This is a genomic window from Bacillus sp. CHD6a (assembly GCF_001293645.1).
In the GTDB taxonomy this organism is placed as follows: Bacteria; Bacillota; Bacilli; order Bacillales; family Bacillaceae_I; genus Sutcliffiella_A.
The window spans coordinates 343,925-401,595 of the sequence record NZ_LBMD01000002.1 but is presented as its reverse complement, the minus strand read 5'-3'; the positions used below and the strand labels follow the sequence as shown (position 1 = coordinate 401,595).

50 protein-coding genes (1 of these 50 cut by a window edge) are annotated in these 57,671 nt (G+C 40.5%); 12 read left to right on the top strand and 38 right to left on the bottom strand.

The window, feature by feature from the left end; genetic code table 11:
• The 3 genes in view from AAV98_RS04620 to AAV98_RS04610 are tightly spaced (at most 17 nt apart) and all read left to right on the top strand, a layout consistent with a single transcriptional unit that may run on beyond the window.
• A protein-coding gene (locus AAV98_RS04620; protein WP_060664364.1) for an EAL domain-containing protein crosses the window boundary here: on the top strand, window positions 1-1,331 show its 3' portion. 919 nt of this gene lie to the left of the window's left edge; the window shows 1,331 of its 2,250 coding nt (coding positions 920-2,250); its start codon lies off the left edge, out of view; its stop codon occupies window positions 1,329-1,331.
• A 17-nt stretch (window positions 1,332-1,348) separates the two neighbouring features.
• Complete coding sequence (locus AAV98_RS04615) at window positions 1,349-3,016, top strand: thiamine pyrophosphate-binding protein (RefSeq protein ID WP_231687694.1); 1,668 nt, start codon at window positions 1,349-1,351, stop codon at window positions 3,014-3,016.
• 2 nt (window positions 3,017-3,018) lie between these two features.
• On the top strand, window positions 3,019-3,405 hold the full coding sequence (locus tag AAV98_RS04610) for a carboxymuconolactone decarboxylase family protein (protein ID WP_231687693.1): 387 nt from the start codon (window positions 3,019-3,021) through the stop codon (window positions 3,403-3,405).
• A 20-nt stretch (window positions 3,406-3,425) separates the two neighbouring features.
• On the opposite strand, the gene AAV98_RS04605 is transcribed toward AAV98_RS04610, so the two are convergent.
• The 4 genes from AAV98_RS04605 to AAV98_RS04590 form a co-directional block, all read right to left on the bottom strand.
• Window positions 3,426-4,352, bottom strand: coding sequence for an HD domain-containing phosphohydrolase (locus AAV98_RS04605; protein WP_060664363.1), 927 nt, complete (start codon window positions 4,350-4,352; stop codon window positions 3,426-3,428).
• A 29-nt stretch (window positions 4,353-4,381) separates the two neighbouring features.
• Entirely contained in the window at window positions 4,382-4,936 is a 555-nt protein-coding gene (locus AAV98_RS04600) for a hypothetical protein (protein ID WP_060664362.1), read from the bottom strand.
• Window positions 4,937-5,208: 272 nt separating this feature from the next.
• The gene (locus AAV98_RS04595) at window positions 5,209-6,246 is read right to left on the bottom strand and encodes a fatty acid desaturase (protein ID WP_060664361.1); all 1,038 of its coding nucleotides are present in this window, start codon (window positions 6,244-6,246) and stop codon (window positions 5,209-5,211) included.
• A 230-nt stretch (window positions 6,247-6,476) separates the two neighbouring features.
• Complete coding sequence (locus tag AAV98_RS04590; protein WP_060664406.1) at window positions 6,477-7,427, bottom strand: DMT family transporter; 951 nt, start codon at window positions 7,425-7,427, stop codon at window positions 6,477-6,479.
• Window positions 7,428-7,549: 122 nt separating this feature from the next.
• Between AAV98_RS04590 and AAV98_RS04585 the strand changes: the two genes are divergently transcribed.
• Window positions 7,550-8,257, top strand: a complete 708-nt coding sequence (locus tag AAV98_RS04585) for a metallophosphoesterase family protein (protein ID WP_060664360.1) — start codon at window positions 7,550-7,552, stop codon at window positions 8,255-8,257.
• A 54-nt stretch (window positions 8,258-8,311) separates the two neighbouring features.
• Here the strand turns inward: AAV98_RS04585 and xylF are convergent, their stop codons facing one another.
• From xylF to AAV98_RS04550, 7 genes are all read right to left on the bottom strand, one after another.
• On the bottom strand, window positions 8,312-9,412 hold the full coding sequence (xylF, locus tag AAV98_RS04580) for a D-xylose ABC transporter substrate-binding protein (protein ID WP_060664405.1): 1,101 nt from the start codon (window positions 9,410-9,412) through the stop codon (window positions 8,312-8,314).
• A gap of 21 nt (window positions 9,413-9,433) precedes the next feature.
• On the bottom strand, window positions 9,434-10,975 hold the full coding sequence (locus AAV98_RS04575; RefSeq protein WP_060664359.1) for a response regulator: 1,542 nt from the start codon (window positions 10,973-10,975) through the stop codon (window positions 9,434-9,436).
• Window positions 10,976-11,380: 405 nt separating this feature from the next.
• Window positions 11,381-12,808 carry a sensor histidine kinase gene (locus tag AAV98_RS04570; RefSeq protein WP_060664358.1) on the bottom strand — a complete coding sequence of 476 codons (1,428 nt, stop codon included), beginning with the start codon at window positions 12,806-12,808 and terminating at the stop codon, window positions 11,381-11,383.
• Window positions 12,805-13,782: a sugar ABC transporter substrate-binding protein gene (locus AAV98_RS04565; protein WP_060664357.1), complete on the bottom strand. Its 978-nt coding sequence runs from the start codon at window positions 13,780-13,782 to the stop codon at window positions 12,805-12,807. The genes AAV98_RS04570 and AAV98_RS04565 overlap by 4 nt, the downstream gene beginning before the upstream one ends.
• A gap of 321 nt (window positions 13,783-14,103) precedes the next feature.
• Window positions 14,104-15,276, bottom strand: a complete 1,173-nt coding sequence (locus AAV98_RS04560; RefSeq protein ID WP_060664356.1) for a sugar ABC transporter permease — start codon at window positions 15,274-15,276, stop codon at window positions 14,104-14,106.
• 11 nt (window positions 15,277-15,287) lie between these two features.
• Complete coding sequence (locus AAV98_RS04555; protein WP_060664355.1) at window positions 15,288-16,808, bottom strand: sugar ABC transporter ATP-binding protein; 1,521 nt, start codon at window positions 16,806-16,808, stop codon at window positions 15,288-15,290.
• 469 nt (window positions 16,809-17,277) lie between these two features.
• Window positions 17,278-18,387: a sugar ABC transporter substrate-binding protein gene (locus AAV98_RS04550; protein ID WP_060664354.1), complete on the bottom strand. Its 1,110-nt coding sequence runs from the start codon at window positions 18,385-18,387 to the stop codon at window positions 17,278-17,280.
• A gap of 230 nt (window positions 18,388-18,617) precedes the next feature.
• Here AAV98_RS04550 and AAV98_RS04545 point away from each other — a divergent pair, with 230 nt between their 5' ends.
• A complete protein-coding gene (locus AAV98_RS04545) occupies window positions 18,618-19,571 on the top strand; it encodes a nucleoside hydrolase (RefSeq protein WP_060664353.1) in 954 nt (317 codons plus the stop codon).
• A gap of 173 nt (window positions 19,572-19,744) precedes the next feature.
• Here the strand turns inward: AAV98_RS04545 and AAV98_RS04540 are convergent, their stop codons facing one another.
• From AAV98_RS04540 to AAV98_RS04485, 12 genes are all read right to left on the bottom strand, one after another.
• On the bottom strand, window positions 19,745-20,866 hold the full coding sequence (locus AAV98_RS04540; RefSeq protein ID WP_060664352.1) for a Gfo/Idh/MocA family protein: 1,122 nt from the start codon (window positions 20,864-20,866) through the stop codon (window positions 19,745-19,747).
• Between the two features lie 51 nt (window positions 20,867-20,917).
• Complete coding sequence (locus AAV98_RS04535; RefSeq protein ID WP_060664351.1) at window positions 20,918-21,439, bottom strand: DUF1456 family protein; 522 nt, start codon at window positions 21,437-21,439, stop codon at window positions 20,918-20,920.
• 66 nt (window positions 21,440-21,505) lie between these two features.
• Window positions 21,506-23,947, bottom strand: coding sequence for a HAMP domain-containing histidine kinase (locus tag AAV98_RS04530; RefSeq protein WP_060664350.1), 2,442 nt, complete (start codon window positions 23,945-23,947; stop codon window positions 21,506-21,508).
• Entirely contained in the window at window positions 23,931-24,308 is a 378-nt protein-coding gene (locus tag AAV98_RS04525) for a response regulator (protein ID WP_060664349.1), read from the bottom strand. Before AAV98_RS04525 ends, AAV98_RS04530 begins: the two co-directional genes overlap by 17 nt.
• A 33-nt stretch (window positions 24,309-24,341) precedes the next feature.
• Window positions 24,342-25,691 (bottom strand): glycosyltransferase family 2 protein, encoded by a 1,350-nt coding sequence (locus AAV98_RS04520; RefSeq protein ID WP_060664404.1) that lies wholly within the window; start codon window positions 25,689-25,691, stop codon window positions 24,342-24,344.
• Window positions 25,692-25,740: 49 nt separating this feature from the next.
• Window positions 25,741-26,796, bottom strand: a complete 1,056-nt coding sequence (locus tag AAV98_RS04515) for a HEAT repeat domain-containing protein (RefSeq protein ID WP_060664348.1) — start codon at window positions 26,794-26,796, stop codon at window positions 25,741-25,743.
• A gap of 2 nt (window positions 26,797-26,798) precedes the next feature.
• On the bottom strand, window positions 26,799-28,382 hold the full coding sequence (locus AAV98_RS04510) for a GGDEF domain-containing response regulator (protein ID WP_060664347.1): 1,584 nt from the start codon (window positions 28,380-28,382) through the stop codon (window positions 26,799-26,801).
• Between the two features lie 404 nt (window positions 28,383-28,786).
• Window positions 28,787-29,338: a CBO0543 family protein gene (locus AAV98_RS04505; RefSeq protein ID WP_060664346.1), complete on the bottom strand. Its 552-nt coding sequence runs from the start codon at window positions 29,336-29,338 to the stop codon at window positions 28,787-28,789.
• 286 nt (window positions 29,339-29,624) lie between these two features.
• A complete protein-coding gene (gene rlmD / locus AAV98_RS04500; RefSeq protein ID WP_060664345.1) occupies window positions 29,625-31,028 on the bottom strand; it encodes a 23S rRNA (uracil(1939)-C(5))-methyltransferase RlmD in 1,404 nt (467 codons plus the stop codon).
• Window positions 31,025-31,906 (bottom strand): DNA-3-methyladenine glycosylase family protein, encoded by an 882-nt coding sequence (locus tag AAV98_RS04495; protein WP_060664344.1) that lies wholly within the window; start codon window positions 31,904-31,906, stop codon window positions 31,025-31,027. Before AAV98_RS04495 ends, rlmD begins: the two co-directional genes overlap by 4 nt.
• A gap of 130 nt (window positions 31,907-32,036) precedes the next feature.
• A complete protein-coding gene (pdaA, locus tag AAV98_RS04490; RefSeq protein ID WP_060664343.1) occupies window positions 32,037-32,852 on the bottom strand; it encodes a delta-lactam-biosynthetic de-N-acetylase in 816 nt (271 codons plus the stop codon).
• 335 nt (window positions 32,853-33,187) lie between these two features.
• Window positions 33,188-34,729 (bottom strand): fumarate hydratase, encoded by a 1,542-nt coding sequence (locus tag AAV98_RS04485; RefSeq protein WP_060664342.1) that lies wholly within the window; start codon window positions 34,727-34,729, stop codon window positions 33,188-33,190.
• A 183-nt stretch (window positions 34,730-34,912) separates the two neighbouring features.
• On the opposite strand from AAV98_RS04485, the gene AAV98_RS04480 reads away from it, so the two are divergent.
• Window positions 34,913-35,809 carry a GNAT family N-acetyltransferase gene (locus tag AAV98_RS04480; RefSeq protein WP_060664341.1) on the top strand — a complete coding sequence of 299 codons (897 nt, stop codon included), beginning with the start codon at window positions 34,913-34,915 and terminating at the stop codon, window positions 35,807-35,809.
• Between the two features lie 359 nt (window positions 35,810-36,168).
• On the opposite strand, the gene AAV98_RS04475 is transcribed toward AAV98_RS04480, so the two are convergent.
• Window positions 36,169-36,354, bottom strand: coding sequence for an SE1561 family protein (locus tag AAV98_RS04475; protein WP_060664340.1), 186 nt, complete (start codon window positions 36,352-36,354; stop codon window positions 36,169-36,171).
• 148 nt (window positions 36,355-36,502) lie between these two features.
• On the opposite strand from AAV98_RS04475, the gene yfkAB reads away from it, so the two are divergent.
• Complete coding sequence (yfkAB, locus tag AAV98_RS04470; RefSeq protein WP_060664339.1) at window positions 36,503-37,627, top strand: radical SAM/CxCxxxxC motif protein YfkAB; 1,125 nt, start codon at window positions 36,503-36,505, stop codon at window positions 37,625-37,627.
• A 502-nt stretch (window positions 37,628-38,129) separates the two neighbouring features.
• Here yfkAB and AAV98_RS04465 read toward each other — a convergent pair.
• Window positions 38,130-38,453, bottom strand: coding sequence for a hypothetical protein (locus AAV98_RS04465; protein WP_060664338.1), 324 nt, complete (start codon window positions 38,451-38,453; stop codon window positions 38,130-38,132).
• A 210-nt stretch (window positions 38,454-38,663) separates the two neighbouring features.
• On the bottom strand, window positions 38,664-39,473 hold the full coding sequence (locus AAV98_RS04460) for a YfkD famly protein (protein ID WP_156317621.1): 810 nt from the start codon (window positions 39,471-39,473) through the stop codon (window positions 38,664-38,666).
• Window positions 39,474-39,609: 136 nt separating this feature from the next.
• Between AAV98_RS04460 and AAV98_RS04455 the strand changes: the two genes are divergently transcribed.
• The gene (locus AAV98_RS04455; protein ID WP_060664337.1) at window positions 39,610-39,915 is read left to right on the top strand and encodes a TIGR04104 family putative zinc finger protein; all 306 of its coding nucleotides are present in this window, start codon (window positions 39,610-39,612) and stop codon (window positions 39,913-39,915) included.
• 186 nt (window positions 39,916-40,101) lie between these two features.
• Here the strand turns inward: AAV98_RS04455 and AAV98_RS04450 are convergent, their stop codons facing one another.
• Complete coding sequence (locus AAV98_RS04450; RefSeq protein WP_082380763.1) at window positions 40,102-40,710, bottom strand: YczE/YyaS/YitT family protein; 609 nt, start codon at window positions 40,708-40,710, stop codon at window positions 40,102-40,104.
• A 550-nt stretch (window positions 40,711-41,260) separates the two neighbouring features.
• Between AAV98_RS04450 and AAV98_RS04445 the strand changes: the two genes are divergently transcribed.
• The 4 genes from AAV98_RS04445 to AAV98_RS04430 all read left to right on the top strand — a co-directional run bounded on the left by AAV98_RS04445 (window position 41,261) and on the right by AAV98_RS04430 (window position 45,736).
• A complete protein-coding gene (locus tag AAV98_RS04445; RefSeq protein ID WP_060664336.1) occupies window positions 41,261-41,680 on the top strand; it encodes a pyridoxamine 5'-phosphate oxidase family protein in 420 nt (139 codons plus the stop codon).
• A 90-nt stretch (window positions 41,681-41,770) separates the two neighbouring features.
• Window positions 41,771-42,889 carry a CdaR family transcriptional regulator gene (locus AAV98_RS04440; RefSeq protein WP_060664335.1) on the top strand — a complete coding sequence of 373 codons (1,119 nt, stop codon included), beginning with the start codon at window positions 41,771-41,773 and terminating at the stop codon, window positions 42,887-42,889.
• A gap of 97 nt (window positions 42,890-42,986) precedes the next feature.
• Window positions 42,987-44,399 carry a glycolate oxidase subunit GlcD gene (glcD, locus tag AAV98_RS04435; RefSeq protein WP_060664334.1) on the top strand — a complete coding sequence of 471 codons (1,413 nt, stop codon included), beginning with the start codon at window positions 42,987-42,989 and terminating at the stop codon, window positions 44,397-44,399.
• Window positions 44,396-45,736, top strand: a complete 1,341-nt coding sequence (locus tag AAV98_RS04430) for a (Fe-S)-binding protein (RefSeq protein WP_060664333.1) — start codon at window positions 44,396-44,398, stop codon at window positions 45,734-45,736. Before glcD ends, AAV98_RS04430 begins: the two co-directional genes overlap by 4 nt.
• A 50-nt stretch (window positions 45,737-45,786) precedes the next feature.
• On the opposite strand, the gene AAV98_RS04425 is transcribed toward AAV98_RS04430, so the two are convergent.
• The 11 genes from AAV98_RS04425 to AAV98_RS04375 all read right to left on the bottom strand — a co-directional run bounded on the left by AAV98_RS04425 (window position 45,787) and on the right by AAV98_RS04375 (window position 57,626).
• Window positions 45,787-46,968 carry an anhydro-N-acetylmuramic acid kinase gene (locus AAV98_RS04425; RefSeq protein WP_060664401.1) on the bottom strand — a complete coding sequence of 394 codons (1,182 nt, stop codon included), beginning with the start codon at window positions 46,966-46,968 and terminating at the stop codon, window positions 45,787-45,789.
• A gap of 2 nt (window positions 46,969-46,970) precedes the next feature.
• On the bottom strand, window positions 46,971-48,575 hold the full coding sequence (locus tag AAV98_RS04420) for a glycoside hydrolase family 3 protein (RefSeq protein WP_060664332.1): 1,605 nt from the start codon (window positions 48,573-48,575) through the stop codon (window positions 46,971-46,973).
• A gap of 13 nt (window positions 48,576-48,588) precedes the next feature.
• Window positions 48,589-49,746 (bottom strand): exo-beta-N-acetylmuramidase NamZ family protein, encoded by a 1,158-nt coding sequence (locus tag AAV98_RS04415; RefSeq protein ID WP_060664331.1) that lies wholly within the window; start codon window positions 49,744-49,746, stop codon window positions 48,589-48,591.
• Between the two features lie 9 nt (window positions 49,747-49,755).
• Window positions 49,756-50,430, bottom strand: coding sequence for a hypothetical protein (locus AAV98_RS04410; RefSeq protein ID WP_060664330.1), 675 nt, complete (start codon window positions 50,428-50,430; stop codon window positions 49,756-49,758).
• Between the two features lie 42 nt (window positions 50,431-50,472).
• The gene (locus AAV98_RS04405) at window positions 50,473-51,582 is read right to left on the bottom strand and encodes an ABC transporter ATP-binding protein (protein WP_060664329.1); all 1,110 of its coding nucleotides are present in this window, start codon (window positions 51,580-51,582) and stop codon (window positions 50,473-50,475) included.
• Window positions 51,583-51,591: 9 nt separating this feature from the next.
• A complete protein-coding gene (locus AAV98_RS04400; RefSeq protein WP_231687692.1) occupies window positions 51,592-52,485 on the bottom strand; it encodes a carbohydrate ABC transporter permease in 894 nt (297 codons plus the stop codon).
• Between the two features lie 18 nt (window positions 52,486-52,503).
• The gene (locus AAV98_RS04395; protein WP_082380769.1) at window positions 52,504-53,424 is read right to left on the bottom strand and encodes a carbohydrate ABC transporter permease; all 921 of its coding nucleotides are present in this window, start codon (window positions 53,422-53,424) and stop codon (window positions 52,504-52,506) included.
• Window positions 53,425-53,485: 61 nt separating this feature from the next.
• Window positions 53,486-54,808: an ABC transporter substrate-binding protein gene (locus tag AAV98_RS04390; protein WP_231687691.1), complete on the bottom strand. Its 1,323-nt coding sequence runs from the start codon at window positions 54,806-54,808 to the stop codon at window positions 53,486-53,488.
• Window positions 54,809-54,830: 22 nt separating this feature from the next.
• Window positions 54,831-55,742, bottom strand: coding sequence for an N-acetylmuramic acid 6-phosphate etherase (gene murQ / locus AAV98_RS04385; protein ID WP_060664328.1), 912 nt, complete (start codon window positions 55,740-55,742; stop codon window positions 54,831-54,833).
• 30 nt (window positions 55,743-55,772) lie between these two features.
• Window positions 55,773-56,624: a MurR/RpiR family transcriptional regulator gene (locus tag AAV98_RS04380; protein ID WP_060664327.1), complete on the bottom strand. Its 852-nt coding sequence runs from the start codon at window positions 56,622-56,624 to the stop codon at window positions 55,773-55,775.
• Between the two features lie 6 nt (window positions 56,625-56,630).
• On the bottom strand, window positions 56,631-57,626 hold the full coding sequence (locus AAV98_RS04375; protein WP_060664326.1) for an N-acetylglucosamine kinase: 996 nt from the start codon (window positions 57,624-57,626) through the stop codon (window positions 56,631-56,633).
• Between the last annotated feature and the right edge of the window lie 45 nt (window positions 57,627-57,671).

Below are 57,671 nucleotides of genomic sequence, written 5' to 3'. Positions count from 1 at the left end.
TAGAAGAAAAATTCAACTATCTGGCATACCATGATGACCTGACCAATCTTCCAAACAGACGTTACATACAAAAAGAAATGGAGTCTCTTATTCAAGACAATCAATTAGGAAAAGAGACAAAGATGGCCATTCTATTCCTTGACCTGGATCGATTTAAGATTATTAATGATACGTTCGGTCATTCCAATGGAGATCTTCTACTAGTTGAGGTCACAAACCGGTTGGTTGGGTGCCTCGGTGAGAAGGATACGCTTGCACGTATGGGCGGGGATGAATTTATTTTCTTATTGCGAGATTTTGAGAATGATCAATATGTAACGGAAATGGCAAATAATGTGCTAGAGCTATTCAAGAGGCCATTTACCGTGAACTCCCATGAGTTTCATACCACTGTCAGTATTGGTGTGGCAATTTACCCAAACATCCCCATTACTCTTGAAGATTTCATGATCTATGCCGATAATGCAATGTATAAAGCAAAATCACAAGGAAAGAACCGCTATGTAATGTATGCTTCTGATATGTTGCACAATTCTATGGAAGAATTACAATTGGAAACAGATTTGCGGAAAGCATTGGAACGAAATGAGTTCGTTCTTCATTATCAGCCTCAGATTTGCAACAAAACTAGAGATATGATAGGTGTGGAAGCATTAATCAGATGGAATCATCCAACTCTTGGGTTAATCTATCCAGACAAGTTTATTAACCTCGCAGAAGAAACTGGACTAATTACGAATATTGGGGAATGGGTAATTGAAGAGGCTTGTGCACAGAACAAAAAATGGATAGATGCCGGCATGACCCCTTTTAAAGTGGCTGTTAATCTATCCACCCAACAATTTTTCAAACTGAACCTTGTTAGCCATGTACAAGGTGTTCTAAACCGTACCGGCCTTGATCCGCAGTATCTTGTGGTAGAAATCACGGAATCTATGGCGATGGATTTTGATTATTCATTGAAAGTGCTTCAGCAATTAAAGGACCTTGGTGTTTATATAAGTATTGATGACTTTGGGACAGGCTATAGTTCGTTGAGCTACCTTAAAAGTTTTCCAATTGATTATCTGAAAATTGACCGTTCCTTTGTAAGAGATGTATTGAAAGATAGTCATGATGTAAATATCGTGAAAGCCATTATTACACTCGCTCACAACCTTGGTTTGCGCGTTATCGCCGAGGGCGTCGAGACAATTGATCAATTAAACTTTTTAAAGAAATATGATTGCGACACCATTCAAGGCTATCTATTTAGTAAGCCTATCTCAGGAGAACAATTTGAGCGATTACACCCGATGCTATTAAAAGAGATAGAGAAAATATACGTATAAGGGGATCGAAATTACAAATGAATACTTCTGCTACAATGTTGAAAATGGATACTGCTGCTGCCATCTTAGCGAAACTTTTTAAAAAGTGGGAAATCCAACATATATTTGGAATACCTGGAAAGGCTATATCACCCATCATTTATGCATCTGATAAAGAAGGTATTGAATTTGTATTATGTAAGCATGAAACAGGAGCGGGCTTTGCAGCTGCTGGCTATTCTTTCATGAGCGGGAAAATAGGGGTTGCTATCGGGACTTCTGGACCTGGAGGAACGAACCTTTTAACTGCTGCAGGACAAGCAAAAGCATCACACATTCCTGTATTAATTATTACAGGGCATCCATCCATGAAGGACACAGGCAAAGGAATGGGACAGGATTCCTCTTTATTTGGCACTGATCTTGTTGAAATGTTCCGGCATGTCACCAAATTCAGTGCCAGAGTGGAACGGGGGGATATGCTACAACCTTTACTACAACATGCTTTGGAAAAAGCTTTGTCAGGGGTAAAAGGTCCTGTCCACTTGTCCATTCCTTTTGATATTCTATTAGAAGAAATTGAACCGTTTGAACTTAATTTACCAAACCCTATTGAAATGATTTCCAACAACCTCGAAAGTGTAAAGATGGAACTACAAAACGCAACAAAACCTTTGCTATTCTTAGGAAAAGGAGTTCACTCTAGCAAGTCATATAAGGAAATCCAGCTCTTAGCGGAACATTGGAAAATACCTGTTATGACTACACCGGGAGGAAAAGGGGCGTTTATTTCCAACCATAGCCTATCACTTGGAGCTTTTGGATTGGGAGGAACAAAGGAAGCGTCCGACTATTTGCGGTCAGGTATAGATTTACTGATTGTTATCGGGTCTAAATTAAGCGATATGTCCACTGCAGGATTTACACCTGATATGTATCCGAAGCATTTAATACATTTTGACTATGATTCCACTTTCATTGGAAAAAGCATCAAGGTTCCAACTACACCGGTGATGGGGGATATCCGCTCTAATCTTCAACATTTATTAGGTCTTGCAGGTGTTAAAAATACCGATAGCTCGGAGTTTTTGCAACCAAAGCAGCTTAAGGATGTACCCTTTAATAAGGTCTCTGAATACATGTCAGCTGAATCAGCGATAAAAGTAATGCGCAATGAACTTCCTGAAGATTGCATCATATTTGGAGACGATGGCAGCCACACCTTTTACGGAATTAAGCATTTTGACATTTTTCAGCCAGGCAGTTTTATTTTTGATGATATTTTCGGTGCTATGGGTCATGGAATTGGCTACTCAATAGGAGCAAAAATAGCTGCGCCAAATAAGTCAATAGTATGCCTAGTCGGAGACGGATGCATGTTCATGCATGGAACGGAAATTTCCACTGCATTAAACTACCAATCTCCTGTTCTATTTATTGTATTGAACAATGGTAGGTTGGATATGGTGGAAAAAGGCATGAAAAAAATGAACGGAAAATCAATCGGAGCAATCTACAGCTCTCCACTCGATATTGCGGCCTTTGCAAATTCAATGGGTCTTGAATCATATAAATGCTACAACCCGCTAGATTTAAAAAATGCCATAGTACTTGGCTTAACAATTGTAGAAACTAAGAAAACGCCAGTCGTCATCGAAGTTATCGTTGACCCTGATGAAATACCACCTACCATGGGGAGGCAGTAAAATTGGAAAAAAATCGCTTTGAACTAGGAATAGAAACACTTGAAAAAATGTTCCCTTCTGAAACACTAGAAGGAATGAAGAAAATGAAAGAAATTTCCCCTGACTTTTGGGAAATGATTGTTGGATTCGGTTACGGAGAGCTTTACCCTCGCGAAGGACTCAACTTGGCTGAAAGAGAACTAGTCACCCTAAGTTCACTGATTACACAAGGTGCGTTTGAACAGCTAGAAGTCCATATTAGAGCCTCGCTCCGAGTAGGCCTAACAGAACAGCAAATTAAAGAAGTAATCATTCAATGCTCTGGTTATGCAGGATTCCCCAAAGCAGTACAAGCAATGAGAATGGCGAGTGTCATATTTTCCGACGAAGCAGAGAATGCCAAAAAATAAGAAAAAGCCCTAAAGCACGGTTATGCTTTAGGGCTTTTTTCTATAAGTTTTCCTTCTTCTTGTAGGACTTCAATAAGGGCATGAACTACTTCTGAATCATATTGAGATGGAGAAAGCCTTTGGAGTTCTTCGATCGCATACTCTAGAGTGAACGCATTTCGATATGCACGGTCTTCAGTCATTGCGTCAAATGTATCACTGACAGCAATAATTCTTGCTTCTAGTAGTATTTCATCGCCTTTTAATCCAGCTGGGTATCCCCTTCCATCTAATCTTTCATGGTGTTGCTTAATTATAGTGGCTATCTTGTCATCATAATAAAGATCTTTAACCATATTTGCCCCATCACCTGGGTGCATTTTTATTAGTTCAAATTCTTCATTTGTTAACTTTGAAGGTTTATTAAGAATCTCAGAAGGAATATTTATTTTTCCGATATCATGTAAAATGGCAGATAAAAACAAATTTTCTAAGTTTACTTTTGGCAATGCGAGTTTTTTTGCGATTTTAATTGAGTATTGAGTAACTCTCTCACTATGTTTAAACGTATAAACATCTCTACTTTCTACTTTTTCAACAACTTCTTTTAATTCTTTAACACCTTCGCTAAGTTGGTAAAAGGTTGGTTCAGTAATAACCCATAAATATGACACATCAGTTAATGCAGTAAAATGTACTGGTTCCTCTAAATTTGTAGCAGTAAAATAATCTTGAGGATATAATTTAACTTTCTCCCCATTAACATCGCAAGAAAGTTCTCCGCTTATTAAATAGAAAAATTCCATTACATTTGGGTTTTCAGCTGGATAGACATAAAAGAAATTATTTTTTGTTAGAGTTTGAATTATTACTTCAGTTCCATCGCCTCTTGCAAGCAAACTTAAACCAAAGTTTTCAAATTTCACTTGTTCTATGCTTGTTCCTTTCTTTCCTATCGTAAAAGCCACTTAACTTCCCACCTCTTACAAAACTTTAATTAAAAATTAACCACTCGCACCGGATCAATCCAAGCCCAACGGTCAGCAAATCTAACATACTTCCAAAAGCACTCAGCTACCACACCGTATTCTGCCACTTCATCAATGGTTTCCTGTGTCATTTGCAAAGTAATATCAAATACGTAGCTGATAATGGCATCAACCTCTTGGTCGAATTGAGCCGTTCTTTGAGCAATACGCTCCTCTAATAATTCTTTTTCTGCTTGCAGAGTCGCAAGTGCTTCTTCAATTTCAGCTTGTTGTAGGCTGTCTGTGGAGTTTACCAATGCAGTCTCTAGTTCATCTATATCAGTGTTTAACTCTGTTAACTCGTCTTCTAATTCTGCTAACTCTTCCAGGTAAACTTCCCATAAATCGTCAGCCTCTTGCACACCAGTTTCAATGATCATATCCATTTCCATATTTGCTGCGTCAATAATTTCTAGTGCTTTTTCTACATCTGCATCACTTGCTGCATGCGCATTTGATGATAATCCTAAAGAAACTCCTAAAAACAAAATAGTAAAGAAAGCAAACAAACCTAATCTCTTCACAGTAATCCCCCTCAAAATTTTTATTCTATACTCTCGTTGTATTCTGTGACTTTCTCCTGCAGTAACGTTATGTAATTTCGTGCTTTTTTCCTATTTATCACCATAATTATACAAGTTACACATGCTTAAATCTATATTTTTTTGTAATATTTTGTTTTTTCTTACATGTGCTATTTATTATATCGGCTAACAAAAAGTTTTATATAGAGCACTTCATGCTTTCGAATATAAAAAAACCAATCCCCTATAATAAGGAATTGGTTTTCTATATTTTATACTTCTGGCTTCATCGCTGTTCTAGATACTGTGTTGTGTACCATCTTTTTTGCTTCTCTGAAGGTCACAAAATTTTTGCTCTTTTCATCCCATAAACGGAATTTCAGTGATTTTAAACTTGTTGCCAGCGTAATCGTTGGTACATGTTGAAGGGGTGGTGTGCTATGATGACACTTTTCTAATTCATAGTTTGGCACCCTTGGACTTAGATGGTGTATGTGGTGGTAGCCAATATTTCCTGTTAGGAATTGTAATACCTTTGGCAGCTTGTAGTAAGAACTTCCTTCAACTGCAGCCAATACATATTCCCAATCTTTATCCATTTCAAAATAGGAGTCTTCGAACGTATGTTGCACGTAAAACAACCATATTCCTACACTTCCCGCAATCATAAAGATGGTGCCGTGGACAATTAGAAAGGATTGCCAGCCGATTGCTAAGCTTAATAAAACTGCTACAGCAAGAATTAATACGTTAGTTAGATATAAGTTGTTGCGTTCTTTTTGTCTTGCTTCTTTCCGGTTAAAACGGTTTCTAATCAAGAAAGTGTAAATTGGTCCTAATCCGAACATTACCAAAGGATTTCGATATAGACGATAAGACAATCGAGTCTTAAAAGATGCTGCTTTGTATTCTTCCACAGTTAGTGTCCAGATATCACCAACACCGCGCTTGTCCAAGTTTCCACTTGTAGCATGGTGAACGGAGTGATCATGCCCCCATTGATCAAATGGGAATAATGTCAGTACTCCCGTTACGGTGCCTACTGCACGGTTCCACTTTCGATTTTTGAAGAAAGAGTGGTGTGTGCAATCATGGAAAATAATGAAAATACGTGTCATGAACCCTGCAGCAAAGATGGCTGGAACCAACGCCAACCAATAGGATACTGATAAGCTTATATAAGTGAGATACCATAACAGGAAAAATGGCGTTAGCGTATTGATTAACTGCCAAATACTCTTTTTAGTTTGTGATTTTTCGAAAGGAGCAACTTGTTTTCTAAGGTTTTTCATCTCATTTTGAATTGACATTTTATTAAATCCCTTCGTTGTTGACTTGATAAAAATTATTATATCCAATATAAAAAATTTAGTTAGTAGCAGGTGTCATATGTAGAGTATGACAAATGTCATATAGTATTTGTAAAGGATTGTCAGACCTCTTGAAAACCGTTGGGGGACGTGATGTTTTCAATTTTTAAAAATCGAATAATATTTTTGTTGAAAATAAAAAAGAGTGATTCCAGACGGAATGTCACTCTTCATGTAGCCAACTGCTTTGGCTTAACTCTTCTTTTGGTAAAAAAACTATGCAAAAGCATGCCGATGATAATGACGAATAACCCAAGCATACCTATTACATTGGGCATTGGCGTGGATAAAAGAAGCACCTCTCCAATCAACACAAAAAGTACCTGCGTCGATTGAGTTGCCTCCACTGCAGCTAATTTTTCCTGACTGCCTCTCACCATGTCTGTTGCGATAAAGAACAGGGTGGTTGCGATGACTCCTGAACTGATGGCCACAATAAATGTTTGGAGAACCTGTTCCTCAGAAGGTAAACCCACTGTCTTATATCCCATTACTGCAACAAGTAACCAGACCGGGATTGTAGCCAACGTCATGCCAAGGACTCGTTGAAACGTATCCAACTTAGCTCCACACAACTCCATCATCTTCCGGTTACCAAGCGGATAGGCAAATGCTGCAATTGCGACAGGTATAATACCATAGATAACCATGGATCCAGTAAGACCACTTCCCTGTTGTGTCTGAATCAACAGAACCCCTGCAAAAATGACGAAGGAAATGAGAAGCCCCGGCATTGGAATACGTTCACGCACTTTTACTCCTTGCTCTAGTTTATAAAAGAAGGGACCTAGGAGAACTCCTGCGATAATGGTCAGTTGCCACGTTCCTGCAACAAGCCAGCCCGACCCATATGCTGCAGCAAATGTAATAGGTGCGTAAAAGAGAACAAAACCAGTAAAACTCCAAAGAAACCATCGGATTGGGGCCGTTCGCATTTCACGAAATAGTGGCCTAAGATTCCCCCTCACCCATACAATTAAAAGTAAAAACGGCACCATAAAAAAGAAGCGCAAGGAGGAACTCCATAGCCAGCTACCACCTGAGAGCTCCATGGAACGATTTAATATAAAGGTCACAGCAAAAAACAGTGAAGCGAATACGCCGATTGATATTGCTTTCACGGAAAACATCCTTCCCTCCAATGTATCTTTTTCATTATTATAAAAGAAAACTGTATGCAATATTTCGCTTTTCGAAAATTGTGATAAAATCAAAATAATTATACGTAAAGGAATGGATATTAATGAGGCGTCTTCTTGCAATAAGTGATATTCATGGTGATTTAGAAAAATTCGAAAGACTTCTTGAGAAAGTTAACTTTGATAGCAAGCAGGACAAACTCCTTTTACTCGGAGATTATGTGGATCGCGGGCCACATTCACGTAAAGTTTTGGACAAGGTGATGGAATTGACCGCTGTAGGGGCCATAGCCTTGATCGGAAACCACGATAAAATGATGATTGACGCTTTTGAAAATCCTGAAGACCCCCTTCATTTGAAAAGGTGGTACTATAACGGCGGCATTAAAACGCTGGAAAATTACGGATACAACGTAGAAAAAGACGATCCAAAATTTTGGTATAAGACAGAAGAGATGCCGGAAGCACTTGTCATAAATGAGGAAATTCGCCCGCATTTAGATTTCCTAAAAACCCTTCCATACTATTATGAAACAGATACTCATATTTTTGTCCATGCAGGAGTACACCCGGAGACAGCATTGGAGCGTACTGAACCTTATACCTTAGTGTGGATTAGAGATGAATTTCATAATGGGTATCAAGGTGAGAAGACAGTAGTTTTTGGACATACCCCAACAAAGTACCTCCATAAAAAGCCAGAGGTTTACTTCGGTGAGAATAATATCATAGGGATTGATGGCGGTTGTGCTTATGGAGGAAGATTGTATTGTTTGGACGCTTTAGAAAATACAGTCTTTTATGCAGAATAAAAATTCTCAGGGGTGCCCTAATCAGAGTACCTCTGAGAATTCATTACATACCCGTTATCGTTTATCCCCTGTATAAACATCCTCCTTAGTATGAAATCCATCTGCAATGACCGTTGCATCAATATTCGTTCGGTTCACAGCAATCGGAGGAAGTAACACTGATGGCACTTCCACTTTCCCATTGTTCACTTTGCGATTTGTATCAATGAATTCTCCTTTGGCCATAGCAACTGCCAGTCTCGCAGCTTCTTCGGCAAGAGTAGGTATCGGTTTATACACCGTCATCGTCTGAGTGCCTTCCACAATCCTCTGAGCCGCTGCAAGCTCTGCATCCTGCCCGGCTACAGGTATGCTTCCCGCTAGTCCCGCTTCCTCGAGAGCTTTAATGGACATCCCTGCTGTCGCATCGTTTGCTGCTATTACCGCGTCTATTTTCCCGCCATTTGCAATAAGTGCCTCTTTCATGTTGACGTAAGCGTTGCTAGGGAGCCAATTTTTGGTCCATTGATCATAAACGACAGTGATTTTCCCTTTATCTATTAGTGGCTGAAGGACATTAAAGACCCCCTTTTTAAACAGGTGAGCATTATTGTCCGTATCTGCTCCGCCAATATAAACATAATTACCTTTCGGGACAATCTTTGTAATTGCCTCTGCCTGAAGCTCCCCTACACGTTCGTTGTCAAAAGAAACATAGAGGTCAATTTCTGCATTTTTAATGAGTCTGTCATAGGAAAGGACCTTAATTCCGGCGAGTTGTGCTTTCTTAACGATCGTTGCTGTTGCTTCTGCGTTATGGGGAACTACTACAAGAAGATCCACACCTTTGCTTATTAGGGTTTCCGCCTGTAACACCTGCAGCGCATCATCTCCGTTTGCTGCTAGTATTTCCACCTCCGCTCCAAGGCTTTCCACTGCTGACTTAAAAAGAGCCCGGTCTCTCAGCCACCTTTCTTCTTCTAAGGTGTCCATAGAAAAACCGATTTTTATTTTTTTCACCTCAGAAGTTGTCCCTTTTGCCTGTTGAAGGAATTTATTCTGTACAGTTCCCACGTCCTGTTGAAGGGGTTTATCTGTCTTTTCACACCCCGAGGCTACAAAAAACAGAGCCAGCGTAACAAACAATGGTAGTAATCTACGTATTCCTAGCTCCATTTCTTCCATCCTCTCTGCTTTCTAAGCCTTATTTCGGAGCAATGTCTTACGATACTCTTTCGGTGAGAAATTGGTCATTTTTTTAAATACCTTGCTAAAGTAATTAGGATCATGGTAGCCAACTTCAAAAGTAATTTCTTTTATGCTCTTCTCCAAATCATTCATGAGCCGTTTCGCTTTCTCCATTCTGCATTCTGTGAGGAAGTCGATATAATTGATGCCCTGCTTTTCCTTGAACATTTTACTGATATATATTGGACTCAATCCCACTTTCTGGGCAAGTGTATCGAGCGATATGTCTTGATGGGAATGGTCCATGATGTATTGCTTAATCTGTTGAATGGTGTCTGCCTCTAAGTGGTTGTAGTGATCATCATAAGATTGTTTCATCATTTCCAAGAGTTGCTTTGTTTCGGAACGAAGCTGACGATAATGTGTTGTTTGTACCGAATAGAGTGGCGTTGTAGTTTCCACTCCCATTTCATTTAGTACACGTGAAGTAATCCAAAGAACCTCTAACATCCGTTGCTGAGTGTGCAATAAGTTGGCCGCTTCTTTTTCATAGGTTTGAAGAATGTTCATGACATACACTTGAACAGTATCCCATTGACCAAGTCTAATGAAATCAGTAATTTCCTTTTGCTGATTTTTATCCAAATGGCTTTTAAGGACATCGACATTTGCATGGATATCTGCATAAAAACGATAGTTCGTACTAGCTTTAGTATCTAAGGTACCCATAAGGGCTTCTTGATAAGATTGTCTAACCTGCTCAAGAGAGCTGCAAACTTCCCCTATCCCAATAAACCAATCAGTATGATGTGCTTTTTTTGAAATTGCTATAATGTCTCGCGCAAGGATACTAGCTTGAGAACGAAAGGTCTTGTCTGGCTGACGGAACACAATTATTGGAAGCTGATTCCCATATAGTGCTCCTACCCATCCGCTTTTGTTTTGCCTGACTTTCTCCTTAATTAAGGAATAATTGGATTCTGATCCTGATGGCAATAGGACGATCATGGCAAACATCTCATTCGTTGAAGGAATATCAAGCATTTCCATCAGCATGTCCACATGTACTTCATGGACGTGGTCGAACAACAGCTGCGTTACGACATCCGTCTCAACTAGAGTCAAGGTTTTTTCTAATGCCTCTTCCTGGAGCCTGTTTTTAGTTTGTTCGGCCTTCTCCTGCTCGATTTGCTTCAGTACTTTTCCGACTGTCATTCTAATTTCGCTAATCTTGCTTGGCTTAAGAATGTAGTCTTTGACACCCAGTTTGATGGCTGCTTTGACATATCCGAATGTGTCGTAGGCGGTGACCATGATGAATTTTGTTTTAGGATGCCTGGCGCTAATTTGCTCGACAGCTTCTAGTCCATTCAATCCAGGCATCTTGATGTCCATCAGAATTAGGTCAGGGGTATAATCGTCCGCCATTTCTACTGCCATTTTCCCATTTTTGGCCTGTTTGATTTGTAGGTCAGGAAAGTTTCTTTCGAGAATGGTTTGCATGCCTTCGCGTTCAATTTGTTCATCATCTACAATGAGGAGTTTAATCATCCGGTTTGACTCCTTTCATTTATTGGGTATCATATTTAACTCCTGTAGATTTTCGTTCCAGGTGCTTATCCAGAGGACGGTGCTTGAGCCTCCTCCGCTTCGCCGAAGCCACTAAAAAAAAGCTTGATTTTGAAATTTCACTAAACACCGCTGTTGATTTCCGCAAATGGCTTCGCTTTCCTAGGGGCGGTGCTTGAGCCTCCTCGCAACGCTTGAGGGGTCTCAAGCTACCGCTATCTCCCTTAGGAGTCTTCGCCTTTTGCTCCAATCCACAGCTAGGAATCATAAAAAACTTTACGTTATCAGTTTTTCAGTGGCTTCGCTTCGCCTGCGGGGTCTCCACCTACCGTTATCCCCCGTAGGAGTCTCACACCTTGCACTGCAATCTACAGGTAAATTCTGTTTTCAGTACTTTATTTTCAAAATAACCTTTGTTCCTTGGTCATGTATTCCTTTAATATCAATGACATCGTCATAGCCGTAGAAGAGTCGTAGTCGTTTTACGACATTACTGAAGCCGATACCTGTTGAATGTCCTTCAGTAGGTTGTGGGGTTTCTTCGTTCAGAATTTGAAGGATTTGTTGTTCTTTCATCCCCATCCCATCATCCTCAATTTCTATTACTACGTGGTTACCATCCATTTTGACTCGGAACCAAATGTTTCCTCCATCTTCCTTCGGCTCCACCGCATGAATGACGGCATTCTCTATTATTGGCTGGAGAGTCAAGGCTGGAATCTTTAAATCTAAGCATGATTCATCGATATCCCAATGCAACTGCAACCTGTCTGTAAAGCGTGCTTTCTGGATGTCCATATATTGTTTTAATACTTGAATTTCATCATGAAGCGTAACGGAGCGATCTTGCCGCTTTAAATTGTAACGGAGAATTCCGGCAACGCTTACTAAGAGGTCGCTCGTCTCTTCTGATCCTTCTAAATAAGCTTTTTTCGAAAGGGTATTTAAGGTGTTAAAAAGAAAATGCGGATTGATCTGACTCTGCAGGCTTCTAAACTGGCTTTCTTGTAAAAGCAGCCTACTTTCCTGAAGCTCTCGCTCAAGCGCTGCCTTCTGCTTAATCTCAGATATCAGGTTGTTAATATTAATACGCATTCGATCGAAAGTCCTTGCCAAAAAGGCAATTTCATCATTGGTTTCTATCTTTACCTGCTGTTCAAAATTCCCTTTGGATAGTTCATTTGCCGCTTTTGTTAGTTGAAAGACAGGCCTTGTAATCGTAAGAGAGAACCAGTATGTCGCAAACAGCAATAGACAGGTGATTAACAGCAGGCTCCAAATTCCAAGTTTAATAACTTCACCGGATTGTTCCATGATTCCCCTGTAAAATCTGTCAAATGTATTCAATTCTGTATCTATTAGTGTTAGGGTCATTTCGGATATATAGGTAGTAATTCGAGTGGCCTCTGCAAATTCTTGAGCGGAGGCCTCCGTATCATTTTCGGACTGAAACATAATGGACCTGTCGGTTGCTTCCACCAAGCTATCTATCAAGTTCATATAGTTAGTTAGCGTAAAGTCGTTTTCTGTGTTTCTTAAATGATATACGCCATATTTTGCTTGTTGAACCTTTTCCTTGCTTGCCGCAAGCTTGTCTAGGCTGACTTGTGTTGGATCAATGGTATAGTTGTTCAAATCTGTAACCAGCTGTTGACTCGCTTTTGTCACTTCATTCATGCTCAGGTAACGTTGCAAAATATCGTTATACTGTTTATGGGTTTTATGATTGTAGTATGTAAGCGCTATCCAAATTGTCGACATAATCACCAATACTACCGTAGTGAGGGTTAGAATTTTCTTTTGGATACTCGTCATTGTTTATCCGCTGCTTTCCTAATTCTGATATCTGTCAAATACCCATCTTTATTCAGCGGCACCGTTTCTCCGGTCAACCATTCCTTCATAAGCTTTACACTTTTTCTTCCCATCTCTTCTGGTGACTGTTCAATAACCCCATCCAACTTTCCATCTGCTAACAAGGTCAGTGTCTCCGCTCCATCGTCAAAAGAATAGATATGGTACGGTTCTACCTGGGAGCGCTTACTAATTTCCCCAATCATCGCACCGACAACATTGGCATTAATAGCGATGAACGCGTCAATATCTGGCTCTTTGTTCATTACATCTTGTGTGGTGGTTATGACTTGTTCTCTTGTGTCATCTGTAGTCGCATGGATCATATGGATATCATCGTAAAATTTTAGAATTTCCTTAATCCCTTCCATGCGCCGCTTTTGATAGTATTCCTGGTTCTTGTCATACATGAGTACGACATTCCCCACTCTGCCCATATCGATCAATATCTGTCTAGCAATCATTTTACCTGCTTCATACTGGTCGGAACCGACATAAGTACGCCGGATGCTTTCCTCCATCGGCACATCATTTGCCACCGTAATAATCGGAATACCATGGAAGCCAGCCTTCACTTTCGTCAATTCCTTAAATTCCTCTGAATCGAGCCCCTGTATGATAATTCCATCCATTTTGGATTGAATGGCAATTTCTATGTCTTTTAGGAAATCTTCTCTATTCTTCCCATAACTCCCCCATACTTCAAGGCTGACATCACTTTGTTCTGCCTGCTTTCTAGCACCTTCGCTTACCTTATCCCAGAAAGGCGTCTCCATATCTTGTGTAATAAGAACTAAACGATGTTCCTCTCTGCTAGAACTTAGTGCTTGAGGCAATTGCCAATCGGATTGGAAGATTTTTTGTGCAGATAAAAACGTGAGATGACATAGTAGAATAATAATGATACAAATTGCTAGAATTCCTGTTCTCCGCAAGAATGATATCCCCCTCCCCCAATAAGGCCATATTGTATATACACCGCTGTGGATTTCCGCAAATGGCTTCGCTTTCCTAAGGGCTGACGTGAGCCTCCTCGGCAAGCCTGCGGGGGGTCTCCACTTAGCGCTATCTCCCTAAGGAGTCTTAGCCTTTTGCTCCAATCCACAGCTCGAAATTACCAAATACTAAATCATATTAGTTTTTCAGTGGCCTTCCCCAATTGAGGTGTACTATTTTCATCATAGCACCTAATGAAAATAGTACAATCCCTGTTGAATAGCAGATTCAACAGGGATTGCCAGTTATTTATATTTTCATTATCGTTTTTTACGTGTCATAACATCAAAGATTACTGCTCCGGCAAGAACTCCTCCACGAATCATGTATTGATAGGAAATACCTACGCCAAGCAAATTCATTCCGTTTGACAGGGAGGCCATTACAACCGCACCGATGATGGCGCCTGTCACTTTTCCAACACCACCAGCAGAAGATACACCGCCCACATAAGCAGCGGCAATGGCATCAAGCTCAAAAAGAGTCCCTGCAGTTGTGGTTGCCGATTGCAAACGTGCTGTAAATAGAATACCTGATAGAGCCGCTAGCATCCCCATTGATCCAAAAACAATATACGTAATTTTTTTCACGTTAATCCCGCTCAAATGGGCAGCTTCCGGGTTACTCCCGACAGCATAGATATGTCGTCCAAGCACAGTTTTAGTAGTCAGGAAATGATAAACTACGACTACTATTAATATGATAATGACTGTCCAGGAGAATCCGTTATAGCCTGCTAGAATCCAAGTTATATAACCTATTATGGCGGAAACAAAGAGTAACTTTAGTGCAAAAATCGGCTTGGAAACAACTTCAAAATCATACTTGATTTTATTTCTCCTGGTCGAAATCTCACTGTAGATGTAAAGTAAAATACCAACCAAACCAACTAAAAGTGAAAGGAGGTGCAAACCGTTTAATTCTACAAGTGAAGGGATATAGCCATTACCAATCGCGTTGAAGGCATCATCTTGAATGATGATGGTACCAGTCTTCTCTGTCACTTGCAACAAAGCACCTCGGAAAATAAGCATTCCTGCAAGCGTGGCAACGAAGGATGGAATGCCAATTTGAGCAATAAGCACCCCGTTAAACAGACCAACAGCAACTCCTAAAAGCAAAATAACCGGGATCGTTACCCATACGGATACCCCTGCTTGTGTAAGCAAGATAGCTGCAATTGCCCCAAGAAACCCTGCCGCATATCCTACTGAAAGGTCGATATGGCGAATAACGATAACGAGCGTCATCCCTACTGCCAACACAGCAATATAACCCGCAGAGTCTAGTAGGTTACTAATGTTACGGGATGACATGAACAATCCGTCTGTCATAAAAGTAAAAGTTAATATAATGACAAATAATGCGATATACATCCCATAATCACGGATGTTCTCATGTATAAGCGTTCTGGCTTCTTGTATAACATTCATAATAATACCCCCTATTGCGTAGCAAGCTCCATAATTTTTTCTTGGTCTGCTTCTTCTACTGCCAATTCCCCTTTTATTTCTCCTTGGGCCATGACATAGACTCTATCGCTCATCCCAAGTACCTCACCAAGCTCGGATGAGATCATCACAATACTTAGTCCTTCCTCAATAAGCTTATTCATCACGGTATAAATTTCAAACTTCGCCCCAACGTCAATCCCGCGAGTTGGTTCATCTAGAATAAGTAGTTTGGGTCCCACAAATAGCCACTTTCCAATGGACACTTTTTGCTGGTTCCCGCCACTAAGGTTTCCTACAAGCTGTTCTAAAGAGGAGGCTTTAATATGAAGGGATTGTTTGTACTGTTCTGCGACCTTAATTTCCTCATTTTCATTTATAATCCCTTGCGAGGCTATTCCTTTTAAATTCGCTGCAGAGATATTACTTTTGATATCCTGTAAAAGGAAAAGACCATCATCTTTTCTGTCCTCTGTGACATAAGCTATTCCTGCCTTGATTGCATCACTAGTATGCTTAAGGGTAGTAGGAGTGTTATTCCACATCATATCCCCTTGAATTTTGTATGATTTGGCATTTCCGAAAATGCTGAGGGCAAGCTCTGTTCTACCTGATCCCATAAGACCAGCAATACCGACGATTTCTCCTTTTTTTACATGAAGATTTACGTTTTTGATGACCTGTCTTCCAAGTTGCGGATCATAAGCCGACCAGTTATGAAGTTCCAATAGGTTCTCGCCTGCTACTTCCTTCGTTCTTTTTGGGTAAATGTCTTCAATTTCTCTTCCTACCATGTTCTTGATAATGACACTTTCGGTAATTTCTGCTCTTTTCCCATCAAGCGTACAAATTGTCTTCCCATCACGGATGACGGTTGCTTTGTCTGCGATACTAATTACTTCTTTCAGCTTATGGGAAATCATAATGCACGTTATCCCTTGATTTTTTAGTTCTTTTAATAGTTCAAGCAAGTTTTCACTATCGTCTTCATTTAGTGCTGCCGTCGGTTCATCCAAAATAAGGAGCTTAACTTCTTTACTTAAAGCTTTCGCTATTTCTACAAGCTGGCGTTTTCCGACACTCAAATCTTTTACAAGCGTATCAGGGTTAACATCAAGCTTAACTTTCCGCAATAACCTTTTTGCTTCAACAATCGTCCTGTTCCAATCAATCACTCCACCAAACTTCATTTCGTTTCCTGCAAAAATATTTTCATAAACCGATAAATCTGGAAACAATGCGAGTTCTTGGTAGATGATGGCGATTCCGGTACTAACACTGTCACTGATTTTGTTAAATTGCTGAACATTTCCTTCATATATAATGTCTCCATCATATGTTCCAAAAGGATACACTCCGCTCAGCACCTTCATCAGTGTGGACTTTCCCGCTCCATTCTCCCCGATTAAGCAGTGAATTTCGCCTTTTTCCACTTTGAAATTCACATTACTCAGCGCTTTGACTCCTGTAAATTCTTTAGAGATATCGTTCATCTCCAGTATATAGTTGCCCATCCTTTTCCCCCCTTAACAAAAGCAATGACAATGGCGAAATAGTGATAAGGTTGCCATCACTATTTCGCTGGATTTCTAGTTTAACTCCTGTAGATTTCCGTTCCAGGTGTTCGCTTTCCGCGGGCGGTCCGGGAGCCTCCTCGGCTACGCCGAAGTCAATGAAAAAGTCTTGATTTTAATATTTTTATAAACACCGCTGTTGATTTCCGCAAATGGCTTCGCTTTCCTAGGGGCGCTGTTGGAGCCTCCTCGGCTACGCCTGCGGGGTCTCCACCTAGCGCTATCTCCCTCAGGAGTCTTCGCCTTTTGCTCCAATCAACAGCTAGGAATCATAATAAACTTTACGTTATCAGTTTTTCAGTGGCTTAGCTAAACCTGTGGGGTCTCCCCTGTCCCTTCCTCCCGCAGGAGTCTCACACCTTGCACTGCAATCTACAGGGAAATGTGTTTTTAACGAAATAACTTTGACTTATAGTCCTGTAAATTCGCTTGCTTCGTAGTATTCAGAGTCGATTAGTTCTTGTTGTACGTTCTCTTCGTCCACTACGATGACATCTGTTTGTTTTGCTTTAACTTCTACTTCTCCGTTATCATAAAAACCTGTTGTTTCTGGAGTTTTGCCGTCTAGGATTTCTACTGCAATACCCATAGCATCCGTCACTAATGTACGTACGTCTTTGAATACTGTCATAGATTGTTTACCATCAATGATATATTGGATGGAGGCTTTTTCTGCATCCTGTCCTGTTACTAAGTAGCTTGATACTTCCCCATCAGTTGCGAACACGTCTGCAATAGAACGTGCTGTACCGTCGTTTGGAGCAAGTACCGCCACGTCACCTTTCATATCTGCACCCACTGCAGTTAAGTGTGTTTGTGCTTTGTTCTTCGCTTCGTTTGGATCCCAGTTAGTTGTTACCTGTCCTAGAATTTTACTCATTTGGTCACGAGTAAGTTCAGCTGTGTCTTTTAAAGCTTCCGCTTCACTGGAGTTTGCAATTTTGAACGTTCCGTCTGCAATTTTTGGTTGTAACACACTCCAAGCTCCTTCAAAGAAAAGGAAAGCGTTGTTGTCAGAAGCTGCACCTGCGTATAGGTAAAGCGGAACGCCAGATCCTTCTACATTGTCGATCAGGTATTGTCCTTGAGCAGCACCAACTGCCACACTGTCAAATGTCACATAGTAATCCACTGCATCTGTGTTTGTAATTAAACGGTCATAAGAGATAACCGTGATTCCTTCTTTCTTAGCCGCTTCTACTGCTGCAGCTGCTGCATCTCCATCTTGAGGAGTGATAATCAGCACTTCAATTCCTTTGTTGATTAATGTTTCAACGTTCTCTTTTTCCTTCGCGGAAGAACCTTGGCTAAAAAGGATTTCTGTTGTATAGTCAGAATCTTTCAATGCATCCTTGAATCGTTGCTCGTCCTGCACCCATCTTGGCTCATCCTTTGTTGGCAAAACAATTCCCACACTTACACTGCCGCTTCCCCCTGTACTGCTGTTACATGCCGCAAGCATAGCTGTAAAAAGCATTAAAACAAGTAATAATGACGTAGCTTTCCAAGTCTTTTTCAATTGTTGCTCCCCCTTTGTTTTGGCTTATTTCATTAATTTGATTACAACTTAATTATATGGCAGGGGTTAAAAGGGTTGTAAGCGCTATCACTAGCACTCTTTTGGTATTGTCTGTACTTTTTTAATAATTGGGAATATTTTAAGAGGAATAATTTCTCTACTTACTCTAGTACTTTCATACAAGCACGTTCTATTAAACTTTCATTAATGATAGTAGGAGGTGAAAGATTATGAAGAAGATTATATTGTTTGCGGATACGGGAATTGATGATGCGATTGCCGTAATTTATGCATTGAAAAATCCTGAGATAGAGTTGAAAGCGATTGTTGCAGGTTATGGAAATACGGATCGCGATCGAAGCGCGAGAAATGCAGAATATCTATTGGAATTGGGAAGGAAGGAAGGTGTTCCTGTCATTGCTGGAAGTACAAGACCACTAAGTGGTGAGCTACCGGAATTCTTCCCGGAAATTCATGGAGAAGAAGGACTTGGCCCTATAATTCCGCCCATCCCTGCAGAACGTTTTACGAATCGAACAAACTTCAGTCAATTGTTCCGTATCATTAAGGAACACCCGAATGAACTAACAATTGTAAATGTCGGCCGCTGTACATCGCTAGCTATGGCTTGGTTCTTGAGTCCTTCTGTGATGGAATTGGTAAAAGATACGTTTATCATGGGAGGCGCTTTTATTGAACCGGGGAACGTTACGGAGGTAGCAGAAGCCAACTTTTTCGGAGATCCTGTAGCTGCAAATTTCATTGCGCAAAATGCCCCCAACCTGACAATAATCCCCTTGAATGTAACCCGCAAAGCACTCATTACCCCTAGAGTCGTGGATTTTATCGATAGTGTTGCCACTACTCCCCTCCAGCAGATCATTAAACCAATTCTTGATTTCTATTATGAGGCCTATCAAGAGCTGGAACCTGGGATTGCCGGGACGCCACAGCATGATATGGCTGCAGTGATGGCAAGCCTAGAGATTCCTGGATTATTCACCTACACAAGTAAAGAGGTGAAGGTAGAATATAAGGAAGGTTATGCAGTGGGCCTCTCCATTGCAGACTTCAGACCGGGCGTGCCTCAATGCACAGGTGCAGGTTGTGTGAGGATTGCGACGGAAATTGATGAAGGTATTTTCTTTGTAGAAATGTTGAGAACTTTGATTAGGAATGATTAAGATAAAACAACATGAGATCCCTTGGTGGGATTTCATGTTGTTTTAATTTAAAGCTTGCTTAATTCATCCATAAACGCTGGTCTATTTTTCAGCTCCTAACGTCTTATAGAACCCATAAAATGAAAAAGTGCAGCCACCTCAAAGCAACTGCACCCATACAACATTAACTATTATTATTCCACTATTACCGTTCTCTTCTCCTCATGCGATCGACGAATGGCATCCATTACGACCTGCACCCCATGGCCATCTTCCAATACTGGCAAATGAGGGTTTACTACCTCTCCAGCTAGCGCTTTATATACCTCATCCAACGAGCGATAAAAAGCATTGTAATAACCAGCAGCAACCGGATTCATTCCCTCTGGTATCGCTAAAGCTTCTTCTATATCCACTTCTTCCAAAGGATCATTTCCAAGTCCAACAAGCACTTTGTTGTCCTGAGACATTTTTATTGTACCTTCTGTTCCGTAAACCTCTAGCTCCCATCCTTCTGCATGACGAACGGCAATGTTGGAACCGATGTTAAAGGTTCCTCCGCCTCCAAAATTACCCATCGCTTGGAAAGCATCATCTGCTGTACGGACTTCCTTCTCACCGGTTTCATCCGTGAATTCTGGTACATGAGTAGTCAGCTGGCCAGAAACAGATTCTATCTTCGCATCAGTCCACCATAACAGGGAATCAATTAGATGTGAGCCCACCGCTCCTAGCATCCCGCCTGCCTGATCACTCTGACTTAACCACCCTCGTTTACTTGTGGCATACCTTTCATATCCTGCAATATTCAGGGAGAAATTCACATGCAACACCTTGCCTATTTTCCCGCTTGAGATTATTTCTTTAACCATCTGTCTTGCAGGTAAAAAGCGATACTCAAAATTTATCCAGCCTAATTTACCAGCTGCATCTCTTGCCTGTATCATCTTCTCTGCCTCTGCCGCATCAAATGCCATTGGTTTTTCACATAGAACATGTTTGCCGCTAGAAAATGCTTTTACCACCATGTCATGATGCAACAATGGCGCAGAAGCGACAGAAACCAAATCTATCTCTTCTGACTCCAGCATTTCCTCCCAGTTTCCATAAATTTTCTCCATACCTGTTTCCTCTTTAATCTCACCCAGTCTCCCGCGGGATACACTTGCAATGGATACTACCTCAAACCCTGGATGACTTTGCATCACTGGTACGTGAACCTTTGCGCCAAAACCTGTTCCGATAATACCTACTCTTATTTTTTCCATGATGATTCCCCTTTTATGTAATTGGTCTTCCCAGTTTAATTTCGACAAAAAACAGCACTCTCCTTTTTTAATTCGGAAAGTGCTGTCCTACATTGCATATTAGTGACGATATTTAATTGCCAGACCTTTTAAGAAATTCCTCGCATATTTATCCATGCAAGCTTTGTAGTTTTTGTGCCCCTTCTTACGTAAAAAAGCACCCAATTCACCCTTTGTTATGGAAACTCCTGCTTCTCCGACAATGTCAATAATATCTTCTGTTGTTAAGGAAAGGGCAATCTTTACCTTTTTCAGAAGAATATTGTTTGCCGGTTCATTGGAAAAAGGAGGCTTTGCCGGCTGGCCAGGTTTTGGTTCTTGTCTGCCTCTTTTGAAAATAATCAAACCGTTTAGAAACGACTCCAGCTTGTTATTGTTGATAGGAAGAATTTCTTCCTCTTCAAGCGCCTGTTCATATTCTTCCTCGGTATCAAATTCATAGCTATCTACCTCTTTAGTGAGGATCATTTGTACTTCTTCTCTCGTTACTTCAATGTCACCAAGTTTAAAGATTTCAACCATATCGTTGTCCTTAATGTCTAGTGCGTATCTTAGTCTAATTAGTATATCGTTGTTCGTCATGTATAAACTCCTTTTTTGTATTGCTCATTCCCTATATTTATTACCATTTACCAATAAATTTAGCATTTATTTTGCCAAGGGAATTTCAATTGTGACAACAGTTCCTTCTTCCATCTGTGACGTTATTTCTATATCTCCATTGTGTGCATGGATAATTTCTTTCACAATGGATAGACCGAGTCCTGTTCCCCCAATTTTTCTCAGGTCGGAATTGTCCACCCGATAAAACTTAGTAAAGAGATGAGGAATTGCATCTTTTGGAATTCCAATACCATGGTCCCTTATGGTTACTTGTACTGTCTCACCCTTAGAAGTGACCGTTATTTGAATTTTACCGCCATCAGGAGAATATTTAATCGCGTTGCTCAGTAAATTAGCCATTACCTGTGCAAGCTTCTCCCTGTCAGCTTCCACTTTCCTATGATCCGTTATTACCTCAAGATGTATTGGATGAGTATTGGCTTTGTGTTGGAAGATCTCACTTACTTCCTTAATAATTTCAACTATATCTTCCGTTTCTTTGTGGTAAATTTGTTTTCCCGCTTCCATTTTCTGTACATCTAGAAAGTCATTTATTAATTCTGTCAGACGCTTTGCTTCCTGATAGATTGTTTTCAAGTAGGTTTTTTTCCGTTCTTCTGATAACTCTTTGTAGATCATTCGTTCTGTAAAGCCAAGAACACTAGCTAATGGTGTACGTAGCTCATGACTTACGGTACTGACAAACTCCGATTTCATCCTATCCACTTCATACTCTTTTGTCATATCACGGAATACCAAAATGTAACCGTAGGAAAGGTCTTGTCGTGATACTTTTTCCTTATACATTTTAAAGACACATCTCTCATGCCTTTGATTCAACTCAAATATTAAGGCATCATCAGCAGACTCTTTTTCACTAAAAGTAGTAAGTAGATCTGCTTGCAGTTTTTCTTTGTCGACTGCCATTTCAATAAGGACCGTTGTCCATTCTTCAAAAGATAGTTGCAACAACCGACTAGGCGTTGGGAAGTTCAATACGTCACACATTTTCGTGTTTGCCTGAAGTACACTACCTCTTTCGTCCACTAATAAAACACCCTCCTGTATGGTGTTTAAAATGTCCTGGTAAAAGAGGCGATTCTCTTCCGAATCCTCATACAAATCTACTTTTTCCAAAGCCATACTGACTTGCAAAGCTAGTGCTTCCCCTGTTTCTATTTCTCGTTCAGTGAAAGTCGCATCATATCTTGTGAACTGCATGTAAGCCGCTATTATACCATTAGATGTAAGGACAGGTATAAATAAATCAAAGGCTGCCATATCTTCAGAATGGTAGGTGGCCTCCATACGACTACATTTTCTATCAACTTTAAAGGCTTTTTTAACCTCCACCAATTGTTGAATGAATACATTATTCTCTTCTAATCTTAACTGTTCTACCGCTTTCTTTGACAAACCAATAGAAGCAACTGACCTTTTTTCATTAAGCATCATCATAATGCCTACATTTGCATTTAATACCTTCCCCATGTTTCGAACAACATTCTCTAGGAGACGCTCTCTGCTTAACGTCTCTCCCATATCATGAATAAACTTATTTCTTACCTCAAGCTGCTTATTACTCTCTTCAATTATTGAAATATTTTCTTCCAATTGTACTTGCTGTGCTTGAAGTTCGTCTTGCTGTGCGTGCAGTTCATCCTGTTGAGCAAGCAGTTCTTCATTTTGGGCCATCAACTCTTCTTCATTGTATTGTAGCGTATTTACCATCGTATGAAGCGCGTTGGATAATACACCTATCTCATCGGAGCTATTCTGATGAGATGGAAGCTCTGTTATCTTGCCATGTGTAATCTCATCGGCTGCCTCTGAAAGTTTTCGCAGTGGTTTACCCACCTGTTTAATAAGGACCCAAGTTATAATGAACAGTAAGGAAATCACAAGCAGAAAATACATGAAAAACAAGATTTGACTGGCTTGTATCTTATCTGACATCAGGTCCACATTGTTTTCTATTTCCTGATCTACTTCATACCGGTATTCTTTCATATAACCCATAAAATCAAAAATTCTATCGGATACTCCCTGGTTAAACAGATAGTTCTGAAGCTCATTCATATTGTCTTGTTCATATAATTCCTCAATTTTTGGAAGATATATAGCAAAATAGAATTGATGGAACGCTGTTACTTCACTTACAAACTGTTCGTCATTTCTGTTTTCCGCCATCCTGGCAAGACTTTCTATATCCTTTTTAATGTCTGATTCAAATCCTTTTGCATCTTCTAACATCTCTCGGTTGGAAAATGCGACATAACCACGATAATCCACGAAGGAACTATTAATATTATCATCGATAGCCTGTATTTTCTCTTCCTTCGCTTCGAGCGCATTATTCCTTTCCTTGAACTCTTCAGATAGGGAGTACTCGTAAACTAACAGAGTTATAATTCCAGTGATCAAAACAAGAAAAAAGATTCCATTAATGATTAAAAATTTCGTAGATATACTATTTTTCCACTTCATTTAGCATGGCCTCTACTTTTTCTGCCAGCTCCATCGGACTAAATGGCTTGGACATAAATCCCGAAGCTCCTGAGGCACGGACCTCATCTCGAACGGATTGCTGACTTTTAGCTGTAAGGATAAGGACAGGAGGAACAGGGTTCAGTCCCATCGTTTTCATTTTTGTTAGGACTTCTAAGCCTGTGTATACTGGCATCATATAATCGAGGATGACCAAATCAAATGTATTCCCAGCCATCAACATATCCACAGCTTCTTTACCGCTACATGCCTCCTCTATTTGGTGCCCTTCATCTTCTAGTGTATCTGTAATTAGCATGCGAAGAACACTTTCGTCCTCAGCAAGTAAAATATGTGCCATTCGTGATTCCTCCATTTATCATTGAATTACTGTTTATTGGGATACCCCTTTTCGTTGCATTTCTCCCCAACCTCTCTTCTTCCTTAATACATCTATGATGCCTTGGCATCTCCAGATTATGGTTAAAGGTCTGTACCAGAAGGTTTCTGTAAGAGAATAGAAGAACAAAACAACAATATGCCTGGCTTTAGGGTATCGTCTAAGACTCCACTCTTCCATCAAGACAGCCAACATGGAATAGATCGAACCATAGATGACAAAAAGCAAGAATAGGAGCAACGCTATTTCTTCATTCATACCACCAAGAAAAAAAGAGAGGATTATATATAAATAACCTGTTAATTCCACAATTGGCCCCATAAACTCTATTAAGATAAAATATGGCATGGATACCATACCAATTGATCCGTATTTAGGATTGAACGCCATAGAACGGTGCATCCACAAACTTTCAAATAGCCCCCTATGCCATCGATTTCGCTGTCTTTTTAAAAAAGTTATTTCTTCCGGAGCTTCTGTCCAGCACACAGGGTCTGCAACATAGACAATTTTCTTGTTGGCTTTCTTTTCCTTTATATACCGGTGCAGCCTTACGACTAATTCCATATCCTCTCCAACGGTATGAGAATAGCCACCGGCATCGATTACCCACTTTTTCGAGAAAACCCCAAAGGCACCTGAAACAATCAATAAAAGATTGTGCCTGCTTAACCCGATTCTCCCCACTAAAAATGCACGCAAATATTCAATAACCTGCATGATGACAAGTGGATTGGAGGAAAGGCCCACCTTCATGATAGAACCGTTTTCAATAGCGGAACCGTTAGCAATCCTTACACTTCCACCTGTAGCAATAACGTCTCCATCAGAATCTATGATAGGCTTCATTACTTTTAAGAAAGCGTCCCTCTCCAGAATAGAATCGCCGTCCACTGAACAGAAATAGGGATAGGCGCATACGTTAATACCAACATTTAATGCATCCGATTTCCCACCATTCTCCTTATCTATCACATATAAATAATCATAAATAGAAGATTGGTAGATACCTTTTACTTCTTTTGTCTTCAATTTCTGTTTTACTATTTTCTTTATCTTTTTCAATTGAAATTCTTCGATGAGTTTTTCCATCGTATCATCTTTTGAACCGTCATTTATCACAATGATTTCATACTGCGGATATTCTATGCTAAGTAGAGAGCGAACAGATGGAACAATCCCAAGCGATTCATTATAAGCCGGCACCAATATAGATAGTGGTTTTGAATAACTTACATCCAATAGGTCCTCATACGGCTCTGTATTGTCCAGCTGATAGTTCTTCCTGACTTGGAACAAGGAAACCAGCAACATAAACAGGTAAAAAAGAATGACAAATCCCATATAAGCAATAACAAACCAACCAATTCCCTGTAATAACAAATATACAAAATTACCGTCCACGGATTTGCCCTCCTCTCTGCAACCATTCTTCCGCCATATCTCTTGCAAAGCGGTCTGTTGAAGTTTCAAGAATCTGATGGAGATGGTCTGCTCCTCCTTCAATGGATAAGATGGATTGGGCTGCGTTATTTCTGACATCATAATTTGTGTCACTTAGAAGCTCCGTCAAAATAAAGAGGCTCTCTTTACGGTTGGTCCTGCCAAGTAGTTTACTGAGCATTAATCGTTCTTCCCATGTGCTCTCTGGAAGATCTACATACTCCATCCATTCCAGAATCTTTGAAAATCCTAATTCATTCATTGCTTTTAAAATCCTAATTTTCTTTTCTCCTGAAGAAATCTTAAGTAGGTCCTCAAGAAAAGGCAAAAACTCTCTTTTCCCCTCTATTCCTATCATATCTAGCACTGGAAGCTGAATGTATTCAGGGAAGGCATCAAAATTTGTTACCATTCCCTGAAACTGTCTCTCGGTCATTACACCCACTAACGATCTATACATAAATTCCGATAGACGCCAATTTGGTTCTTTTACTAATTCCTCCCAGTGATTCGTTTCAAATCGAACTAAAATCTTTAATAATTGTCTTCTTTCTTCCTGAGACAGACTTCTCTTCTCATAGGTGTTAAGAAGGTAAGGCACCATGCTTTTAAGTTGAAAATCCTCAATTGCATAGAGACTATTCATCCTTATGCTCCAACGCCGACGAAGCAGGTTTCGCTTATACTTCTCCATAAAATGGGTGTTTGCAAAAAGCGTAATACGCTCCTGCACTTCATCCCCTTGAATGACATCCGCAAAGTCGCTAAACAGTTCTTCCATTGCTTTCCACTGTTTTCCGCTCCATTCCCGTTCTAGAATGTCTGCATTTTGCCTGTATAAGTATTCAAATACATTAGCCCTTAATTCTTCTTTATGTTGATCAATATTTTTACGTAGGTTGTTCTGCATCAATTTAGTCACAAGCATAAAGATAAAGATAATCGAGAGCAAAATAAAAAAAGCAAGAATGATAACCAGGACGATAGAAACAAAATTATTAACCAATGTCACATCCCCCGCTTTATCAGATGCTGAAGTCTTGCTTCCACCTCAAGGAGCTTAAAAGGTTTTGTCACATAATCATCCGCTCCAAGCTGCAACGCTTTTTGTATATCCCTTTCGCTTTTCCTAGAAGTTAACATCATTACTTTAAACTGGTCATGGCGTCTTTCCGAGCGAAGTCTATGTAACACTTCCAGTCCATCCATTTTCGGCATCATTCCGTCAAGAATGATGACATATCGATCGTTACTCTCCAGCCATTCGGATTGTAAAAAGCTTTGTCCATCCGAAAATGTTTCTATTTCAATGGCTCTATTTGCAGGAAGAGATAGCTTTCCTACTACTTCAGAAAGCATCATTCTGACAATTTCATCATCATCCACAATGGCGACCTTAACTTTCTGGATAACAACGTCGTGTTCTCCCACTGATGCTTCGACTCTGGCTCTCCCTTTCTTTTTTGCTTCGTAAAGAGCTTTGTCCGCTCGCTCCATAGCTTTTTCCAACGATAAGCCTTCCTCCATAACCTGGACGACTCCTCCTGAAAAAGAACAGGAAAAAGACAGTTGATTTGCTCTAAATGTTACCTTCATAAAACCTTCAAGAAGTCGTCTTACAAGCTTTTCCGCCTGCACTTGGGTTGTATTTGGCAACAACATGGCAAACTCTTCGCCTCCATATCTCGCAAAAACATCCCCTGATCGCATATGTTGTTTCATATATGTTGCAAGGCCTTTCAATACCTCGTCACCTACTACATGCCCATATGTATCGTTTACCTGCTTGAAATGATCAAGATCGATCACTCCTATACTGAACGGCTCTTTTACTCTAGAAAAGTTCGCCTGCAGTTTAGCATAAAACGAATGATAATATTTTCGGTTATAAACTTTTGTCAGTTCATCCATCAACAGCAACTCTTCATACTGCTTCTTTCGCGCCACTTGCCTGGAGATTCTCACTTCAAACTCTTCTAGATCCAATGGCTTGGACATAAAATCATCTGCACCCGCACGGTATGCGTTCATACGTTTTTCCTTTGTTGGATTAGAACTGATGATCAGTATGGGTGTTAACACTTGTTGACCATTTGCTTGAAGCCTGTCCAATAAATGATGCCCTCTTTCATCCTTTAACTCATCGTCCACTATTAGACAATCCGGTTTGACATCATAAAACGTATCAATTGATTTCTCCATGTCCGTACTGACCAATACATGAAAGAACCTGCTCTCTAAATATTCCTTCCATTCAACTAATAAAGAAGCATCCGGATCAGCAATGAGGACCCTTGCTTGTTCTGTAGCTATCTTAGCAGTTCCGCTGATTCCCTGACAGAAGCTGATGACCTCACTTAGAAACAATCGGCAGTCTTCCCACTGCCATACTTCCCTTGTTTCAACAAGTATCACTTCATATAGTGCTTCTGTAATATCTCCTAGCTCATCCAAGCCGACTGTCCTTGCCGTCCCTTTAATTGAGTGAACAAATCGATACACTTCTTCGTGAGAAATATCGCTGGCGCTACTTTCCCACTTATCTATTTGATTCATTATATTTTGAATTAATTTCGCTTTATATTTATCCAACTTAACTCAACCTTTCGATGAGACAACCATGATGAAAAGTCACTAATATCCCAGTATATATTTCTATTATAATGATGGTTGAATAACATGTCATGAATATATTTTTATTTATGCATCCTTGAAAATAAATGAAGACTTCTTTGTACCAAATAAAAGCTGCAACCAAAAGTAAAAGACACCACTTCATTAGGTAAGTGGTGCCTTTTATGAAGGCTCTTTTCTCAAAAATTGTTGCTATAAACCAGGAAAAGGTCGGCAATTGGACTTTTCGTTCTTAAATAGTCCTATTTAGGCAGGAAGTGTTTCTTTTAGGAAAAGACACGAAAGCTACGAAAACAGCCTTTAAGAAAGATAAAAATTAATGATATTGCGATAAAAAAACTTTGATGTAACGATTCCTTCTTCTATTCAGACTTTAAAGCCTTATTTCTATTTTGAATTCCCATTATTATACCTAACAAAAACTTAATAATTATACCTATAAAAAGATATATAGGAAAAGAGTATATATATTCCCAGTTGATTAGTTCGTATAGATTAAAGTACGAAAATATCGGTTGACCAACAAAACTTCCGATTAGTGCAAATAAAGTAATAGCAAGTAAATAGGATTTCCATTTCCCAAAGAACTGGTATAAAAACATATAGGTAATTGGAATAAGCGTTAGATCTAATACGTTTATAAATCGAATGCTTCCAAAAAGTTGATCAGGATATCGCCATAATGTCAATTCTATCCCTATACTGTTTAGAACGGTAGATAAAGTCATCGTAAGAAATAATCCAGCACCTATTTCAGCCAGTCTGTTTTTATCTACTAATTTCCACCAAGTAATCCAAAAAGACAGTACAATAATTAATAAGATCCACCACTTTGGAGAAAACAACATGCTTTCGACCCATTTTGCATATTCGTAATTGAAAATTTGTTGCCTTAGATTTGTAGTCTTATCCAAGAGATCATCCCCACATTTTTTTCATTTTAATATAAGTTTACCTAAGACAAAATAAACTATACAAAATTTATAAACGAAAGGTTCCTTTAAAAATACCCTTATACGAACAAAATACTCTCCTTATGTTTGTAAACTGTGCATGGTAGGTTAAGTAATGTTTTTGATTTAATTTTTCAAATGATTTTTTGGGGGGAATGGCTCCAAAAAAAGGGCTTATCCCTATTAGAGATAGCCCTGTGAATGTCGCACGCTTTATGCAAAAAAAATCTTTTTTTATTTTTGTTAATTAAACTTTTCGTACAAACCTAACCACGCTCTCTACGTGCGCCGTTTGAGGGAACATATCCACAGGTTGGATCCAATCCACTTTATACTTTTTGCTAAGGAAATGAATATCTTTGGCAAGGGTGGAAGGATTACAGGAAACATAAACAAAATTCTTCGGTTCTACGTCAAGCACAGTCTTCATGAAAGTCTCGTCCAGGCCTGTACGTGGTGGATCGACAACTATCGTATCCGGTCTCCAGCCTTCTTTTACCCATCTTGGCAGCCATTTCTCTGCTTTGCCTGCAACATATTTCATGTTGGTATAGCCATGGCGTTTGGCGTTTTCTTTTGCGTCTTCTATCGATTCTGCAATGGTGTCCATGCCACGAACCTCACCTGCACCTTCTGCTAGCCAAAGGCCGATGGTTCCCACTCCACAGTATGCATCGACGACTTTTTCTTTTCCAGTCAATTGTGCAGCTTTTTTTACTAAATCATAAAGTTTGACCGTCTGGACAGGGTTAAGCTGGAAGAAAGCCCGTGCGCTCAATTCAAACGAAACGTCTCCAAGCGTTTCCTGAATCACTTTTTCTCCGCTTAGATGAATCGTTTCTTCCCCGAAAATAAGAGAAGTTTTTTTGCCGTTTATGTTTTGCATGATGCTCTTCACTTTTGGCAAACGCTTTTGAATTTCTTCTACTACTAACTGTTTGCGCGGCAATTTTTCATCGGTTGTAATCAGTACTACTTGAATTTCCCCAGTAGAAAAACCTACTCTAGTCATGATGGTGCGAACGGAAGGTTGACCTTTTTTCTCATTTTGGACAGGTATGTTGAAATCTTGCAATATTTTCTTCACAGTATTGGTTACTTCCGTTGTAGCACTGTGCTGGACGATACAATTATCAATATGAATCAACTTGTGCGAATTTGCCCCGTATAGTCCTGCAATCACTTTTTCCTTTTGCTTGCCAACCTGGAATTGACTCTTATTACGGTAATACCATGGATCTTCCATTCCAATGGTCGGCTTGATGTCGAGTTTGCTCACATTCAGCTTTGTATGCCGTTCCAAAGACTGAATGACGATATCACGTTTCAAAGTGAGCTGTTGATCGTATTTCAAATGCTGCAGCTGACAGCCTCCGCATTGCTCATAAATCGGGCATGGGGGCGTGGTACGATGTGGGGATTTGCTTCGGATTTTTTTGATTTTCGCTTCCGCAAACTTATTTTTCACGTCTGTCACTTCCGCCACGACCACTTCATCTGGTAGTGCACCAGGAACAAACACCACTTGCTTTTTAAAATAACCGACACCTTCTCCGTTGATCCCCAAACGCTTAATCGTTAACGGAAAAGTTTGGCCCACTTTCATATCGATATTGGATTGTTGCTTGTTGTATGCTTTCTTCGTTTTCATTTCACTAACTCCTCAGCTTGCGGTTCGATGCTTCTCCAAAGGTATAGGGAAGCATAGCTTAAATATGGTTCCCAGTCCTTCGCCCACTCCTGCATCTGCAGAACAGTAGGCTTTTGGTCGAGTCCTTTTAATTTTTTCAAGGCATTCTGAATGCCAATATCAGCAATTGGGAATAGATTTGGCCTCCCTAGTCCAAATAGAAGCAGGTTTTGGACAGTCCAAGGGCCTATTCCTCTTATTTTTACAAGTTCTTTCAGTATTTCTTCATCCGTTTTTTGCTCCAAATTGTAAAGGACCAAGTCACCATTTGCAATCAGTTTGGAGGTATCTATAATGTATTCCGCTTTTCTGCGGCTCATTTTCAGTTCGGTGATTTGTTCGTAATCAAGCTCGGATACATCTTCTGGCCTCGGATAGAACCAAACTCCTTCTTTCATAAAACCGAATGTATGGACAAAACGTTGCGTCAACGTATGAGCGAACTTCATGTTGACCTGCTGATGGATAATGCATTTCATTAGACAATGGTAGAGGTCAAAATCAAGTACGAGGGGCGTGCCTTCGTGCTCTTGGAAAATAGTTGCAAGATCTGTTCTGGCAAAATGGTTGGCAATGTCTTGGAGCGGCTTATCCCATTGGAAAATAGCTTTTATGTGCTGGATTTCTTTATCGGTCACCGTTGCTGTACTATATAATTGGAAGCTCGGGTTTTGTTTCGTCCCTATGGCCTGCACTTCTATTACCACTGGAGTTTCTCCCTGATACATCGGTACTTTTACAGAACGCGCTTTTTGATCGACGACCATTAGCGGATCAATGGAAAGTCGCTGCAAAACTCTGTCAAAATCATATGGTCCATCTATCTTTATCTTAACCAATTTCCCCACCGTCCTTTATATACTTTCCCAATTATAACGGCTTTCTGGTGTGTTGCCAAACAGAGTAGTTCTGAGAGAGAAATACAAAAAAGAACATGCAGAAAAACTCCTTTGCTGGTGGGCGAAGGAGTCAGTTTTCTTGTATAAGCAATAACGGATTGGGAATAGTATGTTGTGCAGCAATCTCATCTAGACTTTTGAATTCATATCCTTGTTTACGAAGGTCGTCTATGACCTTTTCCATCGCTTCTGCATTGTCTTTTGACACAGTGTGAAGTAAAAGTATCGCACCAGGATGTATTTGAGCCATGATATTATCATAAGAATATTTCCAACCTTTTTGCTGATCCGTATACCAATCAACATAAGCCAGGGACCAGAAGACATGCTGATAACCCATTTGGTTTGCTAGTGCGAGAGTTCGGTCGCTGAACGTTCCGCGGGGCGGCCTTAAATAAGTCATATTATCAAGGCCTGTTATGTTTTTATACTCTTCTTTTATCATGTCGAGCTCTTTTCTAAAGCGAACATCGTTTACTTGTGTCATATCTGGATGATGCCAGCTGTGATTGCCGACGATATGACCTTCATTAACCATTCGTTTGACAAGGTCCGGTTGATCTTTAAGGTAATATCCTGTTACGAAAAAAGCTGCAGGTACTTTTTTATCTTTAAGTACGTCCAATACTTTTTCAGTGTATCCATTCTCATAGCCATTATCAAAAGTAAGATATATTTCTTTTTTGGTCGTATCCCCAAGGTAAAAAGCGTTATGTTTCTTTAAAAGTTCATTGTATTTTTGACCTGCATCCGGCGGCTCATGATTCTGACTCTTTTTAAAACCCCAATGCAGGGTCGTAGTGGAATAGGTGTCCGCTTGACTTAAATGCGGAATGATAAAAAGTGCTACAACAGTTATGGTTAGGATATTAAGTAATTTTCGCATGATAATGGTGTTTCCTCCCTTCCATGATTTCTAGCTACTATTATGTTTCGTTTTGAAATAAGGAATGATACGGTGTATTGTTTTCCAATTGACAGTTACATTCACTTACTCTCGGAAAAGTAGGAAATACTGTCCAAATGCAGGCAAATACTAGCGCAAATATGTAAAATACAAGCCAAAGTTGGCAAAATACTGTCCGAAAAAACCACCATACAAGCCAATCGACATTTACCGGGAAATAATGACACGACTACCTTCCATCGATGATCGTCCCCAAAATAATAAAAAAGTTCGGCAACCATCTTGGTCACCGAACCGCTAATTTTTTTGCTCTATCAGTTAAACACTCTATCCTTAAACTGGGCAAGCTTTTCTAGAGAAGACTTCTCTACATCCGCATGCAAGCTGTTACCATGCGAATCCATTGTTACAACCGCTGTAAAGCCTTCTACATTCAAGTGCCACATTGCCTCTGGAATACCAAACTCCATTAAGTCCACACCATCGACACCTTTAATACAGTCGGCATAGTATTGTGCCGCTCCGCCGATGGCATTTAAATAAACGCCTCCGTGTTCTTCCAGGGCTTTCAATGTTTTTGCACCCATTCCACCTTTGCCCATGACGGCACGAATACCGAACTTTTTCATAATGTCCCCTTGGTATGGTTCCTCACGAATACTTGTTGTTGGTCCTGCTGCCTTTACATGCCAGTTTCCTTCGTTATCTTTCAGCATAACGGGGCCGCAGTGGTAGATGATTTGTCCATCTAAATCAACGGGAGCATCATGGTCGCTCAAGTGTTTATGAATCGCGTCACGGCCAGTGTACATTCTGCCATTAATGCGAACCACGTCGCCTACTTTTAACGAACGAATTTTCTCTTCCGTAATCGGCGCTTCCAAGACAATTTCACTCGCTTCAGAAGTTGCTGCTACTTCCTCTTGCTCTGCCAACTCTTTTGAAAAATCAATCATTTCGCCTTCCTGATACAACCACTCGTTAATCTCTCCTGTTTCCGGATTGATCTTTACTCCTAAACGGCGGTAAGCCCAGCAATTATACGCAACTGATACGAAAAAGCTTGCTGGAATACGATGTGCAACACCAACCTTACAGCCAAGCAATGTCGTTTCACCACCGAAGCCCATTGTTCCTATCCCAAGCTTATTGGCATTTTCCATTACATACTCTTCAAGTTCTTTTAACTCAGGTACTGTGTTCTCATCATCAAGGCTCCGGAAAAGCTGTTCTTTTGCAAGCTCATAACCGGAAGTGCGGTCGCCACCAATACCCACACCGATAACACCTGCGCTACAACCTTGTCCTTGTGCTTGGTAAACAGAATGCATAACACACTTGCGGATACCATCGAGGTCACGACCTGCGCGGCCAAGACCTTCAAGCTCGCATGGCAAGCTGTACTGGATATTTTTATTTTCACAGCCACCACCTTTTAAAATAAGGCGCGCGTCAATATAATCCTTTTCCCACTGTTCGAACTTTATGACAGGTACTCCATCGCCAAGGTTGTCTCCGCTGTTTGCACCAGTTAAAGAGTCCACTGAATTAGGACGGAGCTTTCCATCCTTTGTAGCCTGAACAATCGCTTGTTTGATTACTTTTTTAATTTCAAGCTGGTTTACGCCAACAGGTGTTTTTATTTTAAATGTAGGCAGACCTGTGTCCTGACAGATGGGAGACACATTTTCATCGGCCATTGTAATGTTATTGGTAATTGTAGCAAGTGACATGGCTGCACGTGTTCCTGCACTCTCACTAAGCTTTGCCTTAGCAATCGCACGACGAACATCTCTAGGCAGCTTTGTAGAGGTTTCTACAATCAAGTCATACATGCTCTCATATAATTTATTCATTATTAACTCCCTCTCCTATCCCCAGTTGAAAAGTTATCTACGTTTCTTTTTTACATCCTTCATTATACTTGTTCTAATTAGAAGGATAAAGCACTTTGTAACCGATTCCATCAAAACCCTGAGCACTGTTGGATTTTTGTGGTAAAGTAGGATATAGATACATGAGAGATGGGAGACACAAACATGGCACAGATAAAACTTTTACAAGCAAGACTAGATGATGCAGAGCAGTTGACTGGTATTATGAAAGTGACATTTAATGAGGAAGCGCTTCGCTGGCTTGGTACGGTAGATTCGCCTATTGTGGACTACAATATCCAACCTCCGGGTTATGATTCCGTATATTCTACCAGCTATATGATAGAAGAGCTTACCTATTACAAGATAATGTTGGAAGATCAACTAGTAGGCGGGGTTATTCTGACCATGACGGGTAAAAGGTTTGGCAGGATTGACCGAATCTTTATTCATCCTGCTTACCAAGGACAAGGCTTAGGATCTGAAGTGATACGCTTAGTGGAAAAAGCATATCCTTCTGTGACAACTTGGGACTTGGAAACTTCTCCAAGACAAAAAGGCAACCTTCATTTTTATGAAAAAATGGGCTTTGAGCGCACATTTGAAACGGAAGATGAGGTTGGTTACATCAAACGCAATAGCAACGGAATGGCTGCTTCAGAACATACATTTGAATCCGTCCATTTGGAAGATGCAACTTTCTATCAGGCAAATTTAGCAAACAGTGCTTTCAATAATAGCACGTTAGCTGGTACACATTTCAGCAATATCAATTTAAGGGAATCAAAGTTCCAGAACATTAATTTCCGTGAAACGTTGTTTGCTGACTTAAACCTTTCGGGTAGTAGAGTAAAACACGTTGACATGAGTGGTGTCGAGTTTAGGGATACGTCTATTGAAGGGGCGCCTGTAAGCTTTGAGCGTTGTGAATTGATGGGGACGAATTTTACCCGTTGTAAAATGGGTGATGTGGAAATTAACGCTTGCGACATTTCTGGAATGAAGATTGATGGGGTGTCGGTGGAAGAGTTGTTGGAGGTTTATAGGATGGTTAAGAAATAATAGGGTTGCCTAAGGTTGAGGTGGAGTACCTTCAGGGTGTTATTGTATGAAGACATTTTCGTGCATTTTTTTAACTTGTAAATGTCTTCATACCAGCTGTGAAGACATTTTCACGGCCTTTTTTAGTTTGGAATTGTCTTCATCACCTCAATGAAGACAATTTCCCATGATCATTATACTCAAAATGGTTTTCATACCCTTCGTCAAGACCTCATTCATTGCTTTTTTAACGCAAAGAAGTCTTTATACCCTTTATAAAGACTTCTCACAAAACTTATTCCATGTTACAAGGTTCTTAAAGCTCCCCTAAAGACCTGATGCAACCCATATAGTTGCCTAACAGGTCCTTAACCTTATCCTTACTCCCAATCCTTCTTAAATTGATTGTACTTCCCTTCCAAATCATCAAGCATCTGAATCAAGCGGTCGATGTCCTCTACATCGGTTGATTCCGGATCTAATGAATCCACGACCTCCAAAAACATATTCAATCTATTTTTCAAATAATTGACTTGAGAGTCCTTGTTGTCTGTTGCTTTTCCCATAATAATCGCACCTTTCTGCCATTCCTGTAAGTTTTTCTTTATACTACCGCACTAAAGCACTTCAAGCAACCTTCGAATAATTTTACGGTCTGTAATTCCATGAATCATGATACAATGAAGGGTAAGGTTTTTAATAAAGGAGTTTACAATGAAAACAACAATACTACCACCAATTACCCCTTCCTATGATCCATGGGAAGCATATTTAGATGTGAAAGAATACGGCCAAATGGAACTGACAAACGTAGAATTTACCACCACCACTCTTTGTAACATGCGTTGTGAGCACTGTGCCGTCGGATACACGTTACAACCAAAGGATCCGCAAGCTCTGCCAATAGATTTGTTAATTCAACGCTTGGAAGAGATTCCACTACTTCGCTCCATCAGTATCACTGGCGGTGAACCGATGATGAGCATGAAGTCAGTAAATGAATATGTAGTGCCACTACTAAAATATGCCCATGAACGTGGGGTGCGAACGCAGATTAATTCCAACTTAACGTTAGATTTAGCCAGATACGAAAAAATCATTCCTTACCTGGATGTGTTACATATTTCTCATAACTGGGGTACGATGGATGACTTTGTGGAAGGCGGATTTGCAATGATGGATCGCAAACCGACGTATGAGCAGCGAGCCAAGTATTTTGAGCGTATGATCGAAAACTCAAAGGCCTTGACTGCCGCCGGAGTAATTGTATCTGCTGAAACGATGCTCAATAAACGTACCCTTCCCCATATCGAGCATATTCATAAGCAAATTGTCGAGGAAATGAACTGTCAAAGACATGAGGTGCACCCTATGTACCCTAGCGATTTCGCTAGTGGGATGGAGGTTCTGACACTTGATGAAATGCGTGATGCCATCCATAGTTTATTAGATATGCGCGATGAAAATACATGGATGTTGTTTGGTACGTTGCCGTTTTATCCTTGCAGTGATAACCCGGAAGATCGTAAATTATTGAAACGCGTCTATGAGGCAAAAAATGTGACGGTTCGAAATGACCCGGACGGCCGCTCCCGTTTGAACGTGAATATTTTTAACGGAGATATCATCGTCACAGATTTTGGCGATACGCCTCCCCTAGGGAACATTCAAACAACAGACTTGCCAACTGCATATGAAAAATGGAAAGAAACCTCCATTGCAAAAGAATTAGACTGCCACTGTCCGGCAGTTGCTTGTCTTGGACCAAACATATTAGTAAAAAATGCGTACTATCCAAACATGGATTTTACTGTACGTGAAACGAAAATATCCAAATAAACAAAAGCCTGGGGCTTGAAGTGAAGCCACTGAAAAAGATGTAGAAATGTTACTAAACACCGCTGTTGATTTCCGCAAATGGCTTCGCTTTCCTAGGGGCGCTGCTGGAGCCTCCTCGGCTTCGCCTGCGGGGTCTCCACCTAGCGCTAGCTCCCTCAGGAGTCTTCGCCTTTTGCTACAATCAACAGCTAGGAATATATAAAAACTTTATTTTATCAGTGTTTCAGTGGCCTCGCTTCGCCTGCGGGGTCTCCACCTAGCGCTAGCTCCCTCAGGAGTATTCGCCTTTTGCTACAATCAACAGCTAGGAATATATAAAAACTTTACTTTATCAGTGTTTCAGTGGCCTCGCTTCGCCTGCGGGGTCTCCACCTAGTGCTAGCTCCCTCAGGAGTCTTCGCCTTTTGCTCCAATCACCAGCTAGGAATCATAAAAAAACGTTACGTTGTCAGTTTTTCAGTGGCCTCCAAGTCCCAGGCTCTCTTATTTATTGTGCAGGGCTTTAAGTGGTCGGCACTCTCGCTTTAAGTCTTTTACCCTTTAAGGCACAATAGAATCCTAAACTGATCAGCACACTTCCCATCAAACTTGAACCCAAGATTAACGCTCCGTCCCATTTGAGGGAGCTTCCTGCCAATTGCCATGCTTGATAAGGGATGAATAAAAGCAGAAAAATAATCCCTATACCCCATAGCAGTAAAATGGCATGATGTTTATCTTCATTTTCTATATAAGATGGCTTTTGCCTCAATTCAACTGTGACCATTGTCCGAACAATAACTAACAAAACAGTTAAACCTAAGACCAATAATACTAGGTGCATCATCTTGTAGATGACCTCCTTTTTATTCTCACTTTTTAAGACGCTTGAAGGCGGAAAAAGTTTCGGTCCATGGTTGGCTTTTCGTTCGACAAGGTAGTGGAAGTTCTGTAACCTTCTATTACCCAGCTTGGAAAAGAATTAAAACTGGTAAAATAAGCTCAACTTTCCATATAAAAAACCAGCCCGGTTATAGGCTGGCGTATCTCAAAAGGACTATCTCGGACGGTCGGAAGCTGCAAAAATGAAGCTCACATGGTCTTGAACCGGAATCCACGCCCCAATTCCTTGTGAAGTAACATTCTTCACAACAATTTTCATCTCTTTCCCTTTTAAAACTAGGTAAACTTCTCCGTACGTAATCTTCCCTTTTTCACTAACTGCCGGAGAATAAGCGTACAGGTATCCTAACTTTTTCACAGGAATGTTGTACACCTGATCCTTTTTCGTTCCTGCTCCAACGATAGTTTGAAAGGATAGAGGAAGCTTTGTTTTATCCATCGCTTTTAACATCATCATTTCTTTTACATCATCAGCAGCTTCCACTTTGGAAGTCAGACCACCTTTGACACTTTTTTGAGCTTCCTGACGGTAGTGAAGTTGTATCGGCGCTTTTCCACCGCGGTTATCTGTGTAGTTCGTATTTATTTTTTGATATTCCCAGTTCACACTCGTTTCCGTTGACTGATACGATAGCGGCCATTGGCCAAGGTAAATCGTCGCCCGGTAACCGATTGCCACTGGAGAAGGAGAAATGTTCGACTCATTTAAAATCTTAATAAGTTTTGGGTTTTCAATTTTCACATTGGATGAATCAATCAGTTCTTGTGATAGTTCACTTGGTTGCAGATATGGCACATCTTGTGAGGGATTTGGATACGTATTGTCCTTAGAGATATCTAATACAGAATTCGGTACCTCCAGTTTTTTATTATCAACTTTCACCTTTGTGTCTTCTGCTTGGACATTACTTAGTGTGAATCCAAATGCAATAAACGTTGCCATAACAATTTGAAGTATGCGCATGATTGGTATTACTCCTTTCAATCGTCTTGAAATCTATGTACTGTTATCTTTTTCGAAGGGATTTCAGATTATCCATGAAAGGTGAAACTTTTTATCTTAGTAATACGTAAAAAAGATACAGAGGAGGCTGATCAAAATGAAAACACCTACCTGTGCAAACTGCCATAACCAATGGAGCTGGAAGATGACCTGGAAAAAGACGTTCACCTTTAAACAAGCGATTACGTGTCCGTTCTGCGAAGAAAAACAGTACATAACAAAGAGTGCGAGACAAAAATTAACCCTTCTCCCAATAGGTATTCCCTTATTAAATGTGCCATTTCTTACCTTTGGTGTGAACGGCTTTTTTCTGACTATCGTGTATGTTGTATGTATTATTGGAATTGCAATTTTTATGCCGTCCCTCTATGAATTAAGCAACGAGGAGGAATCGTTATGGTAAAGGAATACTTAAGGAATAAATATGTCATCCATTTTATTATATTTTTAGTGCAAATTTGCTGACATACCCCTTTTTCCAAAATAGAACGTTTTTGGATATGTTCATGTTGTCCATACTTTACGCCTTGATTTGGTGGGTATGGGACAGCGCCACTTTTTCAAAAATAAAAAAACACAAAAGCTAAACTTAGCTTTCGTGTCTCAACTTTTTATATAGATTTTCCAAACGAGGATAAAAAATTTGAATTAATGGTCCAATTCCAAACGTGATGATAAATGTCCCAACCCCGATCGGTCCTTTGAATAGTAGAGCAAATATAAGGGCAAATACTTCCCCGATGGTTTTTGCTGTCATCATCTTCACTTTAAAACGATTCTGGATCCCAAGCATCAAGTTGTCAATTGGAATGACTGGGAACTTTGCTTGCAAGTATGCAGATATCCCCACTGCCATGATGACCATCCCAGCCAAAAGGGCAATAAAACGTAAAACCATTCCCACTGGAATCCATGCTCCAAATACCTGTATTAACCAGAAATCAATAAAAACGCCGACAAGAAAAATCGTAATGACCGCTAGATAGTCAGGTTTGCTCTTATGGAGCCATGCGTTGATTGCTATTAGGATAATCCCGACAATAAACACCCAACTTCCAACCGTGAGCCCAAATGTGGAAGAAAGCCCTACGTTTAGAGCGTCCCAAGCACCAGCTCCTAAATCCGATTTTATCGTCAAACTGATCCCGAAGGATAAGACAAAAAGTCCAATTAAATAAAATAATGTTCGAATAACCAATCTGATAACTCCTCTACATTTTACTCTCACTTGTCCTACTTTATCATTGTAAGCGTGAATCATCAAAATATGAAAAAAAAGAAAAAAAGATTAAATAAATCAGAATATTTATAACATTCAACCTATATACTAACAGTACCTTAAAACGAAGGAGGGAAATAAAGCGAAGTCACCTTAGAGTGAAGGAGTGATTTACACCTACACAGTGCACATATAAAGCTTTTTATTCCTTAGTTCAAAGCTTTAACCCCTTGGTACTTAGAATTGATCCGTCAACCTTATATGCTTTGGGACTCTGTGCAGCCTACCGCACAGAGTTTTTTTGTGATTACGGAAGTTCGTGCGTTCGTGCGAAAATTAGGAAGTTGGTGCCAAAATGAGCCAAGTTCATGCCGAAAAGAAATGCCTCCCTTTAATGCCTCCTACATGCCTTTAACATTTATCTTATCCACTCCACCTTTTATAACTCGGAAACATCTGTGTTTAAAATTTACCCAAATAGCCACATTAACAAAGAGTACTTTTTAAATGAAAGGTGTAGAGGCTATCCATGAATACTGATTTAAAGAGCAAAATCACTTCCATGTTCAGCAATCATAAAATTGGCACACTTGCCACTATTAGAGGCGACCGTCCCTATTCCCGCTTTATGTTATTTTTCAATGAGGATTTAATTTTGTATTGTGCAACGAACGAGCATACTCACAAAATTGAGGATATTAAAGCCAATCCACATGTACATATCCTTCTCGGTATGGAAGGTACAAGTTGGAAGCAACCATACGCAGAAATAGAGGCACAGGCAAGCTTTGAAGACAGTGCAGAATTGAAAAAGAAATTCTGGGATGAGAAATTATCAGAATGGATCAAGAGTCCAGATGATCCGGAATATCTGCTATTAAAACTGACCCCTTCTGTCATTCGTTATTATGAAAAGGCTGGTAGTGAGGCAGAAGTGTTGGAACAGTAGTAGAAGCCTGCCTGCTCTTATGGTAAGTTAAATATAACGACTAGAAAGCGGCCTTCCTCATAGGCCGCTTTTTTCATAGGAGGTCTCACTTTGCTGCGTACATCCCTCGCTAAAAAGATCATTCGAGAAGTGAAAAATTTTATAGAAGAAGATTTAATTATGGTCGACACATCAGGTATCATCGTCGCAAGTACAGCCCCTGATAGACTAGGAAATTTCCATGAAGGAGCATATTTAGCAGCCTCTGAAAAACAGATGCGAATTATCTCAAGACAGGATGAAACCACACTTTCAGGGGTAAAAGCTGGCATCACCCTTCCCCTCTTCCTTCAGCAAAAAGTTGTTGGTGTCATTGGCATTACAGGAACCCCCGAGAAAGTTCTTCCATACGGGGAATTGATCAAGAAAATGACAGAGCTACTGATACAAGAAAGCCATTACCAAGATCAGTTCGAATGGGAAGCAAGATCGCTTGAGACTTTTGTATTTGATTGGCTATTGAAGGACGGCCCTTCTACATTCATCACTAAACGTGCAGATGTACTAGGTGTAAATATGGAAGTGAACCGTCAAGTGATCTTAATTGAATTTCAAACAAATGAAAACCTAATGAAAATCAAAAGATGGCATCATTCCGAATGGGATGTGGAATGGAAAGACGAAGACATTCTAGTGCAATGGGGACAAAATAGAATGATTTTACTGTTGGCAAGCAATACCGTCCCAAAAAGAGAGTCTCTCATTCCACTTTTGAAAAAAGTCCAATATCAACTCCAAAGCTATATTGGTGCACCTGTTTTTATGGGAATTGGAAAAGCATGCAGGCCTTCCTCACTTAAAGATTCTTACACAGAAGCTGAAAGAGCGCTAAATGCCTGTTCTGTTGATGTACCCATTACATTTGAAGACGACCTCCGTCTTGAAATGATTTTACAAGCAGTACCTAGGGAAGTGAAGAAAGAATTTGCCCTGCGCCTTCTATCTCCTGTCTTATCCGAAAAGGACTTGTTTGAGACCATCCAGGTGTATTTTAGCCACCAATTATCATTGAAAGACACGGCTCTTTCTATGCACATTCATATTAATACGCTTCATTATCGATTGCGTAAAGTGGAAAGTTTAACTGGGTTGCAACTAAAAAAACCTCATGATCTAACAACTTTATACCTAGCTTGCATTCTTTTGGATGAATCTACAAATAAACACTAGTTATCTAGCTATTATTTTAGTGAATCGTCCATAGTGCCGTTTCCCTCCTTTTTATAAAATAAAGAAAAGATGTTTTATAGACTGGGAGGATTTTTTTATGATTAGTGAAGGCTTAAAAAAGCAATTTATTCATATTGTCGGACCCGATAACTATCTGGACAGCCCTACAGAAAAACTTGTTTATTCCTATGATGCCACACCAAACTATCAAGCTATGCCGGATGCTATCATCGTTCCCCGCAATACAGAAGAGGTCTCTAAAATTGTGAGTCTCTGTAACGAATATCGCATTCCGCTTGTCCCAAGAGGTTCTGGGACCAACCTCTGTGCAGGGACCTGTCCAACAGAAGGCGGTATCGTCCTCCTTTTCACCCACATGAACAAGCTTCTTGAGTTAGATGAAGAAAATTTAACTGTCACTGTTCAACCTGGTCTTGTAACCCTTGATTTAATTCAAGCTGTTGAAGCGAAAGGATTATTTTATCCACCAGATCCAAGCTCCATGAAAATATCTACGATTGGGGGCAACATTAATGAAAATTCAGGTGGATTACGTGGATTAAAGTACGGAGTAACGCGTGACTATGTTCTTGCACTAGAAGCAGTCATGCCTAATGGAGATGTCATTAGAACAGGTGGTAAACTTGCGAAGGATGTTGCTGGTTATGACCTTACAAGATTATTTGTCGGTTCAGAGGGAACGCTTTGCATTATCACTGAAGCTACGTTGAAACTTTTGCCTATGCCAGAAACGAAACAAACGATGCTTGCCCTTTATCAAGATATCGAGGCTGCAGCGAAAACGGTTTCCACCATTATTTCCAATAAGATTATTCCTGCTACACTAGAATTTTTGGATCAGCCTACCCTTGAAGTGGTCGAGGATTTTGCTAAAATCGGACTTCCTACAGATGTGCAGGCAGTTCTTCTTATTGAACAGGACGGCCCGCTTGAAGTAGTAGCACGCGATATGCAGAAAATAAAGGAGATTTGTTTCATGGAGAAGGCTGTTTCTGTTCAGGTGGCGGAAAGGGAGATGGAAGCAGAAGCATTACGAACAGCGCGTCGCTCCGCTCTTTCGGCACTTGCTAGACTTAAGCCTACGACAATACTCGAGGACGCAACAGTCCCTCGCTCAGAAATTGCCACGATGGTAAAAGCAATTAACAAGATTTCCGTAAAACATCAGGTAAAGATTTGTACATTTGGCCATGCAGGAGACGGAAACCTCCACCCTACAGTAGCCACTGATGCTCGAGATCACGAGGAAATGGAACGTGTCGAAGCAGCATTTGAAGACATTTTTGCAAAGGCTATTGAACTTGGCGGAACCATCACCGGCGAGCACGGAGTTGGAATGATGAAAGCACCATATCTAGAATGGAAGCTCGGCAAGGAAGGCATTGCTGCCATGAAAGCGATTAAACTGGCATTCGACCCGAATAACATCATGAATCCAGGCAAGGTTTTTGCAAAGGAATCCAGAAAACGGGTGGTGGTATCGAGATGACCTCAGCAAAAGAAAAACATGCCATTCAAGCCGAATTCAATAGTCGCATGGACGAGGATGAATTGCTGAATTGTATGCGTTGCGGATTCTGCCTTCCTTCCTGTCCGACCTATGTGGAGTCAGGTTTCAAAGAATCCCACTCCCCACGTGGACGAATTGCTTTAATGAAAGCGGTGGTGGATGGTGTGATAGAACCTGATGAAGATGTGGAACGCACCCTTGATCTATGTTTAGGCTGCAGAGCTTGTGAACCTGTATGTCCTTCCGGGGTAAAGTATGGCCACCTTCTTGAGGAGGCACGTGACATTATCAATCAAAATAAAAAGCATTCCCTACCAGTTCGAGCACTACGAAAAACTGTTTTTGAAGGACTGTTTCCACACCAGAATCGCATGAGGATGATGACAAACTTTCTTGGAATCTATCAGCGGTCAGGACTTCAAAGGGCGGTACATCATACAGGATTGCTAAGAATGTTACCGGAAAGTATGGCAAGCATGGAGCGTGTTCTCCCAAAAGTTCCTACTATGAGGGAAATGAAAAATCGCCCATCTCATCTTCCATCGCTTGACACACAAAAGAAACGGGTGGCTTTCTTCTCAGGTTGCCTGATGGATACGATGTTTCTTAAAACAAATGATGCCACGATGAAACTGCTCCAGCATGCAGGCTGTGAGATAGTCATACCAACCTCGCAAAATTGTTGTGGAGCGCTACACGGCCATAGCGGGGAGAAGAATAGAGGCAAAGAGCTCGCAAAGCAGAATATTGCTGCTTTTGAAGATCTTGAAGTGGACTATATCATCACTAATGCCGGTGGCTGCGGGGCCTTTCTTGTCGACTACGACCATCTGTTAAAAGACGATCCCGAGTGGGCGGAGCGCGCGCTTACCTTTAAAAAGAAAATCAAAGATATGTCCGCTATTTTAGTTGAATTGAAGTTTCATGAGAAAAATTTGTCGGTGCGACCGCAACGAGTCACCTATCAAGATTCCTGCCATCTTCGAAATGTACAGGGAACGTTTCTGCAGCCGAGGATGTTATTACAGGCAGTTATTGGTGCAGACTTTTATGAGATGAAAGATGCTGACCGTTGCTGTGGCTCGGCGGGAATCTACAACATCGTAGAATCTGAAATGTCCATGCAGATTCTGGACCATAAAATGGAGAAAGTAGCAGAAAGTGAGGCGACGACCATTGTAACTGCAAATCCTGGATGTCTGCTCCAGATGAAGCTTGGGATAGAGCGTGAAGGGTTGACCCCGGTGTTACGCGCAGTCCATATAGCGGATTTTTTACTTGAGGGGTTGGAGGGGCATTCACAAGAAAACAAGTAGCAGAAACAAGAAAAAAGCAGACAGAACTGCTTTTTTCTTGTTTCTTTTTATCAAACCGTCAACTTCCCAAGCACCACCTGCCTGGCCGCACCAGTAGCAGTAGGTAGATTATTAGGCACCCCAAACAACGTCTCATTTGCCAATATAGCAAAAGCCACCGCCTCTTTAGACTCGCTGGAAAATCCAAGATCCTCCTGCGTTTTCACAGCAAAGCCGCCTAACTCCATTAAAAAACGAAGCAGGGTTGCATTATAAGCCCCTCCACCGCTCACTACAAGGGTATCAATTTCCCCCGGCAAGAATTGTTTAGTTTGATCTGCGATCGTTATAGCAGTAAACATGGTGACCGTTGCCAAAATGTCAGCTTTAGAAAGCCCCATCTCAAGCATTCTATCAACTAGCTTCCTGGTAAAGGCAGCCCCGAACAACTCCCTGCCCGTACTTTTAGGTACAGGCAACGTAAAGTAAGGATGATCCATCCATTCTTTCAAGATCCCATGATGAACCGTTCCTTCAGCTGCCAACTCCCCATTTTTATCAAAAAGAGATTTGCCCTGAGTAAGAATGTTCATCGCCTCATCCATAATCATATTCCCCGGCCCCGTATCAAACGCAATCACGTCAGAAGTTGTGCCACCTTTGGGCAAATAGGTTACATTTCCAATACCTCCAATGTTCTGTAAGGCGATATTCTCTGTATCAGACCGAAAAAGCAAATGATCCACATATGGAACCAATGGGGCACCTTCTCCACCGGCCGCCATATCGCGTACCCGGAAATCAGATACAACAGGACATTGAAACACCTCTGCCAGGACGGATGCTTCTCCTATCTGCATGGTCGATTTTACTAAACCAGTATCATGCTGATCCACAGGTATATGATAAATCGTTTGACCATGAGATCCAATGAAGTCAATATCTTCTATGCGCAAGCCGGCTTTTTCCACAACTGTACGGGCAGCTGTGGAAAAAAGCTGTCCGATTTCAACATTAAGACTGCACAGTTTATCCACAGAGCTTTCTTCAGGGTTAAACTGCTTAAAAATCTGCTGTCTCAACGCTTGTGGGATATCCACCGTATCAAAGGCAAGTTGGCGGTACGTCAACTCTTCACCGCTTCCCCTTACAGATACGATAGCAACATCGACTCCATCTACAGACGTTCCAGACATAATGCCAATTCCAATCCGTTCTGGTTTACTAGTAACGGTTAATAATTTGTGAAGCATGATCAATTTACCGTTGCTGTTCTAAGAGTGATAGGCAGCTCCCCTTTTGCTTCTATTTCTCCCAAAAGGAATTTGCTAACCGACTGAAGGGCAAGCTTTCTGCTTTCATACGTAAGGATATAGGTGGATACCTCTGGGAATCTTTCCACATCATATGGACTTCGTAAAGCGATGACTCCTACCTTTTCCCCAAATCCCTTCACAAGTCTTTGGACAAGCTTTGCCTGAGAATCGTGATGGATAGCTTGGTAGGTTGCCACCAATATTTTATCCACATCTGAGGCTGCAAACATTAGTTTATCCAGCTCTTCTTCTTTCGGTGTGACGGAAGTGATAACTTCTGTTAGACTTGGTAGCTTTTTCTTTAAATAACTACCAACCGTGACGTTTGAATAGAAGGTTTCATCTGCGCCAGATGTGACATAGGGATCTACAGAAATGAGTAGAGTCTTTTCTTCAGGTTGAAGTGGAAGAAGACCTTCACTTTCTCTCACCAATGTGATACTTGCTTCACTAGCTTTTTGGGCAATTTCTCTATGTTTACTAGAACCTAATTCACTGCTAATCTCTTTCCATTCCGGAATGTCTTCATGAAGCGTTCTTTTTTCCTTGAGTTTAAGTACCCTGTCCACGGCAGCGTCAATTTGTGGCAGTGGGATACGACCGGATTCTACTGCTTTTATAACCGCTTCAATAGCTCTTGTTTGTCGCTCAAACGTATGACTGATCAAGACTTGATCGATTCCAGCTTCAACCGCGAGTATAGCAGCTTCTTCCATGCCGTAATAATCAATAATCGCGTTCATCTCCATGCAATCTGTCATAACGACTCCATTAAATCCCATTTCTTTTCTCAACAAGCCTGTTACAACAGGACGAGACAATGTAGAAGGAACTTTCTCTGGATCAATGGATGGAAAGGCGACGTGCGCAACCATGACAGCATCCACTTTATGCTTAAAGGCTTCATAAAATGGCACCAACTCTAATTCTTTTAATCTTTTAATATCATGATGGACTACTGGAAGGTCCAAATGGGAATCCACACTTGTATCCCCATGGCCTGGGAAGTGTTTTACAACAGCTGAAACATCCCCAGCCTGCAATCCTTTTACCGCTTGAACGCCCATCTTAGCAACAAACTCTGCACTTTCGCCATAAGAGCGGACTCCGATGACAGGGTTCAAAGGATTGTTGTTCACATCGATGCACGGCGCATAATTCATGTTAATCCCAAGCATGCGGAGTTCCTCCCCCACTACTTTACCTAGCCGGTACGCGATTTCTTCATCACGTCCTGCGCCAAGTGCCATGTTGCCAGGGCTTAACGTCACACCTTCTGTTATACGGGCAACCATTCCTCCCTCTTGATCAATCGAAATGAACAGCGGAGATGCTCCCGCATCCTTTGCAGTTTTCTGCAATCCTGTTGAAAGCGCATGAACCTGTTCAGGCTCAGCCACATTTCGTGCAAAATATATGACTCCGCTAATATGGTAGTCTTTTATTAATTTCACTATCTCTTCAGAGGGCGAAGTACCGTGAAATCCTGCAACAAACAATTGACCCACTTTTTCTTGCAATGTCATCTCGTGAATTTTCTTCATTCCAAGTCCTCCTTCAATAGAGTAGTATAGAACCTATTCGTTTTTGCCAGTCTTCCAACCCTTTCCCCCAGTTTTCTGCTACTGCTTCATACGGCATGCGGGCGTCGATTCCCATCCTTACTTTTTCCGTTCCCCACAGTAAATCGGCAAAAGGATGCATGCCCTCTTTAAAAGGTTCTAACCATGTTGCCTCTTCATGAACGGAAAAGATAGATTGCAAGAATTCATATGCTGCTTTGGAAACTTCTAAATCGTTCCGATCTGTAATCAAGAGTTGAACTCCCTTACAAAGTTCACCGACATGCTTACTCATATTTGGCGTAAAATAAGCAGAAATAAGCTCCACACCTTCGAGGTTTTTATTAGCGAAATGCTTAATCATCTCTTCCGGTTTAAACCAAGGTGCTCCAATCCACTCAAACGGTTTGGTCGTTCCTCTTCCTTCTGATAGGTTGGTACCTTCGATAAAGCATGTAATAGGATAGGCCAACGTGGTGGAGAAGTGTGGAATGTTTGGGGATGGAGGGATCCATTGCTGCTGCCATTGATTCCCCCACATGCTTCGATCCCAGTTCTTTACCTCATACACATGCAATTCGACCTCAGGATATAATTCCTTTTGAATCAGCCTAGCATATTCCCCAATGGTCAATCCATGGCATATTGGCAAAGTATGAGGGCCTACAAAAGATAAGAACTCCGACTCTAGGATATTTCCAGATAGAAGGGGGCCAATGGGGTTTGGACGGTCCAAAACCACAAAGGCCGTTCCGATCTTTTGACAAGCCTCCATGATATATTTAACGGTAGCCAAGTATGTATAAAACCTTACTCCAACGTCTTGAATATCAAAAAAAATGGCATCTACATCTTTCAACAACTCTGTAGATACCTTTTTGGATGGGCCATATAAGCTAAAGACAGGCAATGCTGTCTTTTCATCTATAAAATCTTCTATATGCACACCAGCCTGAACATCTCCTCTTACTCCATGTTCACATGCAAATAGTTTATGAAGGGATACTCCATCCATCTCTTTTAACACATCGATAGTAGAGCGGAAATCAGAAGTAATCCCTGTTTGATTTGTTACAAGAGCTACTCTTTTCCCGCTCCAAGCACCTGAATTTTCTTCCACAAAACGATCAATTCCATACAAGACTTTAGCCATGTTTTCCTCCTAAATATTTGCCGCTTCCCAACTATCGATGTTTTCTTCCGTAGCAATGACAGAGCTTGTCACGATGTTATTAAAAAGTGTCGCAAGAGCTGGGAAAATAAGAAAAAGTCCTACGACGGTTAATAACAATAAAGCAAAAACCGATAAGATTTGAAAGAATGATAGAATGGTGTATAAAGGATTCTTCACCAAAAGTTTTACACTAGTAAAGATACTATCCTTTAGTGAATACTCAAATTTTACCAATAGAGGAACCGTATAAATCTGACTTAAGAAAACCATGCCGCAGAAATAAGTCTGAAAGCACGCTAATGCAAAGGAAAAGGTTCCACCCACTTGATTGTAATGCCACCAGGAAGCAGCAATGATGATGACGAAAAAGGATAAAAACAAGCTATAGCCGATACTTGGAAGAAAGTATCTTTTTACCCCCTGAAAAAAACTTTTGATAACAGATGTGCTTCTATCAAGCAATAACTGTTGAACAGCCCAGGCAGCCCCCACAAAAAGCGGTCCCATTACAATCATGACGTATACAATGGAAAAAGGTAGTTTAATAAGAAAGAAGGATGGACTAAGTACCGTCACCATTATAAGGCTGATCATGACCATAGAAACTATATGCTTGTAATATTCTCTCCCTGTGACTCTTATAATTTGTGTTAATCCATCCATTGCACTCTCTCCTTTAAACTCTTTTCTTTGTTGTCATTTCGATTAAAATATTCTGTTCTCTGTTGTTGGATCAAACAGGTGCATTTTATCTAGGTTGAATACATAATTTTTAGCTTCTCCAGGACGAACAAAGCTTTCGCCATTTACTTTCGCGGTAATCATTCGATCTCCCATAGAGAAGTAGACAAGATTTTCTCCACCTAAATGTTCCATGGCCTTTACTTTTATAGCCGCTTTATTATTAGTTGGAACCGTAAACGCAAACTCTTCGTCATAAATATCTTCTGGACGTAATCCTAGAATGACTTCTTTGCCAATATAGTCTTTATATTGTTTAACAAGTCCTTCTGGAATAGTGAAGGTATTATCACCAATCCTTAAGGTCGATGGTGTTTCGAGTACTGCATCGAAGAAGTTCATTGGTGGAGACCCGATGAATCCCGCAACAAACATGTTTGCAGGGTTTCGGTATAACTCTCTTGGTGATGCTATCTGTTGGACTTCTCCTTTATTCATGACAACAATTCGTTCTCCAAGTGTCATTGCTTCCACCTGATCATGCGTTACATAAACAATTGTCGCGCCTAATCTCTGATGCAGTTCTGCCAGTTCAATACGCATTTGTACACGTAACTTGGCATCCAAGTTAGATAAAGGTTCATCAAAAAGGAAAACTTTCGGATCGCGGACGATGGCTCTACCTACAGCCACACGTTGTCGTTGTCCTCCACTCAATTCTTTAGGTTTTCTATCAAGCATTTCATCAAGCCCTAGAATTCTGGAAGCATATTGAACCTTCTTTTTAATTTCTTCTTTAGAAACCTTCATGTTTTTCAATCCGAATTCAAGATTCTGTTCAATGGTCATATGGGGGTATAGCGCGTAATCTTGGAACACCATTGCGATATCTCTATCTTTTGGGTGCATATTATTTACTACTTTATCCCCAATGTAAATGTTTCCTGATGTTTGCCGTTCTAGACCTGCTATCATTCGTAAAGAAGTCGTCTTTCCACAACCCGAAGGTCCTACGAATACAAGGAACTCTTTATCTTTTATCTCAAAGCTGGCATCATTTACAGCAGTGAAGGTTCCGCCACGCTTTTCGTCCACGAAGGTTTTTGTGATGTTTTCCATAATGATACTTGCCATTTCTTCCACCTATCCTTTCACTGCACCTATTGTAATTCCTTGAAGGAAGTATCGCTGTAATGCAAAGAACAATATAAACATTGGCAGGGCAGCAAGCATGGAGCCTGCCATCATTGCTCCATAGTCTGTTGCATCTTGGAATTTAAAGCTAGCCAAACCAACTTGTATGGTTCTCATGGAACTCGATTGCGTAACAAGGAACGGCCAAAAGAATTCATTCCACGTAGACACAAACGTGAAGATAGCTAACACAGCCACACCGGGCTTTGATATTGGCAAAATAATCTTTCTGAATATGCCAATCTCACTGCACCCGTCAATACGGGCTGCTTGAATGAGAGTGGTAGGAAGTGTAGACATGTATTGTTTCATCAGAAAGATGTTGCCCACTACTGTAAACATCGGGAGCATAATGGCTAAATATGTATCTACCAACCCGAACACATTTACGATCATGATATAAACAGGAATTAATGTTACCTGAGCTGGGATCATCATCGTACCAAGCAATAACCAGAAGATAGTATTTCTTCCCGGAAATCGCAGTTTTGCAAATGCATAGCCCGCGAGAGAAGAGAAAATAACATTGGTTATGGTTAACACGGAAGATACGAATATGCTATTAAACAACCAACGTAATGCATCCGTTTCTGTCAAAAATCGAACGTACGTCGCAAGTGTCACTTCAGAAGGAAACCATTCAGGCTTAAAAGAGACACTGACAGTGGTATCCCGGAAGGAGGATATTAACATCCAGTATAAGGGGATGATTGTAATAATCACCCATAAAATTAGAATGCTATAACTGATTACACTATAAATCTTCTTTTTGCGATTTCTTGCTTTTTCCTTTTTCAAAGCGATTTCCGCATAATGTTGATTGCTTACCGTTGTCGTTTCCAAAAGATGTTTCCTCCTTTCCTAAAACTCTACATCAGATGACATCACTTTAAATTGGATGACAGATGCCACAATAATCACTGCTCCAAGCACAAATGATTCCGCCGCCGCTAAGCCGAATTTATAATATTCAAAGGCATGTGTGTAAATTAAATAGGCAATGGTCGTTGTCGCAAAGTTTGGACCACCTTGCGTCATAAGATAGATGCTCATAAACACTTGGAAACTCATGATGATTCCCGTTACTAAAAGATATAAAGTGGTTGGTTTCAGCAATGGCCAAGTGATATTTCGAAATTTGGACCACTCGGATGCATGGTCGATGTCCGCTGCCTCATAAAGCGATTTTGGAATTCCTCCAAGTGCCGCTAGGTAAAGAATAATACCGGCGCCATGTCCTGTCAGATAAGACATTAGCATGATAGAAAATAGTGCTGTACTACTCTGCCCGAGCCACATGATGTTATCGATACCAAAAAGACCTAAAAACATATTAAAAAGTCCTGCAGTGGTCGGATCATAAATCCAGAACCATACTAATGCAATGGTTACCCCTGACGCTACCGTTGGAAGATATAACGAAGCTTTGAAGAATGTCTGAGCTTTTTTTGCACGCGGAAAGATTAACACTGCCAAAAATAATGTGATGGCCACATTCACCGGTACTGTACCGACCGTAAAAATAAATGTGTTCCACATCGCTTTCCAGAAGATATCATCGTTTACCATTGTTTGATAGTTTTCCAACCCTACCCATGTGGAGCCTAATACATGATAGTTTTGGAAACTCATAATAAAGGCGTAACCTACTGGAAAGAGAGTAAACATTAAAAAGAGTATAATAGGAACAGCTATGAAGGCATAACACCATCCATAATCTTTTATAAACTGGGAGAAATTAAATTTGTTGGTAGTTGCGGCTACTGCTGGCTTCGCTGACATGTCTACACCTCCTTGAAAATAAAAGAGGAAGAGCGTTACCCCCTCCTCTTTTCCTTCTTTCTTACTTAAAGATTTCCTCACCCTTGGTCTTGAATGTTTCTAACGCCTCTTCAGGTGTCAACTCACCGCTTAATAGACCTTGGAATGTTGGAATGACTACCTCTGTACGGAAGCGATCATCTTTTGCTGCCATTTCAGCATTTGCGTTTGCAGGTGGTAACACTTTAGAAGCTAACACTTCTGCAGCAGTTTCATTATAAGGAGCTAATGGCATTTCAAACTTGCCTTCCGCATCTTTATGAACTTGTGGCAACGCCAATGCTGCTGCTGCTTTACCAGCTTCTGCACTTGTCAGATGCTCTAATACTTTTACGGTATTATTCAAGTGTTCTTCTTTCGCATTTTTTTGAGTGAATAACATGTATCCTTCAGATCCACCAAATGATACTTGCTCTTCCCCTTCGTTATGAGGAATTGGTAATAAAACGAAATCTACTTCTTCCCCTTCAATTTTTCCTGCTTTGATCTCTTCATTATGAGCTTCTACTACTGGGTCAAAATAAGGGATTGCGCGACCAAAGAACATTGCTTGATGGTTATAGAAAAGTTCCATCCGTTTTGCAGGGTCAACTGCCGCCGTTTCTTTCGGCATAATGCCAGAATCAACCAAGTTGCTAATATACTTCATTGTTTCTAAGATTTTATCGTCATTCCAAGTTGTTCCATCCGCATTATAACGGCTAGGAAGACCGTTATTCATCGCTAAATGAACAAGAAGTTCTTCGTTGTTTCCTTGGAATACAAATCCATAAGTATCTTCACCAGAGTCTTTCTTCCCAACACCTTTAGATGCTAGTTCTTCAAACTCATCCCAAGTCCAGCCTTCTTGTTGAATTTTTTCATAATCAACGCCAGCTGCTTCTAACATTTGTTTGTTTCCACCCCATACATGCAAGAACATGTAAATTGGCAAACCATACAGATTGTCTTCAATTTTCATATAATCTAAAGCAACTTCATTATAATCATCTTGAGAAACATTCAATTTGTCATTAAGGTTAACAATTAAACCGGAATCCACATATTTACCTTGTGGTTTTCCAAAATAAACATCCGGTGGGTTACCAGAGTTCAAAGCAATATCAAATTTCTGTGGACCTTCCGCCCAGCTTAGCACTTCATATTTAACTTCAATATCTTCGTTTTCTTTTTCAAATGAAGCAATCAACTCTTTTAATTCTGCTTCATATTCACCATGAACAGGATATGTCCAAACTGTTACGACGTCTTTTCCATCAGATGATGTCGATGAATTGTTGGAGCAGCCAAGAACCACGGCAGCTACAAGCAACATGACCATCAATAAACTTAAACCCCTTTTCACACCAATTCCCCCTTGATAATTTTTATTTATTATAAGCCTTAATAGCCTTATAAACGAATCCATTTGCGTCTTTCAATAATTCTGCCGCCTTGTCCTTGTCGACTTGACAGGTATAAATGATAATAGCGATTTTCGGATTACCTTCTGATTGATCAAAGAGCTCACTAGCTTCATCAAATGTGCAACCAGTCACGTTTTGGATAATCCTTTTTGCACGATCTACCAGTTTTTTATTTAACGGTTGAACATCCACCATTAAATTGTTGTATACTTTCCCCAATTTCACCATTGAAGTGGTTGTAATCATATTCAGAACCAACTTCTGTGTCGTACCAGCTTTCATTCTTGTAGAACCAGTGATAACTTCTGGACCAACCTCTATATTAATCTTATAATCTGCTACTTTGTTAAGGGCCGAATCCTTTGTGCAAGTGAAGGAAACCGTATGAGCACCAAGTTTTTTTGCTTCCTTTAGGGCACCTATTACATAAGGAGCTCTTCCACTAGCTGTGATGCCTATGACCACATCATGAAGCCTTACCCCATTATTGTGCATGTCCGATGCTCCCAGCTCTTCACTATCTTCAGCACCCTCTACTGCCTTAAAAATTGCCGATTCCCCACCAGCAATGATTGCCTTCACCATTTCTGAAGAGGTTCCAAAAGTCGGGGGGCACTCGGAGGCATCCAAGATTCCGATTCTCCCTGACGTTCCTGCGCCAACATAAAAGAGCCTTCCGCCCATTTCAAAGGATTTCACCACTTGATCCACCACCGCAGCAATGCTTGGGATTTCCCTTTTTATATGAAGAGGTACTGTTTGGTCTTCCTCATTGATGACAGCTAGAATTTCTTCGGTAGACTTACGATCTATCTTCAATGTTTTCAAGTTTTGCTGTTCCGTCACTAAATCTTGCAAATTTTCTAATCCCATCATCACATCACCTTTTTAATGTATCTCTTATTATCTGTATATGTTATTGATTGTCTCTCTTGATTTTTTCAGATATTCGACCGATTGCTCAAAGTCAATCGCTGCTACTGCAGTGAATAATATATCTATTACATTCAATTGCGAGATTCTAGAAGAAGTTGCCGCGCTTCGAATGGAAGATTCCATAGAAGAGATGGATAAAGAAATATCAGAAAGCTCCTTCAAAGGATTCATCCCATATTTCGTAATCGCGATTGTTAATGCCCCAGCCTTCTTTGCTTCCCTGATTGCCTCAATTGTCTGTGTTGTCTCTCCTGAGTAGGATATCCCAACAGCTACATCCCTTTTTGTCATGGTTGTAGCAGATGTAAGTTGCAGGTGGGAATCACTGTACGCTGTACAAAGCTTATTAATTCGCATAAATTTCTGTTGGGCATCCTGAGCAATCAACTGTGATGCTGCCACTCCGTAGAAGTCTATCCGATGTGCTTTATGTAACAGCTGAACGGCTTTGGTTACTTCCTCTTTATCTAGTAGTTCCAACGTGTCGCGTAGAGATTTAATATTGTTTTCGGTAATGGTCTTCATAAATGTCGGAATATCTGCATTATATTTGAACTCATGATAGGCTTCTTGGTTGTTAGAAGAGATGCTTGTAACATCTCCTGCGATACGAAGTTTTAATTCTTTGTACCCATCCAGACCAATTTTCTTACAAAGTCTGATGATGGCCGCTTGGCTGGAATTACTCTTGTCAGCCAATTCTTTCACTGATAAGGTGCAAACCTCTTCAGGGTGTTCGAGTATGAAAGTTGCGGCATTTTTCTCCGCGGGATTGATTGTTGATAATGCTTCACGTAACCGTAATAGTCCACCATTCATTTTCTATCATCCTTCTATATCTGTTTTCATCCATGTTGTTAAATCTGCTTCCAACCTTTTTATAAAGAGAGGAGTGATGTCATTCCCCATTTCCTTATGAGCAGCATATATAGCACCTGCCACAGGATGCTGGGCTGCCAGCTTGAAAGAAAACGGCGAACGCTCTTTCAATCCTTTTTCTTGCAGATAAGTGATAATCTCTTTGGCATGTTGATTAATTCCGCCTGTTAAAACGATAGGAACTTGCGCAGGCACACCTTCACGCCCATATAATTTGTGGAATAATAAAGTAATATCTTTCATCATAGAATCTGCTGCTTCAAGGAGGAAACCACTAGCTTTTTCATCACCTATAGAGGAATGCTCTATTACAATTTTAGCAATGGAAGCTACCCTATCCCGGCTTTTCCCCATCTCATACATAACAGGTACCAATTCAGGAACACTCTCTACTTTAAATAGGTTGAGTATTTTATCAGTCAATTCTCCAGGCGAATCGCCTTGATCATATTCAGCAAAAATATGATCCAACGCTTTTTTCCCAAGGGCAAATCCACTATACTCATCGCCAATCAGGTATCCCCAGCCACCAACACGGTCACGTTTTAGCATGTCGTTAATTCCATAGACGATAGAACCTGTTCCACTGATACATACAATGCCTGGTTGACCTTTTGTTTCCGAATAAAGTGCTGTCACAGCATCGTTATCAACGAAAATTTTCGCATAAGGACCGGTGAACGCTCTTAACAATTTCATAAACCACTCTTTTTTTCCTCCACTTTCTACACCAGATATTCCGGCAAATACTACGTCTTTTTCTGTAAGCGCTTTCCCTTTTGTTAAAATAGAAATCAACTCATTGATTTCAAGACGAACTGTTTCTTCGGACGAACTATTTGGGTTAGAGGGACCTACCGTTTTTAATGCAAGGATTTTTCCGTCCTCGTCTACAGCCACTCCGGTAGTTTTGGTGCCTCCCCCGTCAATGCCTATAATCATTGTTAATCCCCTAACACTTTTATTAATATAAGTATAAATTTTCTG

Coding starts and splice junctions, on each gene's coding strand:
- AAV98_RS04615 (WP_231687694.1), top strand. CDS start 1,349: ATGAATACTTCTGCTACAATGTTGAAAATGGATACTGCTGCTGCCATC.
- AAV98_RS04595 (WP_060664361.1), bottom strand. CDS start 6,246: ATGTCAATTCAAAATGAGATGAAAAACCTTAGAAAACAAGTTGCTCCT.
- AAV98_RS04585 (WP_060664360.1), top strand. CDS start 7,550: ATGAGGCGTCTTCTTGCAATAAGTGATATTCATGGTGATTTAGAAAAA.
- xylF (WP_060664405.1), bottom strand. CDS start 9,412: ATGGAGCTAGGAATACGTAGATTACTACCATTGTTTGTTACGCTGGCT.
- AAV98_RS04575 (WP_060664359.1), bottom strand. CDS start 10,975: ATGATTAAACTCCTCATTGTAGATGATGAACAAATTGAACGCGAAGGC.
- AAV98_RS04570 (WP_060664358.1), bottom strand. CDS start 12,808: ATGACGAGTATCCAAAAGAAAATTCTAACCCTCACTACGGTAGTATTG.
- AAV98_RS04560 (WP_060664356.1), bottom strand. CDS start 15,276: ATGAATGTTATACAAGAAGCCAGAACGCTTATACATGAGAACATCCGT.
- AAV98_RS04555 (WP_060664355.1), bottom strand. CDS start 16,808: ATGGGCAACTATATACTGGAGATGAACGATATCTCTAAAGAATTTACA.
- AAV98_RS04545 (WP_060664353.1), top strand. CDS start 18,618: ATGAAGAAGATTATATTGTTTGCGGATACGGGAATTGATGATGCGATT.
- AAV98_RS04535 (WP_060664351.1), bottom strand. CDS start 21,439: ATGACGAACAACGATATACTAATTAGACTAAGATACGCACTAGACATT.
- AAV98_RS04530 (WP_060664350.1), bottom strand. CDS start 23,947: ATGAAGTGGAAAAATAGTATATCTACGAAATTTTTAATCATTAATGGA.
- AAV98_RS04525 (WP_060664349.1), bottom strand. CDS start 24,308: ATGGCACATATTTTACTTGCTGAGGACGAAAGTGTTCTTCGCATGCTA.
- AAV98_RS04520 (WP_060664404.1), bottom strand. CDS start 25,691: ATGGGATTTGTCATTCTTTTTTACCTGTTTATGTTGCTGGTTTCCTTG.
- rlmD (WP_060664345.1), bottom strand. CDS start 31,028: ATGAAAACGAAGAAAGCATACAACAAGCAACAATCCAATATCGATATG.
- pdaA (WP_060664343.1), bottom strand. CDS start 32,852: ATGCGAAAATTACTTAATATCCTAACCATAACTGTTGTAGCACTTTTT.
- AAV98_RS04485 (WP_060664342.1), bottom strand. CDS start 34,729: ATGAATAAATTATATGAGAGCATGTATGACTTGATTGTAGAAACCTCT.
- AAV98_RS04480 (WP_060664341.1), top strand. CDS start 34,913: ATGGCACAGATAAAACTTTTACAAGCAAGACTAGATGATGCAGAGCAG.
- AAV98_RS04475 (WP_060664340.1), bottom strand. CDS start 36,354: ATGGGAAAAGCAACAGACAACAAGGACTCTCAAGTCAATTATTTGAAA.
- yfkAB (WP_060664339.1), top strand. CDS start 36,503: ATGAAAACAACAATACTACCACCAATTACCCCTTCCTATGATCCATGG.
- AAV98_RS04465 (WP_060664338.1), bottom strand. CDS start 38,453: ATGATGCACCTAGTATTATTGGTCTTAGGTTTAACTGTTTTGTTAGTT.
- AAV98_RS04460 (WP_156317621.1), bottom strand. CDS start 39,473: ATGCGCATACTTCAAATTGTTATGGCAACGTTTATTGCATTTGGATTC.
- AAV98_RS04455 (WP_060664337.1), top strand. CDS start 39,610: ATGAAAACACCTACCTGTGCAAACTGCCATAACCAATGGAGCTGGAAG.
- AAV98_RS04445 (WP_060664336.1), top strand. CDS start 41,261: ATGAATACTGATTTAAAGAGCAAAATCACTTCCATGTTCAGCAATCAT.
- glcD (WP_060664334.1), top strand. CDS start 42,987: ATGATTAGTGAAGGCTTAAAAAAGCAATTTATTCATATTGTCGGACCC.
- AAV98_RS04430 (WP_060664333.1), top strand. CDS start 44,396: ATGACCTCAGCAAAAGAAAAACATGCCATTCAAGCCGAATTCAATAGT.
- AAV98_RS04425 (WP_060664401.1), bottom strand. CDS start 46,968: ATGCTTCACAAATTATTAACCGTTACTAGTAAACCAGAACGGATTGGA.
- AAV98_RS04420 (WP_060664332.1), bottom strand. CDS start 48,575: ATGAAGAAAATTCACGAGATGACATTGCAAGAAAAAGTGGGTCAATTG.
- AAV98_RS04415 (WP_060664331.1), bottom strand. CDS start 49,746: ATGGCTAAAGTCTTGTATGGAATTGATCGTTTTGTGGAAGAAAATTCA.
- AAV98_RS04410 (WP_060664330.1), bottom strand. CDS start 50,430: ATGGATGGATTAACACAAATTATAAGAGTCACAGGGAGAGAATATTAC.
- AAV98_RS04405 (WP_060664329.1), bottom strand. CDS start 51,582: ATGGCAAGTATCATTATGGAAAACATCACAAAAACCTTCGTGGACGAA.
- AAV98_RS04395 (WP_082380769.1), bottom strand. CDS start 53,424: ATGTCAGCGAAGCCAGCAGTAGCCGCAACTACCAACAAATTTAATTTC.
- murQ (WP_060664328.1), bottom strand. CDS start 55,742: ATGGGATTAGAAAATTTGCAAGATTTAGTGACGGAACAGCAAAACTTG.
- AAV98_RS04380 (WP_060664327.1), bottom strand. CDS start 56,624: ATGAATGGTGGACTATTACGGTTACGTGAAGCATTATCAACAATCAAT.
- AAV98_RS04375 (WP_060664326.1), bottom strand. CDS start 57,626: ATGATTATAGGCATTGACGGGGGAGGCACCAAAACTACCGGAGTGGCT.